Origin of the sequence: Devosia sp., assembly GCF_017307495.1 — a bacterium.
In the GTDB taxonomy this organism is placed as follows: domain Bacteria; phylum Pseudomonadota; class Alphaproteobacteria; order Rhizobiales; family Devosiaceae; genus Devosia_A.
The window spans coordinates 275,830-331,141 of the sequence record NZ_JAFKHE010000012.1; the positions used below are offsets into that span (position 1 = coordinate 275,830).

The following is a 55,312-nucleotide window of genomic DNA, read 5'->3' on the forward strand; positions in this document are numbered from 1 at the left end:
CGAGTTGAAGACCAAGCCCACGCAGCACTCGGTTGCCACCCTGCGTTCCATCGGCATCTCCCCCGACTTGCTGCTGGTGCGCTGCGACCGCCCGATCCCGCAGTCGGAGCGCAAGAAGCTGGCGCTGTTCTGCAATGTGCGCGAAAGCGCCGTGATCCAGGGCCTCGACGTCGCCTCGATCTACGACGTGCCGCTCGCCTACCACAGGGAAGGGCTGGACAACGAAGTCCTCGCCGCCTTCGGCATCACCGACGCGCCCGAGCCCGACCTCAGCGCCTGGCAGGACGTCTCGACCCGCCTCCACAACCCCGAGGGCGAGGTCAACATCGCCATCGTCGGCAAGTACACGGGCCTCAAGGACGCCTACAAGTCGCTCTCCGAAGCGCTGGTCCACGGCGGCATCGCCAACCGGGTGAAGGTCAATCTCAACTGGATCGACAGCGAGATTTTCGAGCACGAGGATCCCGCACCCTATCTCGAGCACATCCACGGCATCCTCGTTCCCGGCGGTTTTGGCGAGCGCGGATCAGCGGGCAAGATACAGGCCGCCCGCTTCGCGCGTCTGAAGGACGTGCCGTATTTCGGCATCTGCTTCGGCATGCAGATGGCCTGCATCGAGGCCGCCCGCAACACTGCCGGGATAAAGAACGCCTCGTCCACCGAGTTCGGCCCCACCAAGGAGCCGATCGTCGGCATGATGACCGAGTGGACCAAGGGCAACGAGAAGGAGACGCGCTCGTCCGAGGGCGACCTCGGCGGCACCATGCGCCTCGGTTCCTACCCGGCCCACCTCGCCAAGGGCAGCCGCGTCGCCGACATCTACGGCACCACCCGCATCACCGAGCGGCATCGCCACCGCTACGAAGTGAACATGAACTACCGCAAGGTGCTGGAGGCGAACGGCCTGCTGTTCTCCGGCATCTCGCCCGACGGCAAGCTGCCCGAGATCGTCGAGCGCACCGATCACCCGTGGTTCATCGGCGTGCAGTTCCACCCCGAACTGAAGTCCAAGCCGTTCGAGCCGCACCCGCTCTTCGCCAGCTTCATCGAAGCGGCGCGAGCGCAGAGCCGGCTGGTGTGATGCAACTCCGTACGGCGCGGCTTGTCCTCAGGCGCGCCGTTCCGTCCGATCTTGCCGCGTTTCACGCGATCCTGTCGTCGCCCCGGGCGATGCGCTACTGGTCGACCTTGCCGCACCAGTCGATGGCGGTTACCGAGGCTTGGTTCGAGCAGCAGTTCTTCAGCGGCGATCCGGCCCGCGACGAGTGGGTCATCGCGCAGGACGACAAGGTCGTCGGCAATATCGGCATCTGGAACATGCCAGAGTTCGGCTTCATCCTGCATCCCGACGCTTGGGGCAGGGGGATCGGCACCGAGGCAGCCACGGCCTTTCTTCGCTACGCCTTTGCAACGCACCCGATCGACGGCATCACTGCCGACGTCGATCCGCGCAACGCCGCTTCCCTGGCCCTGCTGCACAAGCTGGGCTTTGTCGAGACAGGCAGGGCCGAACATACCTTCCTTGTCGGCAGCGAATGGTGCGACAGTGTCTATCTGATGCTGCCGCGTGCTGCCTGATCAGGAGTTCCCCATGGCCGACATCCTGTCACTCTCCAGGGCCCGCAAGGCCAAGGCTCGCGCCGACAAGGAGCAGCTCGCTGCCGAGAACCGCGTGAAGTTCGGCCGCACGAAAGCCGAAAAGCAGCGCGACGCGGCCGTGCGCAACCTCTCTGAAAAGCGATTGGACGAGACCAGGCGCGAGGAATAGGGCAGGGTCATTGCCAGTTCAGGAGTCGTTGCTTTGGCCACGCTTTATGATTTCTCCGCCCCCTTGCTCGACGGGACACCGCAACCGCTTTCCGCCTACGCCGACAAGGTCGTGCTGGTCGTCAACGTCGCCAGCAAATGCGGCTTCACCCCGCAGTATGCCGGTCTCGAAAAACTCTACGAGACCTACAGGGACCGCGGCCTCGTCGTCCTCGGCTTCCCCTGCAACCAGTTCGGCGAGCAGGAGCCGGGCACCGAAGCCGAGATCGCCGCCTTCTGCGACCTCAACTACCACGTCACCTTCCCGATGTTCGGCAAGGTCACCGTCAACGGCCGCAACTCGCTGCCGCTCTATAACTGGTTGAAGCGCAAGGCGCCCGGACTGCTCGGCGTCCAGCTGATCCCGTGGAACTTCACCAAGTTCCTCGTCGATCGCACCGGCACGAAAGTCCAGCGCTTCGCCTCCAAGACCGAACCCGCCGAACTCGCAGGTCCGATCGAAAAACTGCTCTAGCGGCGTCGCTCAGTGGTGCGGTGCGGAACTCTTGATCTTGTGCTGCAGGCGCCGCCGCTCGGCCCGCGTCTCGTGCCGCTCCTCGCGGTCGACAACCCGCCCCCGCCAGAACAGAGTCGCGCCCCAAAGCACAAAGCCGATCAGAACGACCGCGCCCAGATAGATCCCCGCATGCATCTGACCCCTCCTCCAAGGGACTGATGTGCTCAATCTAGCGCCGTTCCCGAGAACGCACCACACCCACGGGCTGTCATCCCTGCGGAGGCAGGGATCCAAGCCTCCGCCAGCGCCGGCCGGGAGATGGATCCCGGCGTTCGCCGGGATGACAACGGGTTCGTGGCAAGAGACTGCGCCCCCAAAAACAAAGACCCCCGCTCACGCGGGGGCCTTCGTTGTCTCGTCCTGACAGCCACTACTCCGCCGGCGCCATGTCCTTGCCGGTATAGACTTCGTCGACCCAGTACTGGTCGCGGCGCCAGAAGCCGTTGAATGGCGTCAGCGAGGCCTGGGTGTAGGCGCCCATCAGGCCGAACTCGATCCAGTCGTCCTCGTCCACGTCCGAGGGCAGGGTGAAGATCTGCGGCAGCACGTCATAGCTGTCGCAGGTCGGGCCCCAGATGGTGAAGTCCGAGAACTCGCCATCGTTGTCGTGCAGCCGCGGCCCGCGCCAGACGCGCGTCGGCGGCGTGAAGTGCATGAACTTCACTTCCATCAGCGCGCCGTAGGCGCCGTCGTTGAGATACACCGACTGCCCGCCGCGCTGGTGCTTCACCCGCAGCAGCAGCGAGGTGGACGACGTCACCAGCGCCCGGCCGGGCTCGATGATCAGCTCCGGCTTGTGACCGCCGAAATTGTCTTTCACCGCCTGCGCGATGGTCTCGAAGTAGTAGTCCATCGGCGGCGCTTCGGACGTCGGGTAGGGGGCCGGATAGCCGCCACCGATGTTCAACCGCTTCAGCGTGATCCCCGATTCCTCGGCGATCTTTGCCGCTGCCGCGATGTGGCGCTCGTAGGCGTAGACGTCCTCGCACTGCGAGCCGACGTGGAAGCACAGCGAGGGCGTGTAGCCCATCTGCTCGACCAGCTTGACGATCTCGGCCGCGCCGTCCTGCATCACGCCGAACTTGATGCCGAAGTCATACGACTTCAGGGCCTTGCCGGCCTTGAAGCGCGTCGTAACCTCGATATCGCGGCTCGGCGACACCACGGCAGCCAGCTGGTCCAGTTGCTGCGGATGGTCGATAGTGAACGAGCGGACCCCGAACTCGTTGTAGGCGCGCTCGATCTCGCGCTTGTTCTTGATCGGGTTGTTGTAGTGCATCGCCGCGCCCGGAGCGTAGTCGCGGACGAGCTCCATTTCCATGTTGGAGGCGACGTCGAAGGCCTTGAGCCCTTCCTCGTGCAGCTGCCGGATGATGTGCGGCGACGGATTGCACTTCACCGCATAGGTCAGCAGCCCGTCGAACCCCTTCTTGAACACCTTGACGGACCGATGCAACTCCCTGGAGGAGAACAGGAAGCTCGGAAAATCCGGCTCCTCGGAAGCGATCAGCGCGGAGGTGTTGGCGTAGACCGTGGTCGGCTCAGTCATGGGCGGCTAACCTTTCAGGGGGTCCGGGGGATAACCTCGGTTTGGGTGAAAAACGAGCGCTGCATATAGGGCCAATACCCCCCTGTCGCAACGTCATATTTGGTCGATTGCCAAACGGTAATGCTGGGGCCAAAAAGGCGCCGGATTCAGGGCGTTTGTCGATCTGTCCAACAGTAAACTCAGCGCGGGAAATCACAATGTCCAGCAAGGGTTGGTTCATGGCGCTCGCGGGCGCCGTCGTCGGGGCGGCAGCGGTGATCGGCTACGCCGAGCTTTCGAGTCGCCCCCCGACCGGGGTACCCGCCAGCGCAGCGGTGGCGACCGTGACCGCGCCCGTCCAGACGGCGCAGGCAACGGTCACCGCACCCGCTCCGGCTGAAACCGCCCCCACCAAGGCACCTCCGCCCTCGCGCACGGAGATGCAGATGAGCTTCGCCCCCGTGGTGAAGGCGGTCACGCCCTCCGTGGTCAACGTCTATGCCACCACCATCAGCCAGGGTGCCAGTTCGCCCTTCCTCAACGATCCGTTCTTCCAGCAGTTCTTCGGCAACGGCGGCCCGTTCATGCAGAGCCGCCCGCAGAAGTCGCAGTCGCTGGGCTCGGGCGTCATTGTCGACGGGGCCGGCGTCATCCTCACCAACCACCACGTCATCGATGGCGCCACCGACATCCGCGTCGCTACCAATGACGGGCAGGAATACGCCGTCGACCTCGTCCTCGACGATCCCAAGACCGATCTCGCCGTGCTCCGCGTCAAGGACCCCAAGGGCGCCAGCTTCCCGGCGCTCAGCTTCGCCGATTCCGACCAGCTCGAGGTCGGCGACCTCGTCCTTGCCATCGGCAACCCGTTCGGCGTGGGTCAGACCGTCACCTCCGGGATCGTCTCCGCGCTGGCCCGCACCGGCGTCGAGAGCGACAACTACGAGTTCTTCATCCAGACCGACGCGGCCATCAATCCGGGCAATTCCGGTGGTGCGCTCGTCGATCTGAGCGGCCACCTCGTCGGCATCAACACCGCCATCGTCTCGCGTTCCGGCGGCTCGGTCGGCATCGGCTTCGCCATTCCCGCCAACATGGCCAAGCTCGTTGCCGAAACCGGCATCGCCGGTGGGGCGCTGGTCCGCCCATGGTTCGGCGCCCGCATGCAGGCGGTCACTGCCGATCTTGCCGACAGCCTCGGCCTTGGCCAGGCCCGCGGCGCCCTGATCAGCGAGCTCGCTCCCGGCGGTCCGGCCCAGCAGGACGGCTTCCAGGACGGCGACGTCATCCTGTCGGTCGACGGCTTTGCCATCGAGCAGCCGAGCGCCTTCGATTTCCGCCTCGCCACCAAGCCGGTCGGCGCCACCGCCGACATCAAGTTCTTCCGCGGCGGCAAGACCCAGGACAAGGTAGTCACCCTCGTGGCCCCGCCCGACGGCGGCAAGCCCGTCACCGTCTCGGGTAACACCCGCTTCTCCGGGACCACGGTTGAAACGGTCACCGCCGCCGTCGCTCAGGAACTCGGCCTGCCCTACGACGCCCGCGCCGTCGTGGTGCGCAAGGTCGAGGCCGGCTCGCCCGCCGACGACATGGGATTGCGGGCAGGGGATCTCATCCTCTCCCTGAACGGCCAGAACACCGCGGACGCCGAAACCTTTGGCAAACTCGCCAATGATCGTCCGCGCAGCTGGAGCGTCGTGCTACAGCGGGGCGGTCGCACCATCCGCGCCGAGGTCAGTGGCTGAATGCAATCCCTGTTCGATGATGCCGCGCCGCGCCCGCTCGCCGAGGCGTTGCGGCCGCAGCGCCTCGCCGACGTCATCGGGCAGGATCACCTGCTTGGCCCCAACGGCCCGATCGGCCGCATGGTCGCCGCCGGCCGCGTCTCGTCGTTCATCCTGTGGGGCCCGCCCGGCGTCGGCAAGACAACGATTGCCCGCCTCGTCGCCAAGGAAGTAGGCCTCGATTTCGTGCAGCTCTCGGCCGTCCTCTCGGGCGTCGCCGACCTGCGCAAGGTGATCGCCGACGCCAAGGCGCTGCGGCTCGGGGCCGGACGCCAGACGGTGATGTTCGTCGACGAACTCCACCGCTTCAACCGCAACGTGCAAGACGCGCTGCTGCCGCATGTCGAGGACGGCACGGTCATCCTCATCGGCGCCACTACCGAAAACCCCAGCTTCTCGATGGTCGCCGCGCTGCTGTCGCGCGCCAAGGTCTACACCCTGCGCCGCTTCGAAAAGCCCGACCTCACCATCCTTGCCCAGCGCGCCGAGGAGTTCGTCGGCAAGAAGCTGCCGGTGACCGACGAGGCGCGCGACGCCATGCTCGACATGGCCGACGGCGATGGCCGCTACCTCATCGGCCTCTGCGAGGAGCTGTTCGCGCTCCCCGAAGGCACGCAGCTCGATGTCGCCGGCCTCGCCGAGACCGTGCAGAAGCGCGCTCCGGTCTACGACAAGGGCCAGGAGGAGCACTACAACCTCCTCAGCTGCTTCCATAAATCGCTGCGCGGCTCGGACGTGCAGGCGGCGATGTACTGGGCCCAGCGCATGCTGGTCGGCGGCGAGCATCCCGACACCATCTTCCGCCGTCTCGCCTGCGCCGCCTCGGAAGACGTCGGCATGGCCGACCCGCAGGCCATGGTGCAGGTGATCACCGCCTGGACCGCCTTCGATCGCACCGGCCTGCCCGAGGGCGAGCTTTTCATGGCCCAGGCCATCGCCTACGTCGCGACGGCGCCGAAGTCCAACGCCGCCCATGTCGGCTTCGCCGCCGCCAAGCAACTCGCCATGCAGACCGGCTCGCTCGCCCCGCCCATGCACATCCTCAACGCGCCCACGAAGCTGATGAAGGAACTCGGCTACAACAAGGGCTACCGCTACGATCACGACTGGCCCGATGCCTTCTCCGGCCAGGAATTCTTCCCCGACGAACTCGCCGCCCACCGTCCCGAATTCTACAAGCCGAACGAACGCGGCTTCGAACGCGAAGTGATCAAGCGGCTGGATTTCTGGGCAAGCCGGCGGGAACAGAGGAAGGAAGATGAGCGCGAGTAGCTAAAGGCCTACCGCCTTTCGAAGGATGGCATTCGCGCGTTCCCGCCAATCCTTGCCCTCGCTCTGCAGCTTCTTGGCTACATCGGGATCGAGCACGACAACGTCGGTGACCTTCGGGTCGCCGACGACTGTGATTCCCCTCTCTCGAATGCTCTTTGCCAGCTCCGGGAACACCTGGGGGAAAGGCTTGGCATTGCGGAAATCCTCCGCCGTCCATTCAGGGTTGTCCGGGTCTTCGGCAATGCCGCGTTGAATCCGGGCCTCCTCCTCGTCCGTGAGCTCAGGAACCCTCTTGTGCTTCTGCATATTCCCGCCTTTCCGCGCGACTGGCCCGCCGCAGGCTAGTCAAAGACAGTGCCTCCGCACCGAGTCCGGAGAATACTGCCGCGACGAGATCGGCATCAAGAACGCCGATTGCAGGAAATCGGCGATGACCGTGCTCACTGGAATAGGACGGACGCAGAACAGCGCTTCTCCACTCGAACCGCTTGATGGCGACAAAATCCCACCCATGTCTTTGAAGGTTGCGCTGACGCTTCTCGTCGTCCCATTCGATATGCATGACAGCCCCCGTGACGACACTGGCATTGGCGCGTGCACTTGTCTATTGAACCCCCCATGATCCCATATCTCCTCGTCGGCATAGGCGGCGCGCTCGGCGCGATGTTCCGTTACGGTGCACAGGTCGCCATCGGCAGCCTGCCGAACGGCTTTCCCGTCTCGACCTTCCTCATCAACATCGTCGGCTCCGTCGCCATGGGCGTGCTCGTCGGCGTCCTCGCCAGGACCACGCCGCAGTATCAGAACGAGATCCGGCTGTTCGTCGCGGTCGGCATTTTCGGCGGCTTCACCACCTTCTCGAGCTTCTCGCTGGACGCCATCACCCTGATCGAGCGCGGCGACATCCTGCTTGCCGGTGTCTATGTCGTCGGCTCGGTACTCCTCGCCATCGCCGGCCTGTGGATGGGCCTGCTTGCCGTGCGGGTGGCGCTATGAGCGGCGTGCGCCAGCAGGTCGTCGCCCGCGACGAGGACGGCATGCGGCTCGACCGCTGGTTCCAGACGCATTTCCCGCATCTGACCTTCGGCCACCTGCAGAAGCTGCTGCGCTCCGGCCAGGTGCGCGTCGATTCCGGCCGCGTGAAGACCAGCACCCGCCTCGTCGCCGGCCAGGTTGTGCGCGTCCCGCCGATCGAGGCAGCGCCCGAAAAGCCCGAGGGCGCCGTCAATTCCAAGGACGCGGAGTTCCTGCGCTCCATCATCCTCTACGAGGACGACGACCTGTACGTGTTCAACAAGCCCCACGGCCTCGCGTCGCAGGGCGGTAGCGGCACGAAGCGCCATATGGATGGGTTGCTCAAGAGCCTGCCGAACAAGAAGGGCGAGGCCCCGCGCCTCGTCCACCGGCTCGACCGCGACACTTCGGGCTGCCTCGTCGTCGCCAAGACCAAGGCCGCCGCGACGCACTTCGGCACGGTCTTTTCCTCCCGTCAGGCGCGCAAGATCTACTGGGCCGTGGTGTGGGGCAATCCGCACCCCAAGCAGGGCTCGATCTCCTGCTTCCTCGCCAAGCAGGCGACCACCGACGGCGAACAGATGGTGGTCGTCCCGCAGGGCACGCCCGGCGCCCAGCATTCGATGAGCTACTACTCCACCACCGACACGGCCGCCCGCCGCTTCGCCTGGGTCACGCTCAAACCGGTCACCGGCCGCACCCACCAGCTGCGCGTCCACATGGCCCAGCTCGGCAACCCGATCATGGGCGACCCGCGCTACTTCAACATCGAGAACTGGGAAGCGCCGGAGGAGATCTCGAAGGGCCTGCACCTGCACGCCCGGCGCATCCGGCTGCCGCTCCGCAACGGCCAGTACCTGGACGTCTCTGCCCCGCTCCCGCCGCACATGCAGGCCACCTTCGACGTGCTCGGCTTCGACGCCGATCGTTACGACGTCCAGGACACCGACCCCGAGGACGCGTGATTGCGTGACATGCCCGACCGATTGTGGTTCTGAACGGGCCTCAAGGAGTACCCCATGCGGCTCGTCGTCTTTGACCTCGATGGCACCCTCATCGACTCGGTCGCCCTGATCGTCGAAACGGTCACCGAAGCCTTCACCGCCGTCGGACAGACGGTTCCGACCGAACAGCAGATTCGCGCCATCTCCGGCATCACCGCCCGCGAGGCCATGGGCATCCTCGCCCCAGGCAGCGACGCCGAGCGGGTGGAGACCATCCTGCAGTCCTACCGCAGCCACTACCAGGCGCGCGCCGGCGTCTCGCGCGAGCCGCTTTTTGCCGGCGCCCTCGCTGCCCTCGACCGCCTGCAGGCGCAGCCCGAGACCGTGCTCGCCGTCGCGACCGGCAAGGGCTATCGCGGCGCCGTCACCCTGCTCGAGCGGCACGCCATCATCGATCGCTTCCAATCCATCCAGACCCCCGACCACAATCGCGGCAAGCCCGATCCGCAGATGATCGAAACCGCCATGGAGAAGGCAGGCATCGGCCGCGAGGCCACCGTGATGATCGGCGACACCGTGCACGACATGAAGATGGCGCGCTCCGCCGGCGTGAAAGCGCTCGGCGTCGCCTGGGGCTACCACGAGATCGCCGAACTCACCGACGCCGGTGCCCACCTCGTCATCGAGCGCTTCGACGACCTCGACGGGGCGATCGACCAGTTGCTGGAGGCATGATGCGCGAGTTCCTCGAAGATGCGGAAAGCCATCGCGACGACGGCTACGGCCGGGCCCAGCACCTGAACAAGGTTGAGCTGCCCAAACGCTTCTACAAGGCCGTCGGCGTCGGCTCCGCCGCCGGCGGCTTCGCCGTCACCCTCGACGGCAAGACCCCGCGCACCCCCGCCCAGAAGCCGGTCGTCGTCCCGCACCAGGCGCTGGCCGAAGTGATGGCCGAGGAATGGGCGGTGCAAGGCGAGTTCATCGACCCCAGGACCATGCCGGTCGTCCGCCTCGTCAACTCCGCCATCGAGGCGGGCGAGGAGCGTCACGAGGCCCTGCGCGCCGAGATCGTCAAGTATGCCGGCAATGACCTGCTGCTCTACCGCGCCGATCACCCGCGCGAACTGGTCGCCGAGCAGGAGCGCGTCTGGGACGCCGCCCTCGTTACGCTGGCCCGCCATTTCGAGGTCGCCTTCCAGCCGACCATCGGTATCCTGCACCAGCCGCAACCGGCGCCGACCCTGGAGCGTCTCGCCGCTTCGCTGTCCGACACCACGCTGTTCGAGGCGGTGACGCTCAACTCCCTCACCGGCCTCACCGGCTCGGGCCTCCTCGCCATCGCGCTGCGCGAAAGGCTCCTCGATGCCGAAGCGGTATGGACTGCCGCCCATGTCGACGAGGACCACAACATCCGCCTCTGGGGCGAAGTTCACGAGGCCACCGAGCGCCGCGAAAAGCGCCGCATGGAGTTTGATGCCGCAGTGAAGGTGCTGGAGATCGTTCGCGGGTAACTGTCGCTGCCGCCATCCACCGGGTCATCCCCGCGAAAGCGGGGATCTCGGTTTGTCCCACGCACCGCGAACAGACATTCCCGCTTTCGCGGGAACGACTCCGTGGAAGAACGGGAACAGCTGAGCTCGCCAGCGCTTCCGCGCTGCTACGCCGCCGCGACTTTCGCGGCCGGCACGCCGAACAGGTCGTATTCGTCGGAATCCGTCACCGTCACCGACACCATGTCGCCCGGCTTGATGCCGTCGGCTTCGTGGATGATCACCGAGCCGTCGATCTCCGGCGCGTCCCACTGGCTGCGCCCGACCGCGCGACCCATCTCGGGCTGCACGTCGTCGACGAGCACGTCGATGGTCCGGCCGACCTTCTTCGACAGAACGTGCGCCGAAATGTCCTGCGCCACTTCCATCAGCCGCTCGTAGCGTTCCCGCTTCAGCTCATCGGGGACGATACCCTCGATGTCGTTGGCGGGGGCGCCGGTCACCGGCTCGTACTCGAAGCAGCCGATCCGGTCGATCTCCGCTTCCTCGAGCCAGTCGAGCAGGAACTCGAAATCCTCCTCGGTCTCGCCCGGGAAGCCGACGATGAAGTTGGAGCGGATGGCGAGGTCCGGCGCCATGCCGCGCCAGGCCTTGATCCGGTCGAGCGTCTTCACCTGGTTGGCCGGACGGCGCATCGCCTTCAGCACCTGCGGCGCGGCGTGCTGGAACGGAATGTCGAGATAGGGCAGGATCTTGCCCTCGGCCATCAGCGGAATGACGCTGTCGACATGCGGGTAGGGGTAGACGTAGTGGAGCCGGGTCCACACGTCCATCTGCCCCAGTTCCTCGGCCAACGTCTGGAACCGTGCTTCGATGTCACGGCCGCGGAACTTGCTCGAGGCATACTTGATGTCGAGGCCATAGGCCGAGGTATCCTGCGAGATCACCATGATCTCCTTGACCCCGGTCGCCACCAGCCGTTCCGCCTCGTACAGCACCGAGGCGATCGGACGGGACACCAGGTCGCCACGGATTTGCGGGATGATGCAGAAGGTGCAGCGGTTGTTGCAGCCCTCGGAAATCTTCATGTAGGCGTAGTGCCGCGGCGTCAGCTTCAGCCCGGCCTCCGGCACGAGGTCGACGAACTTGTTCGGCACCGGCGGCAGGTGCGTGTTCACCGCATTGACCACGTCCTCGTACTGGTGCGGCCCGGTGACGGCGAGCACGCTCGGATGCGTCTGGCGGATCATCTCCTCCTCGACGCCCAGGCACCCGGTGACGATGACGCGGCCATTGGCGCCAACCGCCTCGCCGATCGCCTCGAGGCTCTCCTTCTTGGCGCTGTCGAGGAAGCCGCAGGTGTTCACCAGCACGATGTCCGCGCCTTCATAGTCGCGCGAGAAGGCATAGCCCTGCGACCGGAGGGTCGTCATGATGCGTTCGGAGTCGACGAGAGCCTTGGGGCAGCCGAGGCTGACCAGGCCGATCTTTGGAGCTTGTGTCATTGGCGCGTGCCTATGCGCCAAACGCGCGCAAAAAGCAATCATCGGTGCCTTGCGATACAGGCACACCAGCCCTGATCACGCCCGATCACGAGCGCGTCAGCTCGCCGGGCTATCGGTTGACCCGAATCCTGAGACTGAGGCTCTAGTTTGCCGGCGCCCACTCTCGAGGCGCCAGCAGGAAAACCACGAATGACTCCAGATACGCTCAACAAATATCAGCCGCAGGCGCTCGCCGTTCTGCGCGTCGTCACCGCGCTTGCCTTCATGGCGCACGGGACGCAGAAGATGTTCGGTTTCCCGGCCTCGCAGATGGGCGGCGGCTTCGAGCTGTTCTCGCTGATGGGCCTCGCGGCCGTGCTCGAGGTCTTCGGCGGCCTCGCCATCCTGCTCGGCGTGTTCACCCGCCCGGTCGCCTTCGTCCTCGCCGGGCAGATGGCGTACGCCTTCTGGTTCGTGCACGTCCCGATGATGGGGCAGGGCAACATCATCCCGGCCGCCAATGGCGGCGATGGCGCCGCGCTCTTCTGCTTCGTCTTCCTCTATCTCGTCTTCGCCGGCCCCGGTGCCTTCAGCCTCGACGAAGCCCTGAAGACGCGCCGCAGTCTGGCTGCCGCGTAGGTTCGCCTCCCTCCCCCTTGAGGGGAGGGACAGAGGGAGGGGGTGGCGCGGTGATCACCGATGGCCCCCCAACCCCTCCCTCAGGGGGGAGGGGAGCCAACAAAAAAGGCCGCTCCCAGGCGGCCTTTCCAGATAGGACCGATCCTTCGCCTCCCTCCCCCTTGAGGGGAGGGACCGAGGGAGGGGGTGGCGCGGTGATCACCGATGGACCCCCACCCCCGACCCCTCCCTTCAGGGGGGAGGGGGGCCAACAAAAGGGGTCGCCCCCAGGGCGGCCTCTCCCCGTAGGACCGACCCTTCGGCTCCCTCCCCTTGAGGGGACGGACAAAGGGAGGGGGTGGCGCGGTGATCACCGATGGACCCCCACCCCCTCCCCTCAGGGGGGAGGGGCGCCAACAAAAAAGGCCGCTCCCAGGCGGCCTTTCCCTTTCTTCAGATATCCGGCTTGGCCGGCGGCGACCGCCGCGCTGTCCGGCGCGGCGCGGGCCTCGGGGGCACGTCGTCCGTCGCCTCGCCATCCTCGTAGTGATCCTCGTCCTCGGCGATATCGTGGATGGCGTCCTTCACTTCGTCGAGCAGCGACGCCGGCACGCGGCTGAGGCTCACCGCCCGTGTCGTGCTCTCGTTGGCCTTGAAGAACACCAGCAGCACCTCGCACAGCACCCGCAGCAACAGCAGGAACAGCGCGCCGTACACCGCGATCTCGAGGATGCCCCACAGCCCGTCCCCGAAATTGCGCCCGAAGCTGGCGAACAGGTGTCCCACCGACCACAGCAGCAGCGCCGCCAGCCCGGTCGCATAGAGCACCGGCACCAGCCGCGGCGACAGGATCGTCTCCAGCCGGAACAGCGTGGGCGAGAGGAAGATTTTCTTGAGATCGTCCAGCGTCATGGCCTTACCCCCCAGAACGGAATCGGTCGAAGCAGAAAATGCTTGGCCTAGGCGGCGGTTACAAGTGCTTCCGACGCAGGACTGGCCGTCGCGCCGAACCGGCGCTCGAACGCCGCGCGCAGCGCCGAATCCACTTCCGCCATCGATACCAAATGCCCCAGATCCTCGAAACTCGTCACGCCCTGGTCGATGATCCCGCACGGCACGATGCCGTCGAAATGGCTCAGCGTCGGCATGACGTTGATCGCGATGCCGTGGAACGTCACCCACCGGCTCACACGCACCCCGATCGCCGCGATCTTGTCCTCGCGCCCAGGCCCCTTGTCCGGCCGCGCCACCCACACCCCGATCCTGCCCTCGCGCCGCTCGCCCTTGATGTTGAACGCCGCCAGCGTGTCGATGATCAGCCCTTCGAGCCCCTGCACGAGGCAGCGCACGTCGCGCCCGCGCTGGCGCAGGTCGAGCATGAAGTAGACCACGCGCTGTCCGGGCCCGTGGTAGGTGTACTGCCCGCCGCGCCCGGCGTCGTAGACGGGGAAGCGGTTGGGCGCCAGAAGGTCCGCCGGCGAGGCGGATGTCCCGGCCGTGTAGAGCGGCGGATGCTCGACCAGCCACACCTGCTCGCCCGCGGTGCCCTCCGCAATCGCTGCTGCGCGCGCCCGCATCGCGGCGAGTGCCTCGGGGTAGGGGGTCAGCCCGTCGGCGATCGTCCAGTCCACCGGCACCCCATCGGCGCGCATCAGCTTGGTGCCGGTGTCGCAGATTGGCTCACTCGTTAACGCTTCGGTAAGCAACGCCATCCAATGCTCATTCCGTGGGTCCGGCGATTCAGCCGGACGGTCGTCCGTGGTATGTATGAACACTCTAGACACTATTGAAGTCGATATCACGGTGGAACTGGGCGCCGCCGTCATGCCGGTGCACCACCTGCTGCGCATGGGCCGTGGCGCCGTGATCGAACTCGACACCACCGAGAACGACCCGCTCCGCGTCTACGCCAACAACACCCTCATCGCCCGCGGCGAAGTGAAGGTCGACGACGGGCGGCTGAGCGTCGAACTCACCGAAAAGGTCCGCCGCCCGGCGTGACGTCCCCTTCTCCCCTTGAGGGAGGGGGTGGCCGCGCCGCAGCAGGGTGAGGGGCCGAGCTGCCGAAAGGCTGCGGCAGCTCACCGGGTCATCCCCGCGAAAGCGGGGACCTCTGTTTGCCGCGCGCCCGGCCCATCCACCGCACCCGAAACGCCGCCGTTCGGTCCTTAAGAGCCCATCACGGACATCGCTCCGACGCCTGTGGCAAAAGCGGAATTAATCGCTTGCGCCATCCGGCGCGCGTTGCTACACGCTGCCTCGCTTCGCCGTAAGGCGGTGCTTCTACCACTGGCGTGCGGTCGTGGCGGAATTGGTAGACGCGCAGCGTTGAGGTCGCTGTGCCGCAAGGCGTGGAAGTTCGAGTCTTCTCGACCGCACCAGGGTTCCCCGGAACGCTGCAGTCCAACACAAACGGCTCCCCTCGGGGAGCCGTTGTTGTTTGGGCGCTCGGCTGCTTGAGGCACGGGCGGCGGCCGGGGATCAGCCCCGGCCGCCGCAAGCCTTAGTTCAGCTTGTCGAGGTAGTTGCAGGTATCGATGGTCTGCCGGTCGGTGCCGTAGTCGAAGATGCCGCGCCGGTCGCCGGGCCGGTCAAGCCTCTCGGCCTCGCTGCGCGGCAGGACGCGCGCGCTTTCCACATTGGCATCGGCGCCGCCCGCCACGTCCTCCGCGTGGAAGAAGGTCACCAGGCACACCAGTTCCTCATGGGGTGCGGGACCAGGACCGGGGCCAGGACGGCCCGGACCCTCGTGCGGGAAACCGGGGAAGCCGCCACCAATGATGATGCTGAAGCTGATGTTCGGCCGAACGCGGCGACCACCGAGGTAGTCGTCGTTGACACCGTTCGAGACGAGGTAGCGGGCCGAGACCCAGCCATCCGGACCCGGATGCGTGATGTAGCACCAGCCGTTCGAGCTGCAGCGGCGGACATTGACGTCCTCGCCCCGGAACAGCTGGTCGACGACGCGGTAGCTCGTGCCCGGACCAGAGCGGACGTTGACCGACGCCCGTGCCTCGGCCGCACTTGCGGCGGACGGGACCGCCATCAGGCCGGCCAGGAGCGCCAGCGTAGAGAGCAACAGGGGAGTCTTCATTGTTGTTTCCTTTCCATATGCTCAACCGAACCTCGCCTTGCGGGCCAGGGCGCCTCCGCTGCTTGGGGCGGAGGAACTGATGACAAACCCGGCCGGCGCGGCCGTCAGGCCACATTAACGCGACGCCGCCCGCAGACGGTCGCCAGCGTTCCAGATCACAACTCGCAGGGACGGCCTTTGGTTGCGGAAGGCCTGGGATCCCGGGGTATCCCGGTCCGGTCCGCTTCCACATGGCACGCAGCATCACCGGGCTACGGCGCGGCGGCCAGGTAGTCCCTACCGCCCCTTCCAACCCAGCAACCGCATCGCGTTGAGCGTCACCAGCACCGTGGCGCCCGTGTCGGCAAGGATCGCCGGCCACAGCCCCGTCACGCCGATGATGGTCGTGAGGAGGAACACCGCCTTCAGCCCCAGCGCCACGGTGATGTTCTGCCAGATGTTGCCCATCGTCGCCCGGGACAGCGCGATCAGGTTGCCGATATCGGCGACGCGGCCATGCAGGATCGCGGCGTCGGCGGTCTCCAGGGCCACGTCGGTGCCGCCGCCCATGGCGATCCCGACATCGGCCGCCGCGAGGGCAGGGGCGTCGTTGATGCCGTCGCCGACCTTGGCGACCCGGCGCCCCTCGGCCTGCAGCTCGCGCACGATCCGCTGCTTGTCCTCGGGCAGCAGGCCGGCCCGCACCGCGATCCCCAGATCGGCGCCGATCGCCCCGGCGGTGCGGGCATTGTCGCCCGTCAGCATCACGGTGCGGACACCCGCGGCCCTGAGCTGGTCGAGCCCGGCCCTTGCGTCGGCGCGGGCTTCGTCGCGGACCGCCAGCAGCCCGGCCAGCGCGCCATCTACCACCAGCACCGACACGGTCTTGCCGGCATCGTTCAGCGCGCCGATCTGCCTTCGCTGCGCGTCCGCCAGCGCTGCCCGTCCCTCAGCCGCCGCAGTCGACAGCAGCAGCACGTCCGCGCCGCCCACGCGCCCGCTGACGCCCTTGCCGTTGATTGCCCTAGCTCCCGCCGCTGGCGGCACCGGGACGTTGTCCGCCTTGGCGCGTGCCAGGATGGCCACGGCGAGCGGGTGGCTCGAGCCCGCCTCGAGCGCCGCCGCCAGCGACAGCACCTGCGCCTCCGACCGGCCGAACGCGACGATATCGGTCACCACCGGCTTGCCCTCGGTCAGCGTGCCGGTCTTGTCGAGCGCCACCGTATCGATGGAGCGCAACCCTTCGAGCACCGCGCCGCCTTTCATCAGCAGCCCGCGCCGCGCCCCGGCCGACAGTCCCGCCGCGATCGCCGCCGGCGTCGAGATGACCAGGGCGCACGGGCACCCGATCAGCAGGATCGCCAGCCCCTTGTAGATCCATTCGCTCCATGGCTGCCCGAACAGCAGCGGCGGCACCACCGCCACCAGCGCGCCCACCAGCAGCACGCCGGGCGTGTAGTAGCGCGAGAACCGGTCGATGAAGCGCTCGGTCGGCGCCTTGCGCTCCTGCGCTTCCTCGACCAGCCGGATCACCCGCGCGATCGTGTTGTCAGCCGCCGCGGCGGTCACCCGCACGCGCAGCACCGCGTCGGCGTTGATCGTGCCGGCGAACACGCTGTCGCCGGGCCCTTTGGGCCTGGGCACGCTCTCGCCCGTCACCGGCGCCTCGTTGACCTCGGAGTGGCCGTCGACGATCACTCCGTCTGCCGCGATCCGGTCCCCCGGTCGCACCACGATCGTCACACCGACCGGCAACGCCGCCGCCGGCACCTCGACCTGCGTTCCGTCCCGCTCGACCAGGGCCAGCTTCGGCACCAGGGCGGCCAGCCCCTTGATGCTGGCCCGCGCCCGCCCGGCCGCGACGCCCTCCAGCAGCTCGCCGACGAGGAACAGCAGCACGACTGTCGCCGCCTCCTCCGTCGCGCCGATGAACACTGCGCCGAGCGCCGCGATGGTCATCAGCGTCTCGATGGTGAAGGGCATGCCGCGCACCGCCGCTGCGGCGGCCCGCTGCGCCACCGGCACGAGCCCGACCGCCATCGCCACGACGAAGGCCCACTGCGCGAAGGCTGGCACCGCCACGCCGACGAGATAGGCCGCGACCAGGGCTGCGCCGCAGGCGAATGTCAGCCCGGCCTTGCGCGTCCTCCACCACGGCCCGTCGAGCGCTGCGCCGTGCGCCTCGCCGTCGCCATGACCGTGGTCGTGCCCGTCGTCACCGCGTTCGTGCGCGTGTTCCCCTCCTGCGGGCGTCGCACCGGCCGGCGCGATCGAATAGCCCAGCGCCTTCACTTCGCGCTCGATCGTGCCCGAGGCGATCGGCGCCGCCGGCGTCACCGTCAACGTACCGTTGGCCAGCGACACGCCGACCTCCGCTACGTTCGGCAACCGCCGCACCGCGCCCTCGATCTTGCTCACGCAGGCGGCGCAATCCATTCCGCCGACACGGAATTTCAGCTTCTCGGCAGCATTGGACACGGCATTGTTCCTTGGCATTCAGATCCAGTCCGCCTACATCTAGGACCTCTAGCCACTAGAGGATCAAGAGGCGCAACGCATGAATCTGCCCATCGGCGAACTGTCCCGCCTGACCGGCGTGAAGGTGCCCACCATCCGCTTCTACGAGCAGATCGGCCTGATCGATCAGCCCCCGCGCACCGAGGGCAACCAGCGCCGCTACGGCACGGACGAAGTCCGTCGCCTCAACTTCATTCGCCATGCCCGGGAACTCGGCTTCGAGGTCGATGACATCCGCGAGCTGCTCGACATGTCCGGAAAGCCGCAGGCGTCGTGCCACCAGGCCGACAGCATCGCGCGCAATCACCTCGCCGAGATCGACCGCCGCATCGCCAGCCTCACCGTGCTGCGCGGTGAGCTTTCGCGCATGGTCGATGAATGCCACCACGGCCGCATCTGCGACTGCCGCATCATCGAGGTGCTGGCCGACCACAGCCAGTGCGTCGCCGACCACGTGCACTGAGCACTCGCTCGCTCTTGGAGCGGTTCGTCCCTCTCACCGGGTCATCCCCGCGAAAGCGGGGATCTCCGTTTGGCCGCGAGCACCACACACAGCGGTTCCCGCTGTCGCGGGAATGACGCCGGGTTGCCCTACTCGGACTTCCCGCGCTTGGCCGCATAGCCCAGCAACAGCCCGCCGAGGGCGCCCAGCACCAGGCCGGCCACTACCCCCACCAGCCCGGGCATCATCGCCCCGACCAGCCGCGCCGGGAAAGGCTGGTCCGCCGGCGCCGGCATCATCAGCGTCCCGATCGGCATCAGCACCAGTGCCAGCACGCCGAACACGATCAGCATGATGGCGCCGAACAGCAGCTTGCCGCCGACATTGGTCGCAAATCCTTCGTGTGGCTCCGGCATCCGACCCGCCCCCTCAAGCGTATCGTCACTGGCGGCCAAAGTACCGCCGATGCCTGACCCTGTCAGGTCCCCGCCGCCAATTCAACCGACCGGCGCCTCGGGTCAGAGCACTTCGGCGAGGTGGAAGTTTCGCGCCACCGCATGATCGCGGAGCCCGAAGGCCGGGAGCTTGCCAGGCACCAGCGCATCGGCCACCGCCGCCGTATCGGCCACTTCGGTCGCGTCCACCACCACCCGCACGAACGGCTCCACCATGCCGCGCCCGAGCTTTTCCTGCAGCTCGAACAGCAGCACCCGCACATTGCCCCGCGACTCGCACGCGACGCACTCCGTCCCCGGCGCATGCGCGTGCAGCGGCGCGTCGAGCTTGACCACCGCCGTATCCCGCCCGCCGAAGCGGCCCAGCACCGCCTTGTCGGTCACCACCGTCACCGGCACCGACCGCTCGCGGCGCGCATAGGGGGCAGGGGAGGTCATGACGGCGCACCGGCCGTGCCACACGCGTTCCCTCTCCCCTCTGGGGAGAGGGACAGGGTGAGGGGCGCCAAGCGAAATGAACCAGCCGCCATCATGCCTCCCCCCTGTCCGCGCTCGGCGTGTAGTTGAGGATCGGCCCGAGCCAGCGCTCGACCTCGCGCACCGCCATGCCCTTGCGCCGGGCATAGTCCTCGACCTGGTCGCGCTCCACCTTGGCCACGCCGAAATAGAAGCTCTCCGGATGGCTGAGGTAGATGCCCGACACCGACGAGCCGGGCCACATGGCGTAGCTCTCGGTCAGCTCCACCCCGATCCGCTGCTTGGCGTTGAGCAGGTGGAACAGCGTCGTCTTCTCGGTATGGTCGGGCTGCGCCGGATAGCCCGGGGCAGGGCGGATGCCCTGGTACGGCTCGCCGGCAAGTTCGTGCGGCTGGAACGTCTCGGTATCGCCGTAGCCCCAGAACTCCTTGCGCACCCGCTCGTGCATCAGCTCGGCGAAGGCTTCGGCGAAGCGGTCCGCCAGCGCCTTGATCAGGATCGAGGAATAGTCGTCGTTACGTCGCTCGAAGCGCTCGGCGATGACGTTCTCCTCGAGCCCCGCCGTCACCACGAAGCCGCCGATATAGTCGGCGATGCCCTCGGGCGCGACGAAGTCGGCCAGCGCCATGTGCGGCTTGCCGCCGGTCTTCGACAACTGCTGGCGCAGCGTGAAGAAGGTGGCGAGCTGCTCCTTCCGGTCCGCGTCGGTGTAGAGCCGGATGTCGTCGCCCACCTGGTTGGCGTGCCAGAAGCCGATCACTGCCTTGGGCCGGAACCAGTTCTTCTGGATGACCTCGCGCAGCATCTTCTGCGCATCGTCCCACAGCTGCCGGGCTGCCGGGCCCTGCTCGGGGTCCTCCAGCACGGCCGGATAGCGCCCCTTCATCTCCCACGCCTGGAAGAACGGCGTCCAGTCGATATACTTGGCAATCTCGCCCAGGTCGTAGTTCTCGAACACCCGGGTGCCCAGGAAGGCGGGCCTTGGGGGGGCATACCCGTCCCAGTTCGGCTTGAAGCGGTTGGCCCGCGCCGCCTCGAGGCTGGTGCGCTTCTTTTCCGCCTCGGCCTGGTAATGCCGGACCGCCAGTCGCTCGTATTCGGCCCGCACGTCCGCGACATAGGCGGGCCGCTGCTCGTCCGACAGCAGCGACGACACCACGCCCACCGCCCGGCTCGCGTCGTGCACGTGCACCGTCGGCCCGCCCTGGTACTGCGGGTGAATCTTGACCGCGGTGTGCACGCGCGAGGTGGTTGCCCCGCCGATCAGCAGCGGGACCGTGAAGCCCTCGCGCTCCATCTCCTCGGCGACATGCACCATCTCGTCGAGCGAGGGCGTGATCAGCCCCGAGAGCCCGATCACGTCGACCTTCTCGGCCCTCGCCGTCTCGAGGATCTTGGCCGTCGGCACCATCACGCCGAGGTCGATGATCTCGTAGTTGTTGCAGGAGAGGACCACGCCGACGATGTTCTTGCCGATGTCATGCACGTCGCCCTTCACCGTGGCCATCAGGATCTTGCCGGCCGCCCTGAAGCCGCCCTCGCCGCCGTTGGCCGCCTTCTCCGCCTCCATGTAGGGGAGCAGGTGCGCCACCGCCTGCTTCATCACGCGCGCCGATTTCACCACCTGCGGCAGGAACATCTTGCCGGCGCCGAACAGGTCGCCGACCACGCTCATGCCGGCCATCAGCGGCCCTTCGATGACGTCGAGCGGGCGCACGGCCTTCTGTCGCGCCTCTTCGGTGTCCTCTTCTATGAACTCGGTAATGCCGTTGACCAGCGCGTGGCTGATCCGCTCCTCGACCGGCCTCGTTCGCCAGGTCAGGTCCTTGGCCTTCTGCTCGCCGCCAGCCTGGCCCTTGAAGCGCTCGGCAATCTCCAGCAGCCGCTCCGTCGCATCGGGCCGGCGGTTGAAGATCACGTCCTCGCAGGCCTCGCGCAGGCCCGGCTCCAGCGTGTCGTACACCGCCAGCTGCCCGGCATTGACGATGCCCATGTCCATGCCGGCCTGGATGGCGTGGTAGAGGAACACCGAATGCATCGCCTCGCGCACCGGCTCGTTGCCGCGGAACGAGAAGCTGAGGTTGCTCACGCCGCCGGAGATATGCGCGTGCGGAAGGGTCTCGCGGATCTTCTTCGTTGCCTCGATGAAGGCGACGCCATAGCCCGCGTGCTCCTCGATGCCCGTCGCCACGGCGAAGATGTTGGGGTCGAAGACGATGTCCTCGGGCGGGAAGCCGACCTCTTCGGTCAGGAGCTTGTAGGCCCTGGAACAGATCGCGACCTTGCGCTCGAACGTATCGGCCTGGCCCTGCTCGTCGAAAGCCATGACGACGACCGCCGCGCCGTAGCTGCGCACCAGCCGTGCCGTCTCGAGGAACTTCTCGACCCCCTCTTTCATCGAGATCGAGTTGACCAGCGCCTTGCCCTGCACGCACTTGAGTCCCGCCTCGATCACCTCGAACTTGGAGCTGTCGATCATCAGCGGCACGCGAGCGATATCCGGCTCGGCGGCCAGCAGGTTCAGGAACTCGGTCATCACCTTGACCGAGTCGATCAGGCCCTCGTCCATGTTGATGTCGATGACCTGCGCGCCGTTCTGCACCTGGTCGCGCGCCACGTCGAGCGCGGCGGTGTAGTCACCGGCGGTGATCAGCTTGCGAAACCGGGCCGACCCGGTGACGTTGGTGCGCTCGCCCACGTTCACGAACGGGATGTCGCCGGTCAGCGTGAACGGCTCGAGGCCCGACAGCCGCAGGAAGGTCGGCACCTCGGGGATCTGGCGCGGCTTGTACTTACCCACCGCCTCCTTGATCGCGCGGATATGGTCCGGCGTCGACCCGCAGCAGCCGCCGACGATGTTCAGGAACCCGTCGCGCGCAAAACCCTCGAGCTGCCGGGCCATGAATTCCGGCGTCTCGTCATAGCCGCCGAACGAGTTGGGCAGGCCGGCATTGGGGTAGGCGCAGATCAGCGTATCGGCCACGTCGCTCAGCTCGGCGATATGGGCGCGCATGGCGTTGGCGCCAAGCGCGCAGTTGAGCCCGATCGTGAACGGCCTGGCATGCCGCACTGAGTACCAGAACGCCGTCGGCGTCTGGCCCGACAGCGTGCGGCCGCTGAGGTCGGTGATCGTGCCCGAGATCATCACCGGCAGCTCGTAGCCGCGCTCGGCAAAGATGCGCTGCGCCGCGAAGATGCCCGCCTTGGTGTTGAGCGTATCGGTGATCGTCTCGAACAGCAGCACGTCGGCGCCGCCATCGATCAGCCCGTTGATCTGCTCGGCATAGCCCTTCACGATCTCGTCGAAGGTGATCGACCGGTGCCCCGGCGAGTTCACGTCCGTCGACATCGACGCGGTCTTGTTGAGCGGCCCGAGCGCTCCGGCCACAAACCGCCGCTTGCCGTCCTTCTCGAAGGCCAGTTGCGCCGCTTCGCGCGCCAGCCGGGCGCCGGCGAGGTTCAGCTCATAGGCCAGCTCCTGCATGCCGTAGTCGGCCATCACGATGTCGGTCGAGGAGAACGTGTTGGTCTCGACGATATCGGCGCCGGCGAGGTAATACTGCAGGTGGATCGCCCGGATATGGTCCGGTTGCGTCAGGTTGAGCAGGTCGTTATTGCCCCGCACGTCCTTGTGCCAGTCCTTGAAGCGCTCGCCGCGATAGGCCGCCTCATCCAGCTTCAACTGCTGGATCATCGTGCCCATGGCGCCATCGAGGATCAGGATGCGTTCCCGGGCCGCCGCGGCAAGGGCAGCCCGTACCTCCTCGCCATCCGGCAAGGAATTTCTATCGATCTCAATGGTTTGAGCAGTGGTCATAGCTCGACTTTCCAGCGCCAGTAACGCCACAATACGACATGTCCCGACGGCTCGCGCTCTCGGGATATAAAGATATCTTTATATGAACGACCGCTTCCGGGCAAGCAAGGCGGTTACCGCCACGGCGCCGCGCCGGAACAATCGCGTGAGTACTCGACCGACATGGCAATCCCGATCCTCCTCGTCCCCGGCCTGAACTGCACGGCCGAGGTCTACCACAACCAGTTGCCGGCACTGTGGCGGTTCGGCCCGGTTACCATCGCCAACCACCTGCGCGGCGCCGGCATGGCCGAGATCGCCGCCAGCATCCTCGCCGACGCCCCACCGCGTTTCGCGCTCGCCGGCTTTTCCATGGGTGGCTACATCGCCTTCGAAATCCTCCGCCAGGCCGCCGACCGGGTCACCGCCCTGGCGCTGCTCGACACCTCGGCCCGCCCCGACACCGCCGAGGCCACCGAAAAGCGCCGGGCCGCCATGGCGCTGGCGGGGCAGGGGAAGTTCACCCTCGCGATCCAGCAGTCCTTTCCCAACGGCGTCCACCCCGCCCACGTCACCAACCCGCACCTCAAGGCCCTGCACACCCGCATGGCGAGGGCCAACGGCCCCGAAACCTACATCCGCCACCAGCAGGCCATCATCACCCGCCCGGATTCGCGGCCGGACCTCCCAGCCATCAAGGTCCCAACGCTCGTGGTTGTCGGCGAGGCCGACAGCATTACGGTACCCGAGGCGGCCCGCGAGATGGCCACCAACATTTCCGGCGCCACGCTGGTCACCGTCCCCAACGCCGGCCACATGGCGCTTGTCGAACAGCCCGACGCGGTGACCGCCGCGATGGTGGAGTGGCTGGACGCGATCAAGTCCTGATCTAGCTACCAACCACCGTCATCCCCGGGCTTGACCCGGGAGTGGCGCGACCTGTGGGACGATATCAACCAGCCGGTGTAGCTGAGAGATCGCTGGGTCCCCGGGTCAAGCCCGGGGATGACGGAGTTTCATTTGCTTCCGCGGTGCACTGTACCTGCGCACCACCACCGTCATCCCCGGGCTTGCCCCGGGGGCCCACCTCTCCTGTTCAAAGATGCTTGTCGCGACATCGTGGCTCACCTCCAACCCCCTCACATTTCATTCAAATTAACCGCACCTCAACCACGATGCGTTTCCCTCGACGCATGCGCATTCAGCTTTCGCTAAGTGTGCGCGCAGAACAGCATGGGTTGACCAGGACTTGCCTAACTTTTCTCGCGACCTTCGTGCGGCCGCCCGGCTGCTTGTGCTTGCAGCGCTGCTTGCGCCGGTGCTTGTCGCGTGCGGCGGAGCAGGGGGCTCGATCCCGCACGTCAAGCGCGCCGCCTTCACCTCCAAGGAGTTCGGCGTCGCCGTCAGCCCGCGCGTCACCAATGCGAAGAACCCGCCCAGGGGCGGCGGCCGTACCCTCGTCGGCCAGCCCTATACCGTGCGCGGCGAAACCTACACGCCGCTCGCCGATCCTGCCGGCTACGTCGCCACCGGCAGCGCCTCCTGGTACGGTAACGATTTCCACGGCCGGCTGACCGCCAATGGCGAAATCTTCGCCGCCAACGCCATCACCTGTGCCAGCCCGGTGCTGCCGCTCCCCAGCTACGTGCGCGTGACCAACCTCGAGAACGGACGCTCGATGGTGTGCCGGGTCAACGATCGCGGCCCTTACCTGCACGGCCGCGTCATGGACATGAGCTACCGCGCCGCCGAAATTCTCGGCTATGCCGGCAAAGGCGTCGGCCAGATCCAGGTTCAGTATGTCGGCCCGGCGCCGCTCCAGGGCGACGACACCCGCATGCTGCTCGCCAGCGTCGACCGGCTGACCAATATGGAAGTCCAGACCACCCGCCTCGCCATGGCCGATCCGTCGGCGCCGGTTGGCGTATCCGGCGGGCGCCTGAGTTTCGGTGATTTCGGCGGGGGCGCCGCGCCGCAGCCGGCGGAGCGCCCCGACCTGCTGGGCAACTTCATCAATCTGTTTGGCTATGCCGAGAGCCCCGCTGCGTCCGAGGACATGAACAGCGCCTTCGCGGCGGCCACCGCCATGGCCACCCGGGCCGAGGCGCTCGACCCGTGGCTTGCGTCGGTGGATGAGGACAGGCGCGCCATCAGGCTCGAACTCGGGGTCTTCACCGACCCTCGCACGGCCGAGGACGTGGCCCTGCGCTTCGCCTTCCTTGGCGCCGTCGACGAACAGGCGGTCCGCATCCCCGGCGCCGACGCGACGCGCCTGACGCTGACCCGCCTCAAGCCCGGCGTGGCCCGCGATGACGTGATGGTGCTTGCCCGTGAACTTGGCCTAAAGGACCTCGTGCTCTATTAGTTGAACGGCGGCCGGGCAGTGGCCGCGATCGGGGTTGGATCGTGCGGACCTTCAGCCTGACAGTCTTGGCTGTTCTCGTGGCCTTGCTTGCCGCCGGGCTTGCACACGCGCAGGAGTTCGACACCAAGGCGAAGTATGCCGTGCTGATGGACTACGAGTCCGGCACCATCCTCTTCAACAAGGCCGGTGACGACCAGCTCGAGCCGGCCAGCATGGCCAAGCTGATGACGCTGGCCGTGGTCTTCGATCAGTTGCAGCGGGGCAAGCTCAAGCCCGACGACGAGTTCTTCATCTCCGAGCACGCCTGGCGCGACGGCGGCGCCTCGTCCGGCGGCTCGACCATGTTTGCCGTCCTCAATTCCAAGATTCCGGTGATGGACCTTGTCCGCTCGGTCATCATCCAGTCCGGCAACGACGCGGCCATCGCCCTGGCCGAGGGCGTCGCCGGCAGCGAACTGGCCTTCGCCCAGATGATGAACCAGCTCGGCAAGGAGATCGGGCTCACCGGGTCCAACTTCGTCAACGCCACCGGCCTGCCGGACCCGGCCCAGTACTCCACGGCGCGCGACCTCGCGACCATCGCCCGCTTCATCATCGCGCAGTTCCCGGAATACTATCCGATCTTCTCTGAGCGCGAGTTCACCTGGAACAAGATCCGGCAGATGAACCGCAACTCGCTGCTCGAGGTCGGCATTGGCGTCGACGGGCTCAAGACCGGCCATACCGAGGCCGCCGGCTATGGCGAGGTCGTCTCCACCGCCGCCACCGGCCGCCGTCTCATCGCAGTCCTGCATGGCCTCAAGTCGATGACCGAGCGCACCGAGGAAGCCCGCAAGCTCGTCACCTGGGGCACGCGCGGCTTCGAACTGATCCCCGTCTTTGCCGAGGGCGCGCCCGTCACCTATGCCGACGTCTACGGCGGCAGTTCCGGCCAGGTCCCGCTGGTCGGCAAGGGCAACATCGACCTGTTCCTGCCCAAGGGGGCACAGAACTGTCCGACCGCGACAGTCACCTACCGGTCGCCCATCCACCCCCCTGTGAAGAAGGGCGATCAGCTGGCCCAACTCAATGTCATGTGCAATGGCACTGTGGTACAGGTCACGCCGCTCTACGCCGGCGAGGATGTCGGGGAGGGCGATATCGTCCGCAAGGCGACCGACGCGCTCAAGGAACTGGCGCTCGGCTGGTTGTAGCGGGCCGGAAGTCCGGCAGAAGTTCATGGACTTCCTGCAGGACAACGCGCGAACAAGGACCTCCGAATGCTCGATGTTCCAGCCCAGTCCGCTGCGCGCTTCATCACTTTCGAGGGCGGCGAAGGGGTCGGAAAATCGACCCAGGTCAAGCGACTGCTCGTCCGGCTGAACCGCATGGATATCGAGGCCGTCCGCACGCGCGAGCCCGGCGGAACGCCGAAAGCCGAGGCCGTACGGGCCTTTATCCTGCAGGGTCGGTCCGAGAGCTGGGGGCCCGGCGCCGAAGCGGTGCTCTTCGCCGCGGCCCGCTACGACCACGTCAGCACCCTGATCGCTCCCAGCCTCGCCAGCGGAAAATGGGTCATTTCCGACCGCTTCCACGACTCCACCCGGGCCTACCAGGGCCTCACCGGAGGCGTGAATGAGAAGCTTATTCAAGGACTTGAGACCCTGGCTCTCGACGGCCACCAGCCCGACCTGACCTTCGTGCTCGACATGGACCCGGCCTCCGCCTTCGCCCGCGTGGAGACCCGCGAGATCGAAAAGGCCCTGGTCCAGACCGGCGACCGCTTCGAGAAGGAAGACCTCGAGTGGCACCGGCGCCTGCGCGAGGCGTTTCTTGCCATCGCCGCCGCCAACCCGCAGCGCTGCGTGGTTCTTCCTGCCGCCCAGTCGCCTGAATCCCTCGAGCAGGAGGTCTGGGACACGCTCATCCGCCGCTTCCCCGAGGTCGAGGCAAGGAAGGCCGGCTGAGTTGAACTATCCCGAAAGAGAGCCCGACCAGCTCGAAGGCGTCGCCCCGCCCGAGTACCAGCCGTCTGTCCTCGGCCACGCCGCCGCACAGGCCAAGCTCCTCGAGCGCCTCGACGCCGGCCGCTTGCCGGGCGGCATCCTGATCCACGGCCCGCTCGGCATCGGCAAGGCCACGCTCGCCTTCGACCTCGCCCGCCGCATCTTCGAGCGCACCGGTGATGAGTCGCCCGCTCACATTGCTGCCCAGGTCGCCGCCGGCGCCTATCCGAACCTCTTCGTCATGCGCAAGGCGCCGCGCGACACCGGCAAGGGCTACTACACGGCCATCCGCGTCGAGGAAGTCCGCCGCTTCATCGAGGAGATGCGCATGACCCGGGGCAGGGCCGGACACCGCATCGCCATCGTCGACCCGATCGACGACTGCAACGCCTCCTCGGCCAACGCACTGCTTAAGATTCTCGAGGAACCCCCGGCCGATACGACCTTCCTGCTCGTCTCGCACCGCCCCGGATCGCTCCTGCCCACCATCAAGTCCCGCTGCTTCCAGGTCGCGCTGCGCCCCGTCGCGGATGCTGATGTGCGCGCCGTGCTCGAACGCGCCGGCGCCGATCCGGCCCTGATCGAGCGCGCCATCTTGCTGGCCGGCGGCAAACCCCGCCGCGCCTTCGAGGCCATGCTACTGGGGGAGGGGGGCTCGCTCGGCCTGCTCCAGGCGTGGCTCGCGGACCCGTCTGGCACCGCCGCTCAGCGGCTGGCCATTGCCGACCTACTGGGGGGCGATCGCGACTCCGCCGAGCTGCGTTTCGCCCGCGACATCATCGCCGACTGGATTGCCAACGCCGCCCGTTCGGCCGCGGCTTCGGGCGACCGCGCGCGGCTTGCCTCGGCCAACGAGCTATGGGACAAGGCCTGGCTTTCACTTGCCGATGCCGACGAATACAACCTCGACATGCGGCAGACCCTGGTCGCCATTCTCGATGCGATCCGCAAACACCATCAATTGAGCCTCGCCCCGTCCGCGCTATGACCGAGACCTTCTACGTCACCACCGCCATCGCATATCCCAACGGCGCGCCGCATATCGGCCACGCCTACGAGATGATCGCGACCGATGCGATTGCCCGCTGGGCCCGGCTGCAGGGGAAGGACACGTTCTTCCTCACCGGTACCGATGAGCACGGCATCAAGATGGTGCAGACGGCGGCTGCGGAGGGGATCACTGCCCGCGAGCTGGCGGACCGCAACTCGGCCCGCTTCAAGGAGTTGGCTGCGCGCCTCGACGTCTCCAACGACGACTTCATCCGGACCACCGAGCCGCGCCACTACGAGGCGAGCCAGGAAATCTGGCGCAAGATGGCCGCCGGCAACAATGGCGACATCTACCAGTCGGTCTACAGGGGCTGGTACTCGGTCCGCGACGAGGCCTATTTCGACGAGGGCGAACTCACCGACGGCGAGGGCGGCAAGAAGTTCGCCCCCACCGGCGCCGAGGTGAAATGGGTCGAGGAAGACAGCTACTTCTTCCGCCTCTCCGCTTATCAGGAGCGCCTGCTGAAGCTGTATGAGGAGCATCCGGAGTTCATCGCGCCCGAGGAGCGCCGCAACGAGATCATCTCGTTCGTGAAGGCCGGCCTGCGCGACGTCTCGATCAGCCGCACCACCTTCGACTGGGGCATCCCCGTACCCGACGCGCCCGGCCACGTGATGTACGTCTGGGTCGACGCGCTCACCAACTACATCACCGGCGTCGGCTATCCCGACGCGAACTCCGAGCAGTTCAAGACGTTCTGGCCGGCGAACCTGCACGTCATCGGCAAGGACATCATCCGCTTCCATACCGTCTACTGGCCGGCCTTCCTGATGAGCGCAGGCCTTCCGGTGCCGCATCGCGTCTTCGCCCACGGCTTCCTGACGTCGGAAGGCAAGAAGATGTCGAAGTCGGTCGGCAACATCGTCGATCCGCACGAACAGCTCGATCTCTACGGCACCGATCCGGTCCGTTGGTACTGCCTGCGCGAGATCAGCTTCGGCCAGGATGGCGACTGGGGCCGCGAGAAGTTCGTCAACCGCAACAATTCGGACCTTGCCAACAATTTCGGCAACCTGGCGCAGCGCTCGCTGTCGATGATCCAGAAGAACTTCGGCGGCCTGCTCCCCGAGGCGCAGCCGACGGAAGCCGAGCGTGCCATAGTCGCGACCGCCGTTGAGGCCATCGGCAAGATGGACCTCGCCATGAAGACCCAGCAGATCCACGACGCAGCGGGCGAACTCGTGGCGCTGCTCAACGCCGCCAACCTCTACTTCGCCGACCAGGCGCCGTGGGGGCTGAAGGCCGACCTGCCGCGCATGGGCACGATTCTCGCGACCACCGCCGACATCGTCCGTCGCGCCGCCATCGCGGCGCAGGCGTTCGTTCCGGGTTCGGCGGCCAGGTTCCTCGATGCCCTCGCGGTCCCTGCCGACCAGCGCCTGCTCAGCCATGCCCTCGGTGCATCCCACGTTGCCGCCGGCACCGCCTTGCCGCCGCCCGAGCCGGTGTTCAAGAAGTTCGAGATCGCCAAACCGGCAGCTTGAGACCATGCTGATCGACAGCCACTGCCACCTCGATTTCCCCGAACTCGCCGCTGACCGCGCCGGTGTGCTGGCGCGTGCCAGGGCGGCCGGCATCAATGCCATGGTCACCATCTCGACCCGCGTGAAGCGCTTCGACGAGATCAAGGCCATTGCCGAGGCTCACCCGGAGGTCTGGTGCTCGGTCGGCACGCACCCGCACCACGCCGATGAGGAGCTCGACATCTTCGCCGATGACCTGATCCGGCTCAGCGAGCATCCGCGCTGCGTCGCCATCGGCGAGGCTGGCCTCGACTACTTCTACGACAACGCTCCGAAGCAGGCGCAGGAGACGGGTTTCCGGCGCCACATCGCCGCAGCGCGCATCACCGGCCTGCCGCTCGTCATCCATTCCCGTTCAGCCGACGTTCATATGGGTGGCATTCTGCGGGAGGAAATGGGGCAGGGGGCCTTCCCCTTCCTGCTCCACTGCTTCACTGGCGGCGCCGATCTGGCCCGCACCGCGCTCGAACTCGGCGGCTACATTTCCTTCTCAGGTATCATCACATTCAAGAATGCCGAGGAGATCCGCGAGGTCGCGAGCTTCGTCCCGGCCGACCGCTATCTCGTTGAAACTGATGCACCTTATCTCGCGCCGGTGCCGCACCGCGGCGCCACCAACGAGCCGAGCTTCGTCGCCCATACGGCCGCCAAGGTCGCCGAGATCCGGGGCATCGGCGGCGAGCAGCTCGGCCGCGAGACGACGGAGAATTTTTATCGACTATTTTCAAAGGCTAAGGCGTAATGCCTGAAGCGACACGTGTAATTGCCACAATCATGGGCTGCGGCTCGTCCGGCGGCGTACCCCGCATCGGCGGCAACTGGGGCGTCTGCGATCCGGCCAACCCGAAGAATCGCCGCAGCCGCTGCTCGCTGCTCGTCGAGGGCTACACCGAGGGCTCGGACGAGCCGACCCGCATCATTGTCGACACCGGCTGCGACCTGCGCGAACAGCTGCTTGCCGCAGAAGTCGATCGCGTCGAGGCGGTGCTTTACACCCACGAGCACGCCGACCACACGCACGGCATCGACGACCTCAGGGTTCTGGCGCTCAACAACCGCCGGCGCGTCGACGTCTATTTCAGCCAGGAAGCTGCAAACCGCATCGTCCCGAGCTTTGCCTACTGCTTCACGGCGCCGCCGGACTCTGGCTATCCGCCGATCCTCAACCAGCACCTCATCGAATCCGGTGTGCCGTTGACCATCAAGGGGCCGGGAGGTTCCATCACCGTGCTGCCATTCGCCCAGGAGCATGGCGACATCACCTCGCTCGGCTTCCGCATCGGCGGCTTTGCCTACTCTTGCGACCTGAGCGGTATTCCCGACGACTCCCGCGCCGCCGTGAGCGGCCTCGACACCTGGGTCCTCGACGCTCTGCGCCCGACGCCGCATCCGAGCCACCTGAGCCTCCCCGAAACTCTGGAGCTGGTCGCCGACCTGGCGCCTCGTCACGCCATCCTTACCAACCTTCACATCGATCTCGACTATGCCCAGACGGACGCCATGACGCCAGCGAACGTTCGGCCGGCCTACGATGGGCTGCAGATCGACATCACCGCCGGCGAAATCATCAGTCCCCGCTGACGCCAGCAGCGCTATCTTGGGTCCCGGGAGGCCTCACGAATGATCGAAGTCATCGACACCGGCATCGCGCCATCGAACGGTCCAATCAACGACTGCGTCCGCGCCGGCAATCACGTCTGGCTGGTCGTCATCGCGGAGGATCCCAGGACCGGCGCCATCATCGATGGCGACATCGAAGCCCAGGCGCGCCAGGCGCTTTCGAACCTCAAGCAGGCGGTGACGGCGGCCGGCGGCGCGCTGACGAACATTGTCCAGGTGCAGATCTTCCTGATCGACAGCGCCGACGCACCGGGCATGAACCGCGTCTATGCCGAGTTCTTCAACCACAAGCCATATCCGATCCGCGCTACGGTGGTCGTCAAGGAACTCTTGGCCAAGGGCCTCAGGATCGAGATCACGGCAACGGCGGTGATCGATAGAACCGCCTGATCACGCCCGATTGGCCACGTCGGACAGTTCCATAATATATCTTATGCGAATGGAGGATATGCGTAGATGAGCCTTGTCGAGGACCTCGCCTACCAGCTTGCCGAAGCCCACAAGGCTGGCCGTCACGATATCGATGCCAAGCCCTATTCCCAACTCGACCGCGACACGGCGCTGGCTGTCCAGCTGCGCGTCATGCAGCTCCTCGGCCAGGCGCCGGGCCTGTTGAAGACCGCGGTCGCACCCGACGGCGCTGGCGTCTGCGCGCCGATCTTCGCATCGAAATTCGGACAGTCCGGCTCCTTCAAGCTGCAGTCGGCCAACGTCACCGGGCTAGAGCTCGAAGTCGGCCTGGTGCTCGACCGCGACCTCGACGTCGAAACCGCTCGCCGCGACGAGATCGATATCGTCGAAGCCATCGACTACTATTTCGTCGGCATCGAGATCTGCGGCACGCGCTATGTCGATCGCACTGTTGCCAGCTTCAACGGCGGCCTCGCCGATGGCATGTCGTCCCTGGGCTACGTGATGAACCCCAAGCATCGCGACCTCGGTGCCGAGATCGACGATTTCGAAGTCACGCTCGAGTTCGCCGGCAAGCAGATCCACGCAGCGCCTGCCAAGCACTCCTTCGGCACCGTGCTGAAGTCGTTCATCGCCTATGCAAAGAACCAGAACCCGGCGTTCCCGTTGAAGGCCGGCACCATCGTCACCACAGGCTCGCTCTGCGGCCTCGTTCCCATCACGGGAACCGGCCACGTGATGGGCCAGCTCGGCAGCTACACGGTCGAGTTCGACATCGTCTGATCGGAGTTTTCCATGCAGCCGTCGCGCGACATTTCCCGCCTGATCGAGATCATGGCGGCCCTTCGCAACCCCAACGGCGGCTGCCCGTGGGACCTCGAGCAGGACTTCGCCTCGATCAGCAACTACACCATCGAGGAAGCCTACGAAGTCGCCGATGCCATTGAGCGCAAAGACTTTTCCGACCTGCGCGAGGAACTCGGCGACCTCCTGCTCCAGCCCGTCTACCACGCCCAGATGGCGTCCGAACAAGGCCTGTTCGACATCGGCGACGTCGTCTACGCCATCACCGAGAAGCTGATCCGCCGCCATCCCCACGTCTTCGGCGACGACGCTGCGCGCAACGCCGGCGGCGCCAAGGCCAAGTGGGATGAGGTCAAGGCCGACGAGCGCGCCAGGAAGGCGGCCAAAAAGCAGGCCGCGACCTCCCTGCTCGACGACGTCCCGCAAGTGCTCCCTGCCCTTGCCCGCGCCGAAAAGCTGAGCCGCCGCGCCGCCTCCGTGCAGTTCGACTGGCCCGACTGGCACGACACCCTCGCGAAGGTCCGCGAGGAGTTGGACGAAGTCACCTCCGCTGCAGAAACCAACGACAAGGCCAAGGTACAGGAAGAGCTTGGCGACCTCCTCTTCGCCGCCGCCAACCTTGCCCGCAAGCTCGGCATCGAGCCCGAAGCAGCGCTGCGCGACGCCAATGCGAAGTTCACCCGCCGCTTCCGCTATGTCGAAGCCCGCGCCGCCGCGGACGGCGTCGCACTGGCCGACGCCGGCCTCGAGCGCCTCGATGGCTACTGGAACGAAATCCGCGCCCGGGACCGCTCAGGCGGCGTCTGAACCCTCGATACGGCCGGCAAAGCGCTCGGTGAAGGCATTCTTGTGCCGGGCCTCGACCCGCACCTCGTAGACCTGCCCGTTCTCGTCCGGATCGTCCTTGCCGATGATCTCGGCGTGGCCATAGAGCCAGCCGACATCGGCGCCGGCCGTATGCGGCACAAGCACACGGTAGGTGCGTCCCTGCCCTGCCAGCACCCTTTCGACCGTGCCGAGCAAAACATCGAGCCCTTCGCCGGTCTGCGCCGAAACCGGCACGGACGCCGCGACCTTTCCGGCCGGCGTCAGTGTGGCAAGCGCGGGAATGCTCCCATCGGCTTCTCGCTCCAGCAGGTCGACCTTATTCCACACCTCGATGATCGGCGTCGTCTCGGCCGAAACGCCCAGCTCCCCCAGCACCTTGAGCACGTCCGTCGCCTGGGCCGCGTGGTCCGGGTTGGCCACATCCCGCACGTGCAGGATCACATGCGCCTCCAGCACCTCTTCCAGCGTGGCGCGGAACGCCGCGATCAGGTCGGTCGGTAGGTCCGAGACAAAGCCCACGGTGTCGGACAGCATGACCTCGCGGCCGTGCGGCAACGAGATCTTCCGCACCGTGGTGTCAAGGGTTGCGAACAGCAGGTCCTTGGCGAACACCCCTGCCCCGGTCAGTGCGTTGAAAATGCTGGATTTCCCGGCGTTAGTATAGCCGACAAGCGCCACCACCTGGAACGGCACGGCATCGCGGCGCCCCTTCTGCTGGCCACGCGTTTGCCTCACCTTTTCAATGCGTTCCTCGAGCATCTTGATACGCTCTTGGAGCTGGCGCCGGTCGCTTTCCAGCTGCGTCTCGCCCGGGCCGCCCATGAAGCCGAAGCCGCCCGAGCCGCGCTGGCGCTCGAGGTGGGTCCAGCTCCGGACCAGCCTGCTCTTCTGGTAGTTGAGGTGGGCGAGCTCGACCTGAAGCACGCCCTCCCGCGTCGCCGCGCGCTCGCCAAAGATCTCAAGAATCAGGCCCGTGCGATCCAGGACCTTGGCACCCGTTTCCTTCTCAAGATTGCGCTGCTGGATCGGGTGCAGGGCCGCGTCAACGAGCAGAAGCTCGATCTTGCCCTCGTCCACCCGCTTCGCAATCTCGTCGACGTGGCCGCCGCCAATGAAGGTCGCCGGCTTGACCTCCCGGACCTTGGCGATCTCCGAGAACACGATCTCGACGTTGATCGCGCTCGCCAGCCCTTCAAACTCGGCCTTCCGGGCCTCGATCGAATGTGTAGTGGCGCGGCCCCGTACATCGGGCACGACCAAGCCGACACGGGTCGGCGCAGTACGCTGATCTATGAATGCCTGAGGGCCACCCTTTCGGGCGGCCTCATCGTCGAACTCGTCACTCATGGGCTACGTCAGTCCTCGCCGGTGTGTTCCGGATCGAACAACTGGATCGGAGCGCCCGGCATGATGGTCGAAATCGCGTGCTTATAGACCAGTTGCGACTGCGCATCGCGCCGCAGGAGCAGGCAGAAGTTGTCGAACCAAGTGATCACCCCCTGCAGCTTGACCCCGTTGACGAGAAAGATCGTTACCGGGACCTTCTGCTTACGAACGTGATTGAGAAACGCGTCCTGGAGATTCTGAGTCTTTTCGCTGGGCATTCCCTGGCCTCTTTTCATGTGGGGGGCGCACTAGCTGCACCAGTCACCCATATAGTGGGCAGCAGTCGCCACCGCCACTGCCCCTACGCGCCTTCAGTCTCCCCTCGCGCAGAAATTATGGCACAGAAGATACCGAGTGCCTACCCGGCCAAGCAAGCCCCACTAGAGGCCGAGAGACTTGATCTTTCGGTGAAGGGCGCTGCGCTCCATACCGACGAACTCGGCGGTCTTGGAGATGTTTCCGCCAAAGCGCTCGATCTGCGCCATAAGGTACTGGCGCTCGAACACCTCGCGCGCATCTCGCAGCGGCAGGCTCATCAGGTGCGCCGAGGAGTCGCTGTCACCGACCGTCGGCAGCACTTCGCCAATATCCGGCGGCAGCAGCGCGGCCGTGATCACTCCATCGGCCGGCGCCTGGTCCTTGACCAGGATCAGCAGCCGTTCGATCGAGTTGCGCAACTGCCGCGCATTGCCGGGCCAGTCCTGCGCCTGCAGTACGGCTACGGCGTCGTCACCAATCGACATGCTCCTCAGGTTGTGCAGGCGGCAAACCTGCTCGATGAACGCATTGACCAGGGGCGGGATGTCCTCGCGCCGCTCCTTGAGCGGGGTCAGGTGCAGGGGCACGATCGACAGCCGGTGGAACAGGTCCGAACGGAACTGTCCCTGTTCGATCAGGGCAGCCACGTTCTGCGAGCTTGAAGAGATGATGCGCACATCGATCGGCACGGCCACGGCCCCGCCGACGCGGTTGAACTTGCTCTCGACCAGCGTGCGCAAGAGGGCTTGCTGCGCCGGCTGCGGCAGGGTGGCGACCTCCGAAAGGTAGAGCGTCCCGCCATGCGCCCGCTCGAGCGCGCCAACCTCCGTCCGCAGGATACCGGTTTTCTCGCGGGTCTCGCGGCCGAAAAGTACAACCCCGACTTCATCGGGCGAATAGAGCGAGCAGTTGATCTCGACGAACGGCGCCTCAGCTCGCGCGCTCTTCTGGTGGATCAGCCGCGCCGACAAGCCCTTGCCTGTACCCGAGGCCCCCGAAATGAAGATGCGCGAATTGGTCGGTGCCGACTTCTCGATCACAGCCTTGATCGCCTGAGTCGCCGGCGAGTTGCCCACGAGTTCGACTGTGTTGTTCGAACGTTCCCGGAGATCCGCGACCTCATTCTTGAGGCGGGCCGCCTCCATGGCCCGTTGCGTGATCAGTAGCAGGCGGTCCACCTTGAAGGGCTTCTCGATGTAGTCATAGGCCCCACGCCGAATGGCGCTCACAGCCGTCTCGACGTTGCCATGCCCCGAGATCATCACCACCGGCATATCCGGGTGCTGGCTCTGGAACTCATCCAGCAGTTGCAGCCCGTCAAGCCGGCTGCCCTGCATCCATATATCGAGGAACACAAGGCTCGGCCGCCGCCTCGCGATTTCGTTGAGACCCGAATCGGCGTCGTGCGCCTGTCGGGTCTGGTAGCCCTCGTCCTCGAGGATGCCCGCGATCAGGTCGCGGATGTCATCCTCGTCATCGATGATCAGAATGTCGAGGGCCATCAGGTATTGTCGACCGCTTGCAATTGCGGCTCCTCTTGCTGTCCGCTGTCAGGTTTTGCCCCACCCGCTGCGTCATCAGTCACTTGGGTTGCAGCCCGCTGCTCCGCAACCACCTGAGGAGCTGCTGGCTCCTCTTCGTCCGCCTCCCCTGGCCGCTTGAGCGGCAGGGTGAAGGTGAAGCAGGCGCCGACGCGCCCGTTATCGTCCGGCTCGGCATCGATCAGGTCGACCTTGCCGCCATGCTGTTCGATGATCTTTGCGACGATCGCAAGGCCTAGACCCGTGCCCTTCTCGCGAGTGGTCACGTAGGGCTCCAACAACCGGTTTCGGTTCTCCTTCGGCCAGCCCTTGCCATTGTCGGACACCGAGATTCGTACCATCTCGCGCTCCGGAGCAGCAGCCACTGTGATCATCGGGCTACGGATCGCCTCAAGCCCTGCCCCCTCGATCGCCTCCACCGCGTTCTTGATGAGGTTGGTCAGCACCTGGCTGATCAGCCGATTGTCGAACCACGCGATGACCGGGTCATCCGGCAGCTCCATCCTGATCTGCACTTCCGGCAGCCGCACGCTTTCGAGGAACACCGCCTGGCGGATTGAATCCGTCAGATTCCCCTTTTCCAGCCTCGCTTCCGGCATCCGCGCGAACGAGGAGAACTCGTCCACCATCCTGCCGATATCACCTACCTGCCGGATGATCGTGTTCACGCACTTGTCGAACACGTCGAAATCGTCGGCAAGCTTGCTGGCATACCGCCGCCTCAGGCGCTCGGCGCTGAGCTGGATCGGGGTAAGCGGATTCTTGATCTCGTGCGCAATACGCCGGGCAACGTCTGCCCAGGCCCCGGTACGTTGCGCCGACAGCAGATCGGTAATGTCGTCGAGCGTGACCACGAAGCCCTTGCTCTCGGTCATCGCCCCCTCGCGCGTCAGTTGCACCTGATAGGTGCGATAGTCGGGACCAGAGCCGATCTCGATCTGGTCGCGGATCGTGCCACGGCGGGCGGATTTGGCACGATCGATGACCGGGCCCAATGCGGGAATGACCTCGTCAATTCTCTTCCCTACCAGCGAGATCTCGCTCGCGCCCACCATCTCGGCCGCCCTGAGGTTGACCAGCGTGATCGCACCGAACGGATCGAGGCCCACGATGCCGGCCGAGACGCCCTCCACCACCGCCTCGGTAAACTGCCGACGCTTCTCGTTGGTTTCATTGGCTTCGACAAGCGCTACACGCTGCGTCTTCAGCTGCTGCGTCATCGTGTTGAAGCGGTTGCTGAGGTCGCGCAGATCGCCCCTGCCCTCCTGCACCGGAACGCGCACGTCGAGGTCACCCTCCGACACCCGACTGGAGGCAATCATCAGGTTCCGTATCGGATCGACAAAGCGATTGGCGAGCGCAATGCCGATCCAGACCGCCGCGAGCAGCAGCACGAGCGCCATGCCGATGTACATGAGCGTGAAGGTGATCTGGAAGACCAGACGATTGCTCTCGTAGTTCCGGTATTCCGTGATGTTCTGGTCCGTGAGCCGGGTGAACTCGAGGACCTCCGGATCCACTGGTCGGGCTACGAACAGGTAGGTGTTGTCGTACCCTCGCAGCTTTACCACCGACCCGACGAGGTTGGTCCGCCCCGGCGCAATCTCGGTCGGGCGCCCCTCGACAACGCCCTGCGTAAGCCCGGGCGGGACGCGTGGCGCTGTACCGGGCGCATTGATCTGGGCCTTCATCAGCGTATCGCCGTCAGCCGAGATCAGCGAGGTAAATGGCAGCGACCGGGTCACAGCGAGCGCCGTGAGGATGCGCTGGAACTTCACCCGGTCCGTCTCAAACGTCCCGCGCGCCTGCTCGAGTTCGTTGGCGACCCAGATGATGTCATCGCGCAAGACCTGCGAATGCTCGAGCATGTAGGAACGCGCCACAAGTCGCGAGCTCTCGACCATGGTTCGGGTGCGCTCCGAGAACCACTGGTCGAGCCCCTGGTTCAGCGAGATCATCGCGACAACAGCAACGAGCAGCGCCGGCACGGCAGCCACCACGGCGAACATCGCCACCATGCGGACCTGTAGGCCGGCACCCGGCTGGCCGCGCAGGCGAGCCTGAGTTAGCAACGTCGCCTCTGTCAGGACCAGCGCAACCACCGACAGCACCAGCAGGCCGTTGACGATCCAGATGATCGTCCAGACCTCGGGGGTCGGCTCAATGTCCGTCGCTCCTGTCATGATCAGGAACGAGCCGGATGAAACGAACACCGACAGAAGCACGATGATCAGACCGATCGTGCGGATCGTCCTACGTCCCATGTCGCCGAACAGCACGGGCCGCGTCCGCACCGGGGCGGGCGCTCGGGTAGCCTCAGGCAGTACGTCGCTTGCGAGCGTTGCGTCGTGCATCCAGTAGCCGCTATCGGGGACTCATCGCAGGCCGTAGCCGCGTGAGACCCTTCAATCCAATTGGTGCAAAAATGTGACACCCGAGGAAGATGCCGTGAATACCTTCCCTAGGCTCATAGATGCAAATTGGCAACAGGCCCTGGAGTCGATGTGATGTCTAGCCTTGCCGGCGTGACTGCTTGATGATCTCGATCGAATGCGCCCGAATCTTTTTGCGCAATGTATTGCGGTTCAAGCCGAGCAGGTCCGCCGCGCGAATCTGGTTGCCGCCGCAGGCATTCAGCGCCATGGCGATCAACGGCGCCTCGACCTTGTCGATCACCCGCTGGTAGAGACCTGCGGGCGGCAGGTTCGGTTCGTACTCCCGAAGCACCTGCGCCACGTGCGTCTCCACCGCCGTCGACACATCCATTGACCCGGACGTCACCGGCACCTGCCGCCGATCGGCAAGGTTGAGTTCGCTCTGGACGATCTCGAGCGAAATGTTCTCGTCGGCATAGAGTGCGGCCAACCGGCGTACCAGGTTCTCGAGCTCGCGGACGTTCCCCGGCCAGGAGTAATTTTGCATGAGCCGGATCGCTTCGGGCGAGATGGTCTTGACCGGCTCCCCTTCTCTGTGTGCTGCCCTGAGGAAATGCTGCACCAGGTCGTTGATGTCGTCGCTGCGTTCGCGCAGGGGCGGCAGCCGGATCGGAACGACGTTGAGTCGGTAGTAGAGGTCCTCGCGGAATAGCCCCTGGCGAATCATCTGGCTGAGATCTCGGTGCGTCGCGGCGACGATGCGGACGTTCGCCTTGATCGGCGTGCGTCCGCCGACCATGGTGTACTCCCCCTCCTGCAGCACCCGCAGCAGGCGCGTCTGCGCGTCCATCGGCATGTCGCCGATCTCGTCGAGGAAGAGCGTCCCCCCCTCTGCCTGCTCGAAGCGCCCCGAGGAGCGGGCGGTGGCCCCCGTGAATGCCCCCTTCTCATGGCCGAAGAGCTCGGCTTCGATCAGGTCGCGCGGGATGGCGGCCATGTTGATGGCAACGAACGGCCCGTTTCGGCGCTTGCCGAAATTGTGCAGAGCCCGCGCGACCAGTTCCTTGCCGGTGCCGCTTTCGCCGGTGATCATCACCGTCAGGTCGGTTTGCATCAGCCGCGCGAGGGCGCGGTAGATGTCCTGCATCGCCGGCGAACGGCCGACCAGCGGCATGGTCTCCCCGGGCTCCTCGGCCTTCTTCTCGCTCGTCGACGACTTTTTTACATCGGCCAGCGCCCGCGCGACGACCGACAGGACCTCGGCGATGTCGAAAGGCTTTGGCAGGTACTCGTACGCACCTACTTCATTGGCGCGGATTGCCGTCATGAAGGTGTTTTGCGCGCTCATCACCACCATGGGCAGGTCCGGCCTGAGCTTCTTGATCTTGGGCATAATGTCGAACGCGTTGCCGTCGGGCATCGAAACGTCCGTGATCAGGAGGTCCCCCTCGCCCCGGCTGACCCAGTTCCACATCGTGGACATGTTGCCCGTCGGGCGAACCTCGTACCCGGCCCGTGTCAGCGCCTGGTTCAGCACCATGCGGATGGCGGCGTCGTCGTCGGCGAGCAGCACCGTGTGGCTCATTTGGCCTGAACCTCTTCGGACTCGGTCTCGATCAGGGTCGCCTTGGGGGCGACCGGCAACAGGATGCGGAAACGCGTGCGGCCGGGCCTGCTGTCCATGTCGACCACCCCGCCGTGATCACCGACGATCTTGGCGACGAGTGCCAGACCCAAGCCGGAGCCCGACGGCTTCGTGGTTACGAAGGGATCGAACAGGATCGGCATGATGTCCGGCGGGACGCCCGGGCCGTTGTCCTCGATGACGATCTCGATGGGCAGAGAAATGCGCTCCGCGACGCCCTGCACGGAGATACGGATGCCGGGACGAAATGCAGTCGAGAACCGGATCTCTGGTTTCGACGTCCGCTCAATAGCTTCAGCTGCGTTCTTCACAAGGTTCAGGAACACCTGAATCAGTTGGTCCCTGTTGCCGGCCACCGGCGGCAGCGACGGATCATATTCCTCGTGGAAGGTGATGCCCTTTGCCACCCCGTTCCTGGCCAGCAGCTTCACCCGGTCGAGCACGACGTGGATGTTGATCGGCTCGGGTTCCATCGGCCGATCATCGCCAAAGACCTCGACGCGGTCGATCAGGTCAACGATCCGGTCGACCTCGTCGCGCACCAGCCGCGCGAGCGGCAGCTCGTCGTGCGTGACGCTCTGCTCCAGCAGTTGCGCCGCACCGCGAATGCCGGACAGCGGGTTCTTGATCTCGTGTGCCAACATAGCGGCAAGGCCGGTCACCGAGCGGGCGGCACCGCGGCTGACCAGTTGCCGATCGATCTTGTCGGCCATCGTCCTCTCCTGGAACAGCAGCGCGATGCGGCCATCGGAATCCGAGAGCGGGGAGGCGAACACATCGACGATCCGATCGTCGCTACCGTCAGCGAAGCGCGACGAACCAACCCGAACACGATATTCGGTCATCGGAGCGCGCCGCTCCGCAACGGCCTGAATGAGCCCCAGTATGGGCGAACCGAAGGCGATGAGGTCGTCGAGCCGCTGACGTGTCAGCACGCTGAGCGAAGCGCCGAAGAACGCCTCGGCGGCATAGTTGACGAAGACGATGCTGTGGTCTTCACCACAAACCAGGATCGGTTGCGGCAGCGCCTGCAGGACGGCGGTGCTGAGCGCCGGTGACGGCTGCTTGCTCATGCCGCAATCCTCCGGTCCGCACCGTAGATGTCTGGAATCATGGCATGCACTTCGGAAGGGTCCGGGGCATTGAGCAGCCGATGGCGGAGCCCCTTGTCGAGTACGATGCGGCCTGCTTCCAGGTACCAGTCCAGATGCTTGCGCGCTGCGCGCACACCAACAAGCTTGCCGTAGCTCGACAGGATCCCCTCATAGTGCTCGGCGACGACCGCAACGAGTTCCCGTCCCGTCGGCGTGGCCGCCCCGTCAAGGCCAGCAAGTCCAGCACCGATTTGCCCCACCCTCCAGGGCTGGCCTTGGGCCCCGCGCCCGATCATGACTGCCGCCGCACCGGATTCGCGCAGCGCCTGACGTGCCGCCTCCAAGTCGACGATGTCGCCATTGACGACGACCGGGACGCTTACCGCCTCGGCCACGGGCCGGACCAGGTGCCACCGGGCCTGGCCCTTGTAGAACTGCTGGCGGGTGCGGCCGTGGACGGTGATCATGCGGGCTCCGGCGTCGACTGCCCGTCGCGCCAGAGCGGCGGCATTCATGCTGTCCTCGTCCCAACCCAGCCGCATCTTCACCGTCACGGGGAGCGGGGTTGCGGCCACGACGGCGTCGATGAGCTTCAGCGCCTCGTCGGGAACGCGCATCAGCGCGGAGCCGGCATAGCCGTTGGTCACGCGCTTGGCCGGGCAGCCCATGTTGATGTCGATGATATCCGCGCCGGCGGCCTGAGCGATCTGGGCCCCTTTCCTCATCCACTCGGCCTCGCATCCGGCGAGTTGCACGACATGTGGCAACGACCCGGACTTGTGGAGCTTGCGCACCATCTCGTCCTGCCCGGTAGCGAGGGCGTTGCTCGCGATCATCTCGGAGACGACAAGTCCGGCGCCATACCGTTCCGCCAGGCGGCGCATCGGTGCGTCGGTGATTCCCGCCATGGGCGCAAGGAAGGCCCGGCTAGGCAGGACGTGGCCAGCAATGCTTAGCGCGCAGGCAAATTCAGACAATCCCTGCCCCAGATTTGCTCATTTCCAGGAAATGCCCGCAGAATAGTCAAAAACCTGTCGCGTGCAACCGCCGAATGCGGTCCAGAGTCGCTGGAAAGCAGCCGCCTCTTGCTGTGCCGGAAAGCCGCCGATAGAGCTTGCCCCGCACTAAGAAGCCCGTGTGAAACGACAATGACAGGTCAGCGCAGCATCGCCGTAGTCGTGGTTGCCGCAGGCCGCGGCGAACGCGCCACGGCGAACGGAGACCCAAGCCCGAAGCAGTACCGCAAGCTCCAGGGCAAACCGGTTCTGCAACGGACCATAGAGGCATTTCTGGCCCAGCCTGAGGTGGACTGGGTAGTGCCCGTGATACATAGCGGCCATGCAGCACTCTATGGTGCATTGAAGCTCGAGGGCGGTGAACGCCTGCTACCGCCGGTCACTGGCGGCGCCAATCGCCAGGCTTCTGTCCTTGCCGGCCTGACATCCCTGAGCCCGCGGCGTCCGGATCTTGTTCTGATTCATGATGCGGCGCGTCCCCTCGTTTCGCCGGAGGTGATCAGCGACGTTGTCGATGCGCTGGCATCGAGCGACGCCGCGTTGCCCGTCGTGCCCGTGACCGACACGATCAAGCGTTCCGCAGACGGCCGTACCGTCGCCGCGACCGAGGATCGCAACACGTTGTTCGCCGCTCAGACACCGCAAGGCTTCCGCTTTCCCCAGATCCTCAGTGCCCACCTGCGTGCCGGACGCGTCCCGCGCGAGTTCACCGATGATGCGGCGATCGCCGAGTGGGCGGGCCTCACCGTCGCGCTGACGCCCGGCAGCACCCGCAACATCAAGATCACCCATTCCGAAGACTTTGCCCGGGCGGAACGCCTGCTGGGCGGGGAGAAAAGCATGGAAACCAGGGTCGGCAGCGGCTTCGACGTCCACGCCTTCGAGGCTGGCAACTCCGTATGGCTAGGCGGCGTCGAGATAGCCCACACGCACAAACTCAAGGGCCATTCCGATGCCGACGTTGCCCTGCACGCCCTGACCGACGCCATCTACGGCGCGCTCGGCGAAGGCGACATCGGCAAACACTTTCCACCTTCCGATCCACAGTGGAAAGACGCTGCGTCCTCAATCTTCCTCAAGCACGCTGCCGACCTGATCGCCGACCGCGGCGGCCGCATCGTGAACCTCGACCTGACCATCGTCTGCGAGGCACCGCGCATCGGTCCGCACGTGGAGACGATGAAGGCGGCCATCGCAGGCGTCTGTGGGATCACGTCGGGGCGCGTGGCGATCAAGGCCACGACCAGCGAGGAACTCGGCTTCACCGGCCGGCGCGAAGGTATCGTTGCGATGGCGACCGCCAGCGTCGAACTCCCGCGGGAGGACTAGATGAAGCTGCCCGATGACGTCGCCTCCCTCGCCAAGGACACCATAGCGGCGCTGAAGTCGGCGGGCATGACTATCGCCACTGCAGAAAGTTGCACGGGCGGTCTCATCGCCGGCGCGCTCACGTCGGTGTCCGGCTCGTCCGACGTCGTCTATGGCGGCTTCGTCACCTACGCCAATGAGGCCAAGATCAGCATGATTGGCGTGCCCTTCGGCCTCCTTCGGCAGTACGGCGCTGTCTCCGAGGAGGTCGCCATGGCGATGGCCGACGGAGCCCTCGCCGCCGCCGGCACGCATATCGCCGTGGCCGTCACCGGCATCGCCGGCCCCAATGGCGGCAGCGCGGAGAAGCCGGTTGGCCTGGTGCATTTTGCCGTCGCCACCGAGGACGGCACGACCCATCTGCGGAAGGTCTTCCCCGGCAGCCGCGACGAAGTCCGCCAGGCCACCGTCATTCAGGCCCTCAAGCTCGTGCTGAAGGCGATCGGCTAGCCAAAGCGCCGATCCGCCTCGTCCTCGAACGCATCGATGATCTCGTCCTGCTTGGCGGCGAAGGCCGGCTCGGCCACGGCCGCGATCAACGGATTGGAAATCTTGAAGTCGATGTCGAAGCGGATGCGGGACCCCTCACCTTCCGGAGTGATCGTCCACTTGCTGTCGAGATAGGCGAACGGTCCGTCGGTCGCCTTGGCGGTGACGGTCATGGCCTGCGGATCGGCGACGACGCGGCTGGTGTAGGCCTGCGTGATCGGCCCGAAGCTGATGGTCATGCGCGCCAGAAGCCCCCCCGCCGCATCATCGCGCACGTCCATTGATTTGCAGTTGGGAATGAAGCGCGGGTAGCTCTCCAGGTCCGAAATCAGATCGAACATGCGCTGCGGCAGGTGGGGGGAGTGTCGTTCGATGAAAAGGTCAGGCATGGGCGAGCTTGGCCATCCGTGCTGCGCGAAGCTTCTCGAAGTCTTCGCCGGCGTGATGCGAGGAGCGCGTGAGCGGGCTCGAGGAGACCAGCAGGAAGCCCTTGGTCGTCGCCACGGTTGCGTACGACTTGAACTCTTCCGGGGTCACGAACCGCGCGACCGGGTGGTGCTTCTTGGTCGGCGCAAGGTACTGGCCGATCGTCAGGAAGTCGACTTCGGCGGAACGCAGATCGTCCATCAGTTGCAGCACCTCGTTCCGCTCCTCGCCCAGCCCGACCATGATGCCGGACTTGGTGAACATCGTCGGATCGAGTTCCTTCACGCGTTGCAGCAGCCGGATCGAGTGGAAATAGCGCGCGCCGGGGCGGACCTTCAGGTACTTCGACGGCACCGTCTCGAGGTTGTGGTTGAACACATCGGGCTTGGCCGCAACGACAACCTCGAGCGCGCCGTCCTTGCGCAGGAAGTCGGGCGTCAGAATCTCGATGGTCGTCTTCGGCGTCCTGGCGCGGATCGCCCGGATCACCTGGGCGAAGTGCTCGGCGCCGCCGTCGGGAAGATCGTCACGATCGACTGAAGTGATCACCACATGCGCAAGGCCGAGCTTATCGACCGCGTTGGCCACGTTCTCGGGTTCCATCGGGTCTAGTGCGGTCGGCAGGCCCGTGCGCACGTTGCAGAAGGCGCAAGCGCGAGTGCAGATCTCGCCCATGATCATCATCGTCGCGTGCTTCTTGGACCAGCACTCGCCGATGTTGGGACAGCCCGCCTCCTCGCACACGGTGACCAGGTTGTTGTCGCGTACGATCTGCTGGGTTTCGCGATAGATCGGCGAACCCGGCGCCTTGACGCGGATCCAGTCCGGCTTGCGCAGCATCTCGTTTTCAGGCCGGTTGGCCTTCTCGGGATGGCGCGGACGGGTGTCGATGCTGTCGATCAGGGTGACCAAAGGACGTTCCTAGCCAATAAGGCGGGCGATGATGACCACGATGATGGCGCCCACCGTCGCAGTGATGATCTGGTTCAATATGGGGCTCCTGACCCCGAGGTTGACTCTGAGCGCCGTGAACAGGTAGCCGCCGACAAACGAGCCGATGACACCGCTGACCAGGTACCCAATGATGCCGAGCCTGCCGCCACCCACGACGAGGCTGGCGAGGAACCCGGCAACGACGCCGATGACCAGGAAGATGACCAGCGAACGCGCGTCCATACCACCCATCTGCGCCTCTCCCCCCTGCTGCTTATCCGGCACGCCCATCTTATTCCCCACGCAGTCCCGCTCCGATATCGCGTCCGGGCCTGGAGCATTCAACCCCGGCGCAAGCCGCTACTTGACGATGACCCGCGCCACGAGGATCACCACGATAGCACCGATCGTCGCCGTGACGATCTGGCTGACGAGAGCGTTACCGATCGGCAGTTCGACCTTGGCGAGCGTCAGCACGTAGCCGCCCACGACCGAGCCGATCACGCCGACGATCAGGTTCCTGAGCAAGCCGCCACCACCGAGGATCAGGCTCGCGATCCAGCCGGCGAGCAGGCCGATGCCGAGGAAGATGAGCAGCGAGGTGATCTCTGGCGACATGAGAGGGAGGTCCAAGGGTGGAACAGGGTGGGCGTTCATTCTGGCTGCAACCGCCCGCTAGATGTTCAAGGCGCGGCCGTAGGCGTCTAGCGCGCTCTCCTTCATGGCCTCGGACAGCGTCGGGTGCGGGAAGATGGTGTGGAACAGATCCTCTTCCGTGGTTTCGAGGCCGATGGCGACCACGAAGCCCTGGATCAGTTCCGTGACTTCCGCGCCGACCATGTGCGCTCCGAGCAGTTCCCCGGTCTTGGCGTCGAAGATCGTCTTGACGATCCCCTCGATCTCGCCCAGCGCGATAGCCTTGCCGTTGGCCCGGAACGGGAAGCGGCCGACCTTGATGTCGCGTCCGGCTTCCTTGGCCTTGGCCTCCGTGAGGCCGACGCTCGCCACCTGCGGCTCGCAATAGGTGCAGCCGGGAACGCGCAGCTTGTCCAGCGGATGCACCTTCATGCCCGCGATGGTCTCGACCGTGATCACCGCCTCGTGCTCGGCCTTGTGGGCCAGCATCGGCGGCCCGGCGACGTCGCCGATGGCCCAGACGCCCGGCACGTTGGTCCGGCCATAGGCGTCGATGGCGATGGCGCCGCGCTCCAGCTTCACACCCAGTTTCTCGAGCCCAAGGTTCTCGGTGTTGCACTGCACGCCGACGGCCGAGATCAGCCGTTCGCCGGTGATCTCCTGCCTTGATCCGTCCTTGAGTTCGACATGGGCGACGACGCCGTCCTTGTTCTTGTCGACCTTGGTCACCTTGGCCTCGGTCAGGATCTTGATGCCCCGGCGCTCAAAGCGCTTGCGTACGATGGTGGCGATCTCGGCGTCCTCGACCGGCAGCACCTGCGGCAGCAACTCGATGACGGTCACCTCGGCACCCATTGATCGGTAGAAGGAGGCAAACTCCATCCCGATGGCGCCCGAGCCCATGACCACCAGCGACTTCGGGAAGCTGGGCGGCTTCATCGCCTCGAAATACGTCCAGATGCGCTCGCCGTCGGGCTCGATCCCCGGCAGGACGCGCGGCCGTGCGCCGGTCGCGATGATAATGTTCTTCGCCTTGTACGTTCCCTCGGCCAGCGTGTCCTTCGGCTTGGGCCACTGCGGCTCGACCGGCTTCTTGGACATCGCGGAGACCTTGATCTCGCCCGGCGCGGCGAGCTGTGCTTCGCCCCAGATGATGTCGATCTTGTTCTGCTTCATCAGGAACTGCACGCCATTGTTCATGCGCCCGGCGATCTTGCGCGAGCGCTCGACGATGGCAGCGATGTCGAAGCCGAACTTGTCGGCCGACAGACCATATTCCGACGCATGCGTCATGTGGCCGTAGATCTCTGCCGATCGCAGCAGCGCCTTGGTCGGGATGCAGCCCCAGTTCGAGCAGATGCCGGCCATGTGCTCGCGCTCGACGATTGCGGTCTTGAGGCCGAGCTGCGCGGCGCGGATCGCGGCGGTATAGCCGCCCGGGCCGGCTCCGATGACGATCAGGTCGTATTGGTCAGCCATCTCAGTTGTCCTTCACCATCAAGAGCCAGTCCTTGCCTGGCCGCGTTCCATCCGGATACCGGTGCATCGGTCGCGCCGCGGCGACCAGGAAGCCATCGCGCTCGTAAAGTCTGCGCGCGCCGGTATTTTCGTCTTCGACGATCAGGGCCAGGCCCCGCCGCCCTGTCTCGGCCCGCTTCTGTTCCGCGAGCGACATGAGTTGTCTGCCTATGCCCTTGCTCCGCCAGGGCTTATGGACCGCCAGCATCGAGATGAACCACTTGCCGCCGGCGAGCCACTCGAGCTCGATGATCGGCCTGAGGAAGGCCTCCGTCTGCGGAGTGTCGGGCATGGTGTCCGGTTCAGGATAGCCGAGCAGCATGCCGACAATTTCTCCGTCACTCTCGGCCATGCTGGCGTTGCGCCAGTTGAGCCCACTGGTCTCGTCGAGCATATCGAGCCTGCCGACCTCGGCAGGATCATAGGTCCCTTCAGCCCGCTCGTCATGGCGCCAGCCGATGCCGATACCGCCGTGCGTCGCTATGTTGACCAGCAGCGCCACCTCGCTCGCATCGGCCTTCGTTGCCGGGCGAATGGTGATTGGGACGGTCACAGGCCCAGCACCTCTTTCACTAGTGGTGCCAGCCCCTCCCCGATCCTGCGCGTGTTCTCGGCATCGAGGTGCACGCCATCCGCGGGATCGGGCGATGCGACAGTCGCGGCGTCGAAGAAGGCAACGCCGTACTCGTCGGCGCGCTGCTTGTACCAACGGGCGAAGAGCTTGGATTGCAGGATCGCATCATCGCCGAAATGCAACATCATCTCGGGATGGTCGGTATCGCACAGGTGCGGCGGGGCCACGAGGATGATCTTCGGCGCGGTGTCGCCTGGCTTCTGGTAGTGGCCGCGCACGATCTGGACCAACCGGCGCATGCCGTTGGCCGCCTCCTGCGCCGTCCGCCCGTGGAACGGCTTCAAGTCGTTGGTGCCCAGCATGATGATGACGAGATCGAGCGGCGAGTGCGACGAGAGCAACGTCGGCAGGATGCGCGAGCCGTTCCGGTCCGCCGCGTCCCACCAGTCGTCGTGCACCGTAGTGCGCCCGCCCAGCCCCTCGGCGATCACCCGCGCCTGGCCACCGAGCGCCCGCTCGAGTGTCGTCGGCCAGCGGTCATCGTACGGATGTCGAGCACCGCCCGGGATGGGGTTTGCGCCAAACGTGAGGCTGTCGCCGAAGGCGAGAATGGTCTTCATCGCGAGTCCCCTGCCCTCAGGCCAGCATCATCACGGGCGTTTCGATCAGTCCCTTGAACGCGGCCAGCAGTTCGGCGCCGAGTGCGCCATCCACCGCGCGGTGGTCGCAGCTTAGCGTCACGGTCATAAAGTTGGCCGTCTTGATCTGGCCCTTCTCGACATAGACGCGCTCCTCCCCGGCGCCGACCGCCAAGATCGTGCCGTGCGGCGGATTGATCACCGCCTGGAAGTTCTTGATGCCGTACATACCGAGGTTGCTGACAGATGACGAACCACCCTGGTACTCGTGCGGTGCGAGTTTCTTGCCACGGGCACGCGTCGCGAGGTCCTTCACTTCCTCCGATATCTGACGCAGCGACTTGGTATCGCAAGCCTTCACCACCGGCGTAAACAAGCCACCCGGCACTGCGACCGCGACCGCTACGTCGGCGTGCTTGTGGTAGAGGATCGAGTCCCCGGCCCAGGTCGCATTGGCCATCGGAACCTGCATCAGCGCCGCGGCCCAGGCCTTCATCACGAAGTCATTGACCGAGAGCTTGTAAGTCGGCTTGCCGTCCTTGAGCGGGGCGGCCGCATTGATCTGCTCGCGGGCCAAGAGCAGTGCGTCGATCTTGCAGTCGAGCGACAAGTAAAAATGCGGGATGGTCTGCTTGGCTTCGGTGAGCCGTGCGGCGACGACCTTACGCATGCCGTCATTCGGCACGAGTTCGTAGCTGCCCTCGGGATAGAGGGCCAGCACCTGCGCCTTGGTCATGCCGCCGGCGAGGGTAGCGCCACCGGTGGGCGCTGCCGCGGCAGCCGAAGCGGGAGCCTTGAGCGGAGCCTTGCCGGACCTGGCGGCTTCGACGTCGGACTTCACCACGCGGCCGCGCGGACCGGTGCCGGAGATGGCGGAGAGCTCGATGCCGGCGTCCCGGGCGAGGCGCTTGGCGAGCGGCGACGCGAAGACGCGGGCACCGTTCGCTGCCGCAGGAGCGGGTGCGGCAGCTTTCGCCGGTGCCGGTGCGGCAGCTGCAGGCGTCGGCGCAGCAGCGGGGGTCGCTGCCGGTGCCTTGGCGGCCGGGGCTGCAACGGGAGCCGGCGTAGGCGCTGCAGCCGGGGCCTTCACGTCGGCCGCAGTCTCGCCTTCGGTGAGGATCACGGCGATGACGGCGTTGACCTTCACGTTTTCGGTGCCCTCGGGGACCACGATCTTGCCGATCCTGCCCTCGTCGACGGCCTCGACTTCCATCGTCGCCTTGTCGGTCTCGATCTCGGCGATCACGTCACCAGAGGAGACGCTGTCGCCTTCCTTCACGTGCCACTTGGCGAGCTTGCCCTCCTCCATCGTGGGAGAGAGCGCGGGCATGGTGATGTTGATGCTCATGGTGCCTTACTCGCCGATATCTTCGTTCCAGAGTTCGGGATGCTTCTCGATGAACCCGGCCATCATGTGCTCGCAGCGCTCTTCGTGGTAGTCCACCACATCGACGCCAGCCAGCGACAGCACGTCCTGGAAGCCCTTGAAATTCTTCGATTCAGCCACGACCACGCGGGAGATGCCGAACTGGATGATGGTACCTGTGCACATCATGCAGGGGCTGAGCGTGGTGTAGCAGGTGACGTCCCTGTAGGTCCGCTGCCGGCCAGCGTTCTGGATCGCATCCATCTCGCCGTGCAGGATCGGATCGCCGTTCTGCACGCGCCGGTTATGGCCGCGACCGATGATCTCGCCGTTGCGTACGAGGACCGAGCCGATCGGAATCCCGCCTTCGGCGAGGCCGAGTTGGGCCTCCGCGTAGGCCGCATCGAGAAACTTCGGGTCATCGGCCAGCATCGGCATGCCGTCAGCTCCGGTAGGTGACCGCATTCACCGCCGCGATAACCTCGTCGACGCTGGGCAGCGCCAGCTTCTCGAGGTTGGCCGCGTAGGGCATCGGCACGTCCTTGCCGGTGACGCGGGTGGGCGGAGCGTCGAGGTAGTCGAACGCCTCGGAGGTGACGACGGCTGCCAGCTCGGCGCCTATGCCGCCCTGCGGCCAGCCCTCTTCCACCGTCACCAGCCGGCCGGTCTTCTTGACGGACTCGATGACGGTCTTGGTATCCATCGGGCGCAGCGTGCGCAGGTCGATCAGCTCGACATCGAGGCCAGCCGCGACCAGCTTCTCGGTCGCCTGGGTGGCATAGCGCATGCCCATCGAGAACGACACGATGGTCACGTCCTTGCCTTGGCGGGCGATGCGCGCCTTGCCGATCGGCAGCACGTAGTCGTCGACCTTGGGCACGAGCCCCGTCGAGCCATAGAGGATCTCGTTCTCGAGGAACGCCACCGGGGTGTTCGAACGGATGGCAGCCTTGAGCAGACCCTTGGCGTCTGCGGCGCTGAACGGCGCGACGACGTAAAGGCCCGGGATGTGGCTGTACCAGGCCGAATAGTCCTGGCTGTGCTGCGCCGCGACGCGCGCAGCGGCACCATTGGGGCCCCGGAACACGATCGGCGCCGATACCTGACCGCCGGACATGTAGAGCTGCTTGGCGGCAGAGTTGATGATCTGGTCGATCGCCTGCATGGCGAAGTTCCAGGTCATGAATTCGACTATGGGACGCAGACCGGCAAAGGCAGCACCGACAGCAAGGCCGGCGAATCCGTGCTCGGTGATCGGGGTGTCGACGACCCGCTTGGGCCCGAACTCCTGCAGCAGGCCCTGGCTGATCTTGTATGCGCCCTGGTACTCGGCCACTTCCTCGCCCATGAGGAAGATATCCGGGTCGCGCCGCATTTCCTCGGCCATCGCCTCGTTGAGAGCCTGGCGGACGGTCATTTCGACCATCTCGACCCCAGCAGGCAGGTCCGGATCGGCGGCCGCAACAAACGACGGCGCGGCGGGTGCCGCAGCTTGGGCCGGGGCCGCCTCGGCGACCTTCTCGGCGACGACCACAGGCGCCTCGATGGGCTCGGGCGCGGTCTTTGCAACCGGAGGAGCCTCAAGGGTCTCGCCTTCACCCTGCACCTGAGCGATCGGCTCGTTGACCTTCACGCCCTCGGTGCCCTCGGGGATCAGGATCTTCACGACCTTGCCGCTGTCGACGCTCTCGACCTCCATGGTCGCCTTGTCGGTCTCGATCTCGGCCAATACGTCGCCGGGCTTGACCGTATCGCCTTCCTTGACCAGCCACTTGGAGAGTTTCCCCTCTTCCATGGTCGGCGAGAGTGCGGGCATCAGGATCGTGGGCATGCGAGGGTCTCCAGCGGGAGATCGAAAGGGGATGGTCTGAGAACGCCGATCAGGCGGGAGCGTAGATGTCGGTCCACAGCTCGGAAGCGGCCGGCTCGGGATCGGAGGTGGCGAAGTCCGCTGCCTCAGTGACGATGGCGCGGATCTCGGTCTCGATTTCCTTGAGGCTGTCCTCGGTGCCGTAGCGCTTCTCGAGGATGCGGCTCTTCACCTGCTCGATCGGATCGTGCTCGGCGCGCATGGTCGAGACTTCGTCCTTGGTGCGGTACTTGGCCGGATCGGACATGGAGTGGCCACGGTAGCGATAGGTCAGCATCTCGAGGATGTAGGGACCCTTGCCGGACCGGGCATGATCGATCGCGCGCTTGGCGGCATCGTACACCATGCGGATGTCCATGCCGTCCACCTGCTCGCCCTCGATGCCGAAGGAGATGCCGCGCTTGGAGAAGTTCGGCTGGCCGGAGGCACGCTCCACCGAGGTGCCCATGCCGTAGCGATTGTTCTCGACGATATAGACGGCGGGCAGGTTCCAGAGCTTGGCCATGTTGAAGCTCTCGTACACCTGCCCCTGGTTGGCCGCGCCGTCGCCGAAATAGGAGATCGAGACAGTGCCGTCGTCGCGATATTTCGACGCGAACGCGAGGCCAGTGCCGAGGGATACCTGCGCTCCAACGATGCCGTTGCCGCCGTAGAAGCGATGCTCGTTGGAGAACATGTGCATCGAACCGCCCTTGCCCTTCGACAGGCCACCCTGGCGCCCGGTCAGCTCCGCCATCACGCCCTTGGGATCGAGCCCCATGACGAGCATGTGTCCGTGGTCGCGATAACCGGTGATCTGCGCGTCCTTGCCCTTGTTCGAAGCCATGGTGACGCCGGTCACCACCGCTTCCTGGCCGATATAGAGATGGCAGAAGCCGCCGATCAGGCCCATGCCGTACATCTGGCCGGCCTTCTCTTCGAAGCGGCGGATGAGCAGCATTTCGCGGTAAGCGGTGAGTTCCTGTTCCTTGGTAAGTTCGGGGACGTTGGACTGGGCCGTCTTGGCCACCGCTTTACGCGCCATGGGCTAAGCTCCGAATGGGGTATACCGCATCGCGCCCCAGGCATGAGGACGCGAACCGCGGGAGCTTAGCGCACAATGACGTCAGACGCGAATCTCGGAATTACTCGAAGAAACGGCGCTATCAGTCTATGCCGCCTTCAATAATTCCACTTAACTTGTCTGTGGTTGACGTCGAAGATGAACCTGCAAGCGGTTTACCGTTACTCGGGTCGACCATGACCACGATGTCGTCGGCCTGTGCCATCGACAGCAGCGCCCTTGCCCGCTCAGAGACCAGGTCCGGATCGAGCCGGGTGGTCTGGAACAGGTCGATCCGATGCCGATACGAATCGATCTCGGCCTGCAGCGCGCCGGACTTCGCATTGAGCTGGTCGATCTCGACCTCGAGCGCATCCTGGCTCTCGATGCCGAATTGCCCGGTGACGACACTATAGCCCAGATATCCCTGGAACGCGACCAGGCCCAAAGCGACTGCAACGTGGCGCCAGAAAGCGGGGCGTTTGAGGCGGGTGGGCATTGGGCGGGACCGTTGGCTTAGCCCCGCCAACATAGTTCAGGGAGGATTAACGACGGGTTGCGGTCTTGCGAGGTGCCGTACCGTCTGCCTCTGTCCCGCACCGCCGCCCATCCCATCCACGGAGTCATCCCCGCGAAAGCGGGGACCTCTGTTGACCGCGCCATCCCCAAACTGAGGTTCCCGCTTTCGCGGGAATGACCCTGTGATGGTGGCACGACCGGGGCGGCAGCCACCGGCCACCACCCCAAGTCCGGGATCCGCTCAGCCCTTGAGAATCGAGCGGCCCGCGTACTTCGCCGCCGAGCCCAGCTGCTCCTCGATGCGGATCAGCTGGTTGTACTTGGCCAACCGGTCCGAGCGAGACAGCGAGCCGGTCTTGATCTGGCCCGAGTTGCAGGCGACCGCGAGGTCGGCAATGGTCGAATCCTCGGTCTCGCCCGAGCGGTGCGACATCACCGAGGTGTAGCCGGCGCGGTGGGCGGTATCGACAGCGTCCAAGGTCTCCGACAGTGAGCCAATCTGGTTCACCTTGACGAGGATAGAGTTGGCGACGCCCATCCTGATGCCGGACCTGAGGCGTTCGGTATTGGTGACGAACAGGTCGTCGCCAACGAGCTGCACTTTCTTGCCAAGTACGTCGGTGAGCGCCTTCCAGCCCTCCCAGTCGTCCTCGGCCATGCCATCTTCGATGGTGATGATCGGGAACCTGTCGACAAGGCCGGCCAGGAACTTGGCGTTGTCCTCGGAAGAGAGCGACTTGCCCTCACCTTCCATCTCGTACTTTCCACCCTTGAAGTACTCGGTGGAGGCGCAGTCGAGGCCCAGGTAGACATC

58 protein-coding genes and 1 tRNA gene (2 of these 59 running past the window's edge) are annotated in these 55,312 nt (G+C 65.7%); 27 read left to right on the forward strand and 32 right to left on the reverse strand.

Going from position 1 to position 55,312, the window contains the following annotated elements:
- The 4 genes in view from J0I99_RS01860 to J0I99_RS01875 are tightly spaced (at most 33 nt apart) and all read left to right on the forward strand, a layout consistent with a single transcriptional unit that may run on beyond the window.
- Positions 1-1,081: the 3' portion of a CTP synthase gene (locus J0I99_RS01860; protein ID WP_291395483.1), read on the forward strand. Its footprint begins 548 nt before the window's first position; 1,081 of the gene's 1,629 nt are visible here — the last part of the coding sequence; its start codon lies beyond the left edge, outside the window; its stop codon occupies positions 1,079-1,081.
- Positions 1,081-1,578: a GNAT family N-acetyltransferase gene (locus J0I99_RS01865; protein WP_291395485.1), complete on the forward strand. Its 498-nt coding sequence runs from the start codon at positions 1,081-1,083 to the stop codon at positions 1,576-1,578. Before J0I99_RS01860 ends, J0I99_RS01865 begins: the two co-directional genes overlap by 1 nt.
- A gap of 13 nt (positions 1,579-1,591) precedes the next feature.
- Positions 1,592-1,768, forward strand: a complete 177-nt coding sequence (locus J0I99_RS01870; RefSeq protein ID WP_291395487.1) for a DUF4169 family protein — start codon at positions 1,592-1,594, stop codon at positions 1,766-1,768.
- 33 nt (positions 1,769-1,801) lie between these two features.
- Positions 1,802-2,281 (forward strand): glutathione peroxidase, encoded by a 480-nt coding sequence (locus J0I99_RS01875; protein ID WP_291395489.1) that lies wholly within the window; start codon positions 1,802-1,804, stop codon positions 2,279-2,281.
- 9 nt (positions 2,282-2,290) lie between these two features.
- Here the strand turns inward: J0I99_RS01875 and J0I99_RS01880 are convergent, their stop codons facing one another.
- Both J0I99_RS01880 and J0I99_RS01885 read right to left on the reverse strand, forming a co-directional pair.
- On the reverse strand, positions 2,291-2,458 hold the full coding sequence (locus J0I99_RS01880; protein WP_291390375.1) for a hypothetical protein: 168 nt from the start codon (positions 2,456-2,458) through the stop codon (positions 2,291-2,293).
- A gap of 235 nt (positions 2,459-2,693) precedes the next feature.
- A complete protein-coding gene (locus J0I99_RS01885) occupies positions 2,694-3,872 on the reverse strand; it encodes a hypothetical protein (RefSeq protein ID WP_291390374.1) in 1,179 nt (392 codons plus the stop codon).
- A gap of 197 nt (positions 3,873-4,069) precedes the next feature.
- On the opposite strand from J0I99_RS01885, the gene J0I99_RS01890 reads away from it, so the two are divergent.
- Together J0I99_RS01890 and J0I99_RS01895 are read left to right on the forward strand one after the other, a co-directional pair.
- Positions 4,070-5,596, forward strand: a complete 1,527-nt coding sequence (locus J0I99_RS01890) for a DegQ family serine endoprotease (RefSeq protein ID WP_291395491.1) — start codon at positions 4,070-4,072, stop codon at positions 5,594-5,596.
- The gene (locus J0I99_RS01895; RefSeq protein ID WP_291395492.1) at positions 5,597-6,907 is read left to right on the forward strand and encodes a replication-associated recombination protein A; all 1,311 of its coding nucleotides are present in this window, start codon (positions 5,597-5,599) and stop codon (positions 6,905-6,907) included.
- Here the strand turns inward: J0I99_RS01895 and J0I99_RS01900 are convergent, their stop codons facing one another.
- Complete coding sequence (locus J0I99_RS01900; RefSeq protein WP_291390371.1) at positions 6,908-7,213, reverse strand: BrnA antitoxin family protein; 306 nt, start codon at positions 7,211-7,213, stop codon at positions 6,908-6,910.
- Complete coding sequence (locus J0I99_RS01905; protein WP_291390369.1) at positions 7,188-7,469, reverse strand: BrnT family toxin; 282 nt, start codon at positions 7,467-7,469, stop codon at positions 7,188-7,190. The genes J0I99_RS01900 and J0I99_RS01905 overlap by 26 nt, the downstream gene beginning before the upstream one ends.
- Before the next feature lie 59 nt (positions 7,470-7,528).
- Here J0I99_RS01905 and crcB point away from each other — a divergent pair, with 59 nt between their 5' ends.
- The 4 genes from crcB to J0I99_RS01925 are packed head-to-tail and all read left to right on the forward strand — an operon-like array spanning position 7,529 to position 10,376.
- Positions 7,529-7,903, forward strand: coding sequence for a fluoride efflux transporter CrcB (gene crcB / locus J0I99_RS01910; protein ID WP_291395795.1), 375 nt, complete (start codon positions 7,529-7,531; stop codon positions 7,901-7,903).
- The gene (locus J0I99_RS01915; RefSeq protein ID WP_291395494.1) at positions 7,900-8,886 is read left to right on the forward strand and encodes an RluA family pseudouridine synthase; all 987 of its coding nucleotides are present in this window, start codon (positions 7,900-7,902) and stop codon (positions 8,884-8,886) included. The genes crcB and J0I99_RS01915 overlap by 4 nt, the downstream gene beginning before the upstream one ends.
- A 54-nt stretch (positions 8,887-8,940) precedes the next feature.
- A complete protein-coding gene (locus tag J0I99_RS01920; protein ID WP_291390367.1) occupies positions 8,941-9,600 on the forward strand; it encodes an HAD family hydrolase in 660 nt (219 codons plus the stop codon).
- Entirely contained in the window at positions 9,600-10,376 is a 777-nt protein-coding gene (locus J0I99_RS01925; protein WP_291395496.1) for an ATP12 family chaperone protein, read from the forward strand. The genes J0I99_RS01920 and J0I99_RS01925 overlap by 1 nt, the downstream gene beginning before the upstream one ends.
- A gap of 146 nt (positions 10,377-10,522) precedes the next feature.
- Here the strand turns inward: J0I99_RS01925 and rimO are convergent, their stop codons facing one another.
- A complete protein-coding gene (gene rimO, locus J0I99_RS01930; RefSeq protein ID WP_291395498.1) occupies positions 10,523-11,860 on the reverse strand; it encodes a 30S ribosomal protein S12 methylthiotransferase RimO in 1,338 nt (445 codons plus the stop codon).
- A gap of 189 nt (positions 11,861-12,049) precedes the next feature.
- Between rimO and J0I99_RS01935 the strand changes: the two genes are divergently transcribed.
- Positions 12,050-12,478: a DoxX family protein gene (locus J0I99_RS01935; protein WP_291395501.1), complete on the forward strand. Its 429-nt coding sequence runs from the start codon at positions 12,050-12,052 to the stop codon at positions 12,476-12,478.
- 432 nt (positions 12,479-12,910) lie between these two features.
- Here the strand turns inward: J0I99_RS01935 and J0I99_RS01940 are convergent, their stop codons facing one another.
- Positions 12,911-13,369 (reverse strand): DUF4282 domain-containing protein, encoded by a 459-nt coding sequence (locus J0I99_RS01940; RefSeq protein ID WP_291395503.1) that lies wholly within the window; start codon positions 13,367-13,369, stop codon positions 12,911-12,913.
- Between the two features lie 47 nt (positions 13,370-13,416).
- Complete coding sequence (lipB, locus tag J0I99_RS01945; RefSeq protein WP_291395797.1) at positions 13,417-14,109, reverse strand: lipoyl(octanoyl) transferase LipB; 693 nt, start codon at positions 14,107-14,109, stop codon at positions 13,417-13,419.
- A gap of 115 nt (positions 14,110-14,224) precedes the next feature.
- Here lipB and J0I99_RS01950 point away from each other — a divergent pair, with 115 nt between their 5' ends.
- Both J0I99_RS01950 and J0I99_RS01955 read left to right on the forward strand, forming a co-directional pair.
- Positions 14,225-14,458, forward strand: coding sequence for a FliM/FliN family flagellar motor switch protein (locus J0I99_RS01950; RefSeq protein WP_291394286.1), 234 nt, complete (start codon positions 14,225-14,227; stop codon positions 14,456-14,458).
- A 295-nt stretch (positions 14,459-14,753) separates the two neighbouring features.
- Positions 14,754-14,838 (forward strand) — tRNA-Leu (locus J0I99_RS01955).
- A gap of 122 nt (positions 14,839-14,960) precedes the next feature.
- Here the strand turns inward: J0I99_RS01955 and J0I99_RS01960 are convergent.
- Both J0I99_RS01960 and J0I99_RS01965 read right to left on the reverse strand, forming a co-directional pair.
- On the reverse strand, positions 14,961-15,551 hold the full coding sequence (locus tag J0I99_RS01960; RefSeq protein ID WP_291394285.1) for an SH3 domain-containing protein: 591 nt from the start codon (positions 15,549-15,551) through the stop codon (positions 14,961-14,963).
- 276 nt (positions 15,552-15,827) lie between these two features.
- On the reverse strand, positions 15,828-18,008 hold the full coding sequence (locus J0I99_RS01965) for a heavy metal translocating P-type ATPase (protein WP_291395505.1): 2,181 nt from the start codon (positions 18,006-18,008) through the stop codon (positions 15,828-15,830).
- Between the two features lie 79 nt (positions 18,009-18,087).
- Between J0I99_RS01965 and J0I99_RS01970 the strand changes: the two genes are divergently transcribed.
- Positions 18,088-18,510: a helix-turn-helix domain-containing protein gene (locus J0I99_RS01970; protein ID WP_291394283.1), complete on the forward strand. Its 423-nt coding sequence runs from the start codon at positions 18,088-18,090 to the stop codon at positions 18,508-18,510.
- Between the two features lie 128 nt (positions 18,511-18,638).
- On the opposite strand, the gene J0I99_RS01975 is transcribed toward J0I99_RS01970, so the two are convergent.
- The 3 genes from J0I99_RS01975 to metH all read right to left on the reverse strand — a co-directional run bounded on the left by J0I99_RS01975 (position 18,639) and on the right by metH (position 23,238).
- Positions 18,639-18,905 (reverse strand): hypothetical protein, encoded by a 267-nt coding sequence (locus J0I99_RS01975; protein ID WP_291394282.1) that lies wholly within the window; start codon positions 18,903-18,905, stop codon positions 18,639-18,641.
- A 102-nt stretch (positions 18,906-19,007) separates the two neighbouring features.
- Positions 19,008-19,382, reverse strand: coding sequence for a hypothetical protein (locus J0I99_RS01980; protein WP_291395507.1), 375 nt, complete (start codon positions 19,380-19,382; stop codon positions 19,008-19,010).
- A 91-nt stretch (positions 19,383-19,473) separates the two neighbouring features.
- Complete coding sequence (metH, locus tag J0I99_RS01985; RefSeq protein ID WP_291395509.1) at positions 19,474-23,238, reverse strand: methionine synthase; 3,765 nt, start codon at positions 23,236-23,238, stop codon at positions 19,474-19,476.
- A gap of 162 nt (positions 23,239-23,400) precedes the next feature.
- Here metH and J0I99_RS01990 point away from each other — a divergent pair, with 162 nt between their 5' ends.
- The 11 genes from J0I99_RS01990 (at position 23,401) to mazG (ending at position 33,783) form a co-directional block, all read left to right on the forward strand.
- The gene (locus J0I99_RS01990; RefSeq protein ID WP_291395511.1) at positions 23,401-24,105 is read left to right on the forward strand and encodes an alpha/beta fold hydrolase; all 705 of its coding nucleotides are present in this window, start codon (positions 23,401-23,403) and stop codon (positions 24,103-24,105) included.
- A gap of 361 nt (positions 24,106-24,466) precedes the next feature.
- A complete protein-coding gene (locus tag J0I99_RS01995) occupies positions 24,467-25,582 on the forward strand; it encodes a septal ring lytic transglycosylase RlpA family protein (protein ID WP_291395513.1) in 1,116 nt (371 codons plus the stop codon).
- A 41-nt stretch (positions 25,583-25,623) separates the two neighbouring features.
- Positions 25,624-26,775, forward strand: a complete 1,152-nt coding sequence (locus J0I99_RS02000) for a D-alanyl-D-alanine carboxypeptidase family protein (protein ID WP_291395515.1) — start codon at positions 25,624-25,626, stop codon at positions 26,773-26,775.
- A 66-nt stretch (positions 26,776-26,841) separates the two neighbouring features.
- Complete coding sequence (gene tmk / locus J0I99_RS02005) at positions 26,842-27,528, forward strand: dTMP kinase (RefSeq protein ID WP_291395517.1); 687 nt, start codon at positions 26,842-26,844, stop codon at positions 27,526-27,528.
- A gap of 1 nt (position 27,529) precedes the next feature.
- Positions 27,530-28,555, forward strand: coding sequence for an AAA family ATPase (locus J0I99_RS02010; protein ID WP_291395519.1), 1,026 nt, complete (start codon positions 27,530-27,532; stop codon positions 28,553-28,555).
- On the forward strand, positions 28,552-30,102 hold the full coding sequence (gene metG, locus J0I99_RS02015; RefSeq protein WP_291395521.1) for a methionine--tRNA ligase: 1,551 nt from the start codon (positions 28,552-28,554) through the stop codon (positions 30,100-30,102). The genes J0I99_RS02010 and metG overlap by 4 nt, the downstream gene beginning before the upstream one ends.
- 4 nt (positions 30,103-30,106) lie before the next feature.
- On the forward strand, positions 30,107-30,883 hold the full coding sequence (locus J0I99_RS02020) for a TatD family hydrolase (protein WP_291395522.1): 777 nt from the start codon (positions 30,107-30,109) through the stop codon (positions 30,881-30,883).
- The gene (locus J0I99_RS02025; RefSeq protein ID WP_291395523.1) at positions 30,883-31,722 is read left to right on the forward strand and encodes an MBL fold metallo-hydrolase; all 840 of its coding nucleotides are present in this window, start codon (positions 30,883-30,885) and stop codon (positions 31,720-31,722) included. The genes J0I99_RS02020 and J0I99_RS02025 overlap by 1 nt, the downstream gene beginning before the upstream one ends.
- A 39-nt stretch (positions 31,723-31,761) precedes the next feature.
- Entirely contained in the window at positions 31,762-32,151 is a 390-nt protein-coding gene (locus J0I99_RS02030; RefSeq protein ID WP_291395524.1) for a RidA family protein, read from the forward strand.
- Positions 32,152-32,217: 66 nt separating this feature from the next.
- A complete protein-coding gene (locus J0I99_RS02035; RefSeq protein ID WP_291395526.1) occupies positions 32,218-32,955 on the forward strand; it encodes a hypothetical protein in 738 nt (245 codons plus the stop codon).
- Positions 32,956-32,967: 12 nt separating this feature from the next.
- Positions 32,968-33,783 (forward strand): nucleoside triphosphate pyrophosphohydrolase, encoded by an 816-nt coding sequence (gene mazG / locus J0I99_RS02040; RefSeq protein ID WP_291395528.1) that lies wholly within the window; start codon positions 32,968-32,970, stop codon positions 33,781-33,783.
- Here mazG and hflX read toward each other — a convergent pair.
- From hflX to dusB, 7 genes are all read right to left on the reverse strand, one after another.
- On the reverse strand, positions 33,769-35,151 hold the full coding sequence (gene hflX / locus J0I99_RS02045) for a GTPase HflX (RefSeq protein ID WP_291395530.1): 1,383 nt from the start codon (positions 35,149-35,151) through the stop codon (positions 33,769-33,771). The genes mazG and hflX overlap by 15 nt on opposite strands.
- Positions 35,152-35,159: 8 nt before the next feature.
- Positions 35,160-35,408: an RNA chaperone Hfq gene (gene hfq, locus J0I99_RS02050; RefSeq protein ID WP_055049125.1), complete on the reverse strand. Its 249-nt coding sequence runs from the start codon at positions 35,406-35,408 to the stop codon at positions 35,160-35,162.
- A gap of 162 nt (positions 35,409-35,570) precedes the next feature.
- Complete coding sequence (locus J0I99_RS02055) at positions 35,571-36,950, reverse strand: sigma-54 dependent transcriptional regulator (RefSeq protein ID WP_291395532.1); 1,380 nt, start codon at positions 36,948-36,950, stop codon at positions 35,571-35,573.
- On the reverse strand, positions 36,950-39,283 hold the full coding sequence (locus tag J0I99_RS02060) for a PAS domain-containing sensor histidine kinase (RefSeq protein ID WP_291395533.1): 2,334 nt from the start codon (positions 39,281-39,283) through the stop codon (positions 36,950-36,952). Before J0I99_RS02060 ends, J0I99_RS02055 begins: the two co-directional genes overlap by 1 nt.
- A gap of 217 nt (positions 39,284-39,500) precedes the next feature.
- Complete coding sequence (ntrC, locus tag J0I99_RS02065; RefSeq protein ID WP_291395535.1) at positions 39,501-40,949, reverse strand: nitrogen regulation protein NR(I); 1,449 nt, start codon at positions 40,947-40,949, stop codon at positions 39,501-39,503.
- Positions 40,946-42,082 carry an ATP-binding protein gene (locus tag J0I99_RS02070; RefSeq protein WP_291395538.1) on the reverse strand — a complete coding sequence of 379 codons (1,137 nt, stop codon included), beginning with the start codon at positions 42,080-42,082 and terminating at the stop codon, positions 40,946-40,948. Before J0I99_RS02070 ends, ntrC begins: the two co-directional genes overlap by 4 nt.
- The gene (dusB, locus tag J0I99_RS02075; protein WP_291395540.1) at positions 42,079-43,080 is read right to left on the reverse strand and encodes a tRNA dihydrouridine synthase DusB; all 1,002 of its coding nucleotides are present in this window, start codon (positions 43,078-43,080) and stop codon (positions 42,079-42,081) included. The genes J0I99_RS02070 and dusB overlap by 4 nt, the downstream gene beginning before the upstream one ends.
- A 171-nt stretch (positions 43,081-43,251) precedes the next feature.
- Between dusB and J0I99_RS02080 the strand changes: the two genes are divergently transcribed.
- Positions 43,252-44,448, forward strand: coding sequence for a bifunctional 2-C-methyl-D-erythritol 4-phosphate cytidylyltransferase/2-C-methyl-D-erythritol 2,4-cyclodiphosphate synthase (locus J0I99_RS02080; RefSeq protein ID WP_291395542.1), 1,197 nt, complete (start codon positions 43,252-43,254; stop codon positions 44,446-44,448).
- Positions 44,449-44,937, forward strand: coding sequence for a CinA family protein (locus tag J0I99_RS02085; protein WP_291395544.1), 489 nt, complete (start codon positions 44,449-44,451; stop codon positions 44,935-44,937).
- On the opposite strand, the gene J0I99_RS02090 is transcribed toward J0I99_RS02085, so the two are convergent.
- The 13 genes from J0I99_RS02090 to eno form a co-directional block, all read right to left on the reverse strand.
- Complete coding sequence (locus J0I99_RS02090; protein ID WP_291395546.1) at positions 44,934-45,365, reverse strand: type II toxin-antitoxin system RatA family toxin; 432 nt, start codon at positions 45,363-45,365, stop codon at positions 44,934-44,936. The two genes, J0I99_RS02085 and J0I99_RS02090, sit on opposite strands and share 4 nt — an antisense overlap.
- Positions 45,358-46,314 (reverse strand): lipoyl synthase, encoded by a 957-nt coding sequence (gene lipA, locus J0I99_RS02095; protein WP_291392403.1) that lies wholly within the window; start codon positions 46,312-46,314, stop codon positions 45,358-45,360. Before lipA ends, J0I99_RS02090 begins: the two co-directional genes overlap by 8 nt.
- Positions 46,315-46,323: 9 nt before the next feature.
- Complete coding sequence (locus J0I99_RS02100; protein WP_291395799.1) at positions 46,324-46,578, reverse strand: GlsB/YeaQ/YmgE family stress response membrane protein; 255 nt, start codon at positions 46,576-46,578, stop codon at positions 46,324-46,326.
- A 117-nt stretch (positions 46,579-46,695) separates the two neighbouring features.
- On the reverse strand, positions 46,696-46,953 hold the full coding sequence (locus tag J0I99_RS02105) for a GlsB/YeaQ/YmgE family stress response membrane protein (RefSeq protein WP_291395547.1): 258 nt from the start codon (positions 46,951-46,953) through the stop codon (positions 46,696-46,698).
- A gap of 57 nt (positions 46,954-47,010) precedes the next feature.
- The gene (gene lpdA / locus J0I99_RS02110) at positions 47,011-48,450 is read right to left on the reverse strand and encodes a dihydrolipoyl dehydrogenase (protein WP_291395548.1); all 1,440 of its coding nucleotides are present in this window, start codon (positions 48,448-48,450) and stop codon (positions 47,011-47,013) included.
- Between the two features lies 1 nt (position 48,451).
- Positions 48,452-49,042, reverse strand: a complete 591-nt coding sequence (locus J0I99_RS02115; RefSeq protein ID WP_291395549.1) for an N-acetyltransferase — start codon at positions 49,040-49,042, stop codon at positions 48,452-48,454.
- Positions 49,039-49,683, reverse strand: a complete 645-nt coding sequence (locus J0I99_RS02120) for an SGNH/GDSL hydrolase family protein (RefSeq protein WP_291395550.1) — start codon at positions 49,681-49,683, stop codon at positions 49,039-49,041. Before J0I99_RS02120 ends, J0I99_RS02115 begins: the two co-directional genes overlap by 4 nt.
- A 16-nt stretch (positions 49,684-49,699) precedes the next feature.
- The gene (locus J0I99_RS02125; protein WP_291395551.1) at positions 49,700-51,049 is read right to left on the reverse strand and encodes a pyruvate dehydrogenase complex dihydrolipoamide acetyltransferase; all 1,350 of its coding nucleotides are present in this window, start codon (positions 51,047-51,049) and stop codon (positions 49,700-49,702) included.
- 6 nt (positions 51,050-51,055) lie between these two features.
- Positions 51,056-51,505 carry a nucleoside deaminase gene (locus tag J0I99_RS02130; RefSeq protein ID WP_291395552.1) on the reverse strand — a complete coding sequence of 150 codons (450 nt, stop codon included), beginning with the start codon at positions 51,503-51,505 and terminating at the stop codon, positions 51,056-51,058.
- Positions 51,506-51,509: 4 nt separating this feature from the next.
- The gene (locus J0I99_RS02135; protein WP_291395553.1) at positions 51,510-52,898 is read right to left on the reverse strand and encodes a pyruvate dehydrogenase complex E1 component subunit beta; all 1,389 of its coding nucleotides are present in this window, start codon (positions 52,896-52,898) and stop codon (positions 51,510-51,512) included.
- 49 nt (positions 52,899-52,947) lie between these two features.
- The gene (gene pdhA, locus J0I99_RS02140; RefSeq protein ID WP_291392418.1) at positions 52,948-53,961 is read right to left on the reverse strand and encodes a pyruvate dehydrogenase (acetyl-transferring) E1 component subunit alpha; all 1,014 of its coding nucleotides are present in this window, start codon (positions 53,959-53,961) and stop codon (positions 52,948-52,950) included.
- A gap of 121 nt (positions 53,962-54,082) precedes the next feature.
- A complete protein-coding gene (locus J0I99_RS02145) occupies positions 54,083-54,478 on the reverse strand; it encodes a septum formation initiator family protein (protein ID WP_291395554.1) in 396 nt (131 codons plus the stop codon).
- A gap of 261 nt (positions 54,479-54,739) precedes the next feature.
- Positions 54,740-55,312 carry the final stretch of a phosphopyruvate hydratase gene (eno, locus tag J0I99_RS02150; protein ID WP_291395555.1) on the reverse strand. 702 nt of this gene lie beyond the right edge of the window, so only the last 573 of its 1,275 coding nucleotides appear in the window; its start codon lies beyond the right edge, outside the window; the stop codon is at positions 54,740-54,742.

What these genes read in the sequence shown, in the direction of transcription:
- J0I99_RS01865 (WP_291395485.1), top strand. Translation starts at nt 1,081, where the DNA reads ATGCAACTCCGTACGGCGCGGCTTGTCCTCAGGCGCGCCGTTCCGTCC.
- J0I99_RS01870 (WP_291395487.1), top strand. Translation starts at nt 1,592, where the DNA reads ATGGCCGACATCCTGTCACTCTCCAGGGCCCGCAAGGCCAAGGCTCGC.
- J0I99_RS01880 (WP_291390375.1), bottom strand. Translation starts at nt 2,458, where the DNA reads ATGCATGCGGGGATCTATCTGGGCGCGGTCGTTCTGATCGGCTTTGTG.
- J0I99_RS01885 (WP_291390374.1), bottom strand. Translation starts at nt 3,872, where the DNA reads ATGACTGAGCCGACCACGGTCTACGCCAACACCTCCGCGCTGATCGCT.
- J0I99_RS01890 (WP_291395491.1), top strand. Translation starts at nt 4,070, where the DNA reads ATGTCCAGCAAGGGTTGGTTCATGGCGCTCGCGGGCGCCGTCGTCGGG.
- J0I99_RS01895 (WP_291395492.1), top strand. Translation starts at nt 5,597, where the DNA reads ATGCAATCCCTGTTCGATGATGCCGCGCCGCGCCCGCTCGCCGAGGCG.
- J0I99_RS01900 (WP_291390371.1), bottom strand. Translation starts at nt 7,213, where the DNA reads ATGCAGAAGCACAAGAGGGTTCCTGAGCTCACGGACGAGGAGGAGGCC.
- J0I99_RS01905 (WP_291390369.1), bottom strand. Translation starts at nt 7,469, where the DNA reads ATGCATATCGAATGGGACGACGAGAAGCGTCAGCGCAACCTTCAAAGA.
- J0I99_RS01915 (WP_291395494.1), top strand. Translation starts at nt 7,900, where the DNA reads ATGAGCGGCGTGCGCCAGCAGGTCGTCGCCCGCGACGAGGACGGCATG.
- J0I99_RS01920 (WP_291390367.1), top strand. Translation starts at nt 8,941, where the DNA reads ATGCGGCTCGTCGTCTTTGACCTCGATGGCACCCTCATCGACTCGGTC.
- J0I99_RS01925 (WP_291395496.1), top strand. Translation starts at nt 9,600, where the DNA reads ATGCGCGAGTTCCTCGAAGATGCGGAAAGCCATCGCGACGACGGCTAC.
- rimO (WP_291395498.1), bottom strand. Translation starts at nt 11,860, where the DNA reads ATGACACAAGCTCCAAAGATCGGCCTGGTCAGCCTCGGCTGCCCCAAG.
- J0I99_RS01935 (WP_291395501.1), top strand. Translation starts at nt 12,050, where the DNA reads ATGACTCCAGATACGCTCAACAAATATCAGCCGCAGGCGCTCGCCGTT.
- J0I99_RS01940 (WP_291395503.1), bottom strand. Translation starts at nt 13,369, where the DNA reads ATGACGCTGGACGATCTCAAGAAAATCTTCCTCTCGCCCACGCTGTTC.
- lipB (WP_291395797.1), bottom strand. Translation starts at nt 14,109, where the DNA reads ATGCGCGCCGATGGGGTGCCGGTGGACTGGACGATCGCCGACGGGCTG.
- J0I99_RS01950 (WP_291394286.1), top strand. Translation starts at nt 14,225, where the DNA reads ATGAACACTCTAGACACTATTGAAGTCGATATCACGGTGGAACTGGGC.
- J0I99_RS01960 (WP_291394285.1), bottom strand. Translation starts at nt 15,551, where the DNA reads ATGAAGACTCCCCTGTTGCTCTCTACGCTGGCGCTCCTGGCCGGCCTG.
- J0I99_RS01970 (WP_291394283.1), top strand. Translation starts at nt 18,088, where the DNA reads ATGAATCTGCCCATCGGCGAACTGTCCCGCCTGACCGGCGTGAAGGTG.
- J0I99_RS01975 (WP_291394282.1), bottom strand. Translation starts at nt 18,905, where the DNA reads ATGCCGGAGCCACACGAAGGATTTGCGACCAATGTCGGCGGCAAGCTG.
- J0I99_RS01980 (WP_291395507.1), bottom strand. Translation starts at nt 19,382, where the DNA reads ATGACCTCCCCTGCCCCCTATGCGCGCCGCGAGCGGTCGGTGCCGGTG.
- metH (WP_291395509.1), bottom strand. Translation starts at nt 23,238, where the DNA reads ATGACCACTGCTCAAACCATTGAGATCGATAGAAATTCCTTGCCGGAT.
- J0I99_RS01990 (WP_291395511.1), top strand. Translation starts at nt 23,401, where the DNA reads ATGGCAATCCCGATCCTCCTCGTCCCCGGCCTGAACTGCACGGCCGAG.
- tmk (WP_291395517.1), top strand. Translation starts at nt 26,842, where the DNA reads ATGCTCGATGTTCCAGCCCAGTCCGCTGCGCGCTTCATCACTTTCGAG.
- metG (WP_291395521.1), top strand. Translation starts at nt 28,552, where the DNA reads ATGACCGAGACCTTCTACGTCACCACCGCCATCGCATATCCCAACGGC.
- J0I99_RS02020 (WP_291395522.1), top strand. Translation starts at nt 30,107, where the DNA reads ATGCTGATCGACAGCCACTGCCACCTCGATTTCCCCGAACTCGCCGCT.
- J0I99_RS02025 (WP_291395523.1), top strand. Translation starts at nt 30,883, where the DNA reads ATGCCTGAAGCGACACGTGTAATTGCCACAATCATGGGCTGCGGCTCG.
- J0I99_RS02030 (WP_291395524.1), top strand. Translation starts at nt 31,762, where the DNA reads ATGATCGAAGTCATCGACACCGGCATCGCGCCATCGAACGGTCCAATC.
- J0I99_RS02035 (WP_291395526.1), top strand. Translation starts at nt 32,218, where the DNA reads ATGAGCCTTGTCGAGGACCTCGCCTACCAGCTTGCCGAAGCCCACAAG.
- mazG (WP_291395528.1), top strand. Translation starts at nt 32,968, where the DNA reads ATGCAGCCGTCGCGCGACATTTCCCGCCTGATCGAGATCATGGCGGCC.
- hflX (WP_291395530.1), bottom strand. Translation starts at nt 35,151, where the DNA reads ATGAGTGACGAGTTCGACGATGAGGCCGCCCGAAAGGGTGGCCCTCAG.
- hfq (WP_055049125.1), bottom strand. Translation starts at nt 35,408, where the DNA reads ATGCCCAGCGAAAAGACTCAGAATCTCCAGGACGCGTTTCTCAATCAC.
- J0I99_RS02055 (WP_291395532.1), bottom strand. Translation starts at nt 36,950, where the DNA reads ATGGCCCTCGACATTCTGATCATCGATGACGAGGATGACATCCGCGAC.
- ntrC (WP_291395535.1), bottom strand. Translation starts at nt 40,949, where the DNA reads ATGAGCCACACGGTGCTGCTCGCCGACGACGACGCCGCCATCCGCATG.
- J0I99_RS02070 (WP_291395538.1), bottom strand. Translation starts at nt 42,082, where the DNA reads ATGAGCAAGCAGCCGTCACCGGCGCTCAGCACCGCCGTCCTGCAGGCG.
- J0I99_RS02080 (WP_291395542.1), top strand. Translation starts at nt 43,252, where the DNA reads ATGACAGGTCAGCGCAGCATCGCCGTAGTCGTGGTTGCCGCAGGCCGC.
- J0I99_RS02085 (WP_291395544.1), top strand. Translation starts at nt 44,449, where the DNA reads ATGAAGCTGCCCGATGACGTCGCCTCCCTCGCCAAGGACACCATAGCG.
- J0I99_RS02090 (WP_291395546.1), bottom strand. Translation starts at nt 45,365, where the DNA reads ATGCCTGACCTTTTCATCGAACGACACTCCCCCCACCTGCCGCAGCGC.
- J0I99_RS02100 (WP_291395799.1), bottom strand. Translation starts at nt 46,578, where the DNA reads ATGGACGCGCGTTCGCTGGTCATCTTCCTGGTCATCGGCGTCGTTGCC.
- J0I99_RS02105 (WP_291395547.1), bottom strand. Translation starts at nt 46,953, where the DNA reads ATGTCGCCAGAGATCACCTCGCTGCTCATCTTCCTCGGCATCGGCCTG.
- lpdA (WP_291395548.1), bottom strand. Translation starts at nt 48,450, where the DNA reads ATGGCTGACCAATACGACCTGATCGTCATCGGAGCCGGCCCGGGCGGC.
- J0I99_RS02120 (WP_291395550.1), bottom strand. Translation starts at nt 49,683, where the DNA reads ATGAAGACCATTCTCGCCTTCGGCGACAGCCTCACGTTTGGCGCAAAC.
- J0I99_RS02125 (WP_291395551.1), bottom strand. Translation starts at nt 51,049, where the DNA reads ATGAGCATCAACATCACCATGCCCGCGCTCTCTCCCACGATGGAGGAG.
- J0I99_RS02130 (WP_291395552.1), bottom strand. Translation starts at nt 51,505, where the DNA reads ATGCCGATGCTGGCCGATGACCCGAAGTTTCTCGATGCGGCCTACGCG.
- J0I99_RS02135 (WP_291395553.1), bottom strand. Translation starts at nt 52,898, where the DNA reads ATGCCCACGATCCTGATGCCCGCACTCTCGCCGACCATGGAAGAGGGG.
- pdhA (WP_291392418.1), bottom strand. Translation starts at nt 53,961, where the DNA reads ATGGCGCGTAAAGCGGTGGCCAAGACGGCCCAGTCCAACGTCCCCGAA.
- J0I99_RS02145 (WP_291395554.1), bottom strand. Translation starts at nt 54,478, where the DNA reads ATGCCCACCCGCCTCAAACGCCCCGCTTTCTGGCGCCACGTTGCAGTC.